Origin of the sequence: Paraburkholderia sp. EG304 (genome assembly GCF_046543485.1) — a bacterium.
Taxonomy (GTDB): Bacteria; Pseudomonadota; Gammaproteobacteria; order Burkholderiales; family Burkholderiaceae; genus Paraburkholderia; species Paraburkholderia youngii.
In genome coordinates, this window is sequence record NZ_JBKGUA010000043.1 from 1 (window position 1) to 56,211 (window position 56,211).

The 56,211-nt window shown below is 65.2% G+C and carries 50 protein-coding genes, 4 tRNA genes and 1 riboswitch; of the genes, 29 read left to right on the plus strand and 25 right to left on the minus strand.

The genetic code is table 11. The features are described 5' to 3' along the window. Window positions 1–215 precede the first annotated feature (215 nt). The 5 genes from ACLFKU_RS32940 to rph form a co-directional block, all read right to left on the minus strand. The gene (locus tag ACLFKU_RS32940) at window positions 216–596 is read right to left on the minus strand and encodes a hypothetical protein (RefSeq protein WP_410851934.1); all 381 of its coding nucleotides are present in this window, start codon (window positions 594–596) and stop codon (window positions 216–218) included. 1,125 nt (window positions 597–1,721) lie between these two features. Then, window positions 1,722–1,811, minus strand: a tRNA-Ser gene (locus ACLFKU_RS32945). A gap of 55 nt (window positions 1,812–1,866) precedes the next feature. After that, on the minus strand, window positions 1,867–3,096 hold the full coding sequence (hemW, locus tag ACLFKU_RS32950) for a radical SAM family heme chaperone HemW (RefSeq protein ID WP_410851904.1): 1,230 nt from the start codon (window positions 3,094–3,096) through the stop codon (window positions 1,867–1,869). Continuing rightward, entirely contained in the window at window positions 3,093–3,755 is a 663-nt protein-coding gene (rdgB, locus tag ACLFKU_RS32955) for an RdgB/HAM1 family non-canonical purine NTP pyrophosphatase (protein WP_410851905.1), read from the minus strand. Before rdgB ends, hemW begins: the two co-directional genes overlap by 4 nt. Next, window positions 3,752–4,489 carry a ribonuclease PH gene (rph, locus tag ACLFKU_RS32960; RefSeq protein ID WP_410851906.1) on the minus strand — a complete coding sequence of 246 codons (738 nt, stop codon included), beginning with the start codon at window positions 4,487–4,489 and terminating at the stop codon, window positions 3,752–3,754. The genes rdgB and rph overlap by 4 nt, the downstream gene beginning before the upstream one ends. A 337-nt stretch (window positions 4,490–4,826) precedes the next feature. On the opposite strand from rph, the gene ACLFKU_RS32965 reads away from it, so the two are divergent. The 5 genes from ACLFKU_RS32965 (at window position 4,827) to ACLFKU_RS32985 (ending at window position 9,787) form a co-directional block, all read left to right on the plus strand. Continuing rightward, complete coding sequence (locus ACLFKU_RS32965) at window positions 4,827–5,750, plus strand: YicC/YloC family endoribonuclease (RefSeq protein ID WP_368584936.1); 924 nt, start codon at window positions 4,827–4,829, stop codon at window positions 5,748–5,750. A 19-nt stretch (window positions 5,751–5,769) separates the two neighbouring features. Continuing rightward, window positions 5,770–6,453 carry a guanylate kinase gene (gmk, locus tag ACLFKU_RS32970; RefSeq protein ID WP_410851907.1) on the plus strand — a complete coding sequence of 228 codons (684 nt, stop codon included), beginning with the start codon at window positions 5,770–5,772 and terminating at the stop codon, window positions 6,451–6,453. Window positions 6,454–6,513: 60 nt separating this feature from the next. Then, complete coding sequence (gene rpoZ / locus ACLFKU_RS32975) at window positions 6,514–6,717, plus strand: DNA-directed RNA polymerase subunit omega (RefSeq protein ID WP_008921215.1); 204 nt, start codon at window positions 6,514–6,516, stop codon at window positions 6,715–6,717. Window positions 6,718–6,816: 99 nt separating this feature from the next. Continuing rightward, window positions 6,817–9,177: a RelA/SpoT family protein gene (locus ACLFKU_RS32980; protein WP_368584933.1), complete on the plus strand. Its 2,361-nt coding sequence runs from the start codon at window positions 6,817–6,819 to the stop codon at window positions 9,175–9,177. Between the two features lie 148 nt (window positions 9,178–9,325). Continuing rightward, window positions 9,326–9,787 (plus strand): phage protein NinX family protein, encoded by a 462-nt coding sequence (locus ACLFKU_RS32985; protein WP_410851908.1) that lies wholly within the window; start codon window positions 9,326–9,328, stop codon window positions 9,785–9,787. A 59-nt stretch (window positions 9,788–9,846) separates the two neighbouring features. On the opposite strand, the gene ACLFKU_RS32990 is transcribed toward ACLFKU_RS32985, so the two are convergent. After that, window positions 9,847–9,923 (minus strand) — tRNA-Arg (locus ACLFKU_RS32990). Window positions 9,924–9,996: 73 nt separating this feature from the next. Continuing rightward, window positions 9,997–10,073, minus strand: a tRNA-Arg gene (locus ACLFKU_RS32995). Window positions 10,074–10,196: 123 nt separating this feature from the next. On the opposite strand from ACLFKU_RS32995, the gene greB reads away from it, so the two are divergent. Further along, the gene (greB, locus tag ACLFKU_RS33000) at window positions 10,197–10,766 is read left to right on the plus strand and encodes a transcription elongation factor GreB (RefSeq protein ID WP_410851909.1); all 570 of its coding nucleotides are present in this window, start codon (window positions 10,197–10,199) and stop codon (window positions 10,764–10,766) included. Between the two features lie 107 nt (window positions 10,767–10,873). Here the strand turns inward: greB and ACLFKU_RS33005 are convergent, their stop codons facing one another. Together ACLFKU_RS33005 and ACLFKU_RS33010 are read right to left on the minus strand one after the other, a co-directional pair. Next, the gene (locus tag ACLFKU_RS33005) at window positions 10,874–12,037 is read right to left on the minus strand and encodes a porin (RefSeq protein ID WP_368584930.1); all 1,164 of its coding nucleotides are present in this window, start codon (window positions 12,035–12,037) and stop codon (window positions 10,874–10,876) included. A 524-nt stretch (window positions 12,038–12,561) separates the two neighbouring features. Further along, entirely contained in the window at window positions 12,562–12,804 is a 243-nt protein-coding gene (locus ACLFKU_RS33010) for a hypothetical protein (protein ID WP_368584929.1), read from the minus strand. A 395-nt stretch (window positions 12,805–13,199) separates the two neighbouring features. Here ACLFKU_RS33010 and ACLFKU_RS33015 point away from each other — a divergent pair, with 395 nt between their 5' ends. Both ACLFKU_RS33015 and ACLFKU_RS33020 read left to right on the plus strand, forming a co-directional pair. After that, the gene (locus ACLFKU_RS33015) at window positions 13,200–13,403 is read left to right on the plus strand and encodes a cold-shock protein (protein ID WP_013090197.1); all 204 of its coding nucleotides are present in this window, start codon (window positions 13,200–13,202) and stop codon (window positions 13,401–13,403) included. Between the two features lie 313 nt (window positions 13,404–13,716). Beyond that, window positions 13,717–14,865 carry an exonuclease domain-containing protein gene (locus ACLFKU_RS33020; RefSeq protein WP_368584928.1) on the plus strand — a complete coding sequence of 383 codons (1,149 nt, stop codon included), beginning with the start codon at window positions 13,717–13,719 and terminating at the stop codon, window positions 14,863–14,865. A 38-nt stretch (window positions 14,866–14,903) separates the two neighbouring features. Here the strand turns inward: ACLFKU_RS33020 and ACLFKU_RS33025 are convergent, their stop codons facing one another. After that, a complete protein-coding gene (locus ACLFKU_RS33025) occupies window positions 14,904–15,500 on the minus strand; it encodes a chorismate mutase (protein ID WP_368584927.1) in 597 nt (198 codons plus the stop codon). Window positions 15,501–15,784: 284 nt separating this feature from the next. Continuing rightward, entirely contained in the window at window positions 15,785–15,934 is a 150-nt protein-coding gene (locus ACLFKU_RS33030; RefSeq protein ID WP_410851910.1) for a hypothetical protein, read from the minus strand. A gap of 664 nt (window positions 15,935–16,598) precedes the next feature. Between ACLFKU_RS33030 and ACLFKU_RS33035 the strand changes: the two genes are divergently transcribed. Next, window positions 16,599–16,796, plus strand: a complete 198-nt coding sequence (locus ACLFKU_RS33035; RefSeq protein ID WP_368584926.1) for a hypothetical protein — start codon at window positions 16,599–16,601, stop codon at window positions 16,794–16,796. A gap of 220 nt (window positions 16,797–17,016) precedes the next feature. On the opposite strand, the gene ACLFKU_RS33040 is transcribed toward ACLFKU_RS33035, so the two are convergent. The 5 genes from ACLFKU_RS33040 to pepN all read right to left on the minus strand — a co-directional run bounded on the left by ACLFKU_RS33040 (window position 17,017) and on the right by pepN (window position 21,920). After that, window positions 17,017–17,092 (minus strand) — tRNA-Thr (locus tag ACLFKU_RS33040). Between the two features lie 73 nt (window positions 17,093–17,165). Next, entirely contained in the window at window positions 17,166–18,182 is a 1,017-nt protein-coding gene (locus tag ACLFKU_RS33045; protein ID WP_176381236.1) for a class 1 fructose-bisphosphatase, read from the minus strand. A gap of 86 nt (window positions 18,183–18,268) precedes the next feature. Continuing rightward, window positions 18,269–18,721, minus strand: a complete 453-nt coding sequence (locus ACLFKU_RS33050; RefSeq protein ID WP_368584909.1) for a HigA family addiction module antitoxin — start codon at window positions 18,719–18,721, stop codon at window positions 18,269–18,271. Between the two features lie 15 nt (window positions 18,722–18,736). Further along, window positions 18,737–19,018 carry a type II toxin-antitoxin system RelE/ParE family toxin gene (locus tag ACLFKU_RS33055; RefSeq protein WP_410851911.1) on the minus strand — a complete coding sequence of 94 codons (282 nt, stop codon included), beginning with the start codon at window positions 19,016–19,018 and terminating at the stop codon, window positions 18,737–18,739. 205 nt (window positions 19,019–19,223) lie between these two features. Beyond that, entirely contained in the window at window positions 19,224–21,920 is a 2,697-nt protein-coding gene (gene pepN, locus ACLFKU_RS33060) for an aminopeptidase N (protein ID WP_410851912.1), read from the minus strand. A gap of 323 nt (window positions 21,921–22,243) precedes the next feature. Between pepN and ACLFKU_RS33065 the strand changes: the two genes are divergently transcribed. Next, window positions 22,244–22,933, plus strand: a complete 690-nt coding sequence (locus ACLFKU_RS33065) for a DUF4136 domain-containing protein (protein ID WP_410851913.1) — start codon at window positions 22,244–22,246, stop codon at window positions 22,931–22,933. Between the two features lies 1 nt (window position 22,934). On the opposite strand, the gene ACLFKU_RS33070 is transcribed toward ACLFKU_RS33065, so the two are convergent. After that, on the minus strand, window positions 22,935–23,507 hold the full coding sequence (locus tag ACLFKU_RS33070; RefSeq protein WP_368584905.1) for a TMEM165/GDT1 family protein: 573 nt from the start codon (window positions 23,505–23,507) through the stop codon (window positions 22,935–22,937). Between the two features lie 11 nt (window positions 23,508–23,518). Then, window positions 23,519–23,731, minus strand: a riboswitch (yybP-ykoY riboswitch). 496 nt (window positions 23,732–24,227) lie between these two features. Between ACLFKU_RS33070 and ACLFKU_RS33075 the strand changes: the two genes are divergently transcribed. The 17 genes from ACLFKU_RS33075 to ACLFKU_RS33155 are packed head-to-tail and all read left to right on the plus strand — an operon-like array spanning window position 24,228 to window position 41,698. Further along, a complete protein-coding gene (locus tag ACLFKU_RS33075; protein WP_410851914.1) occupies window positions 24,228–24,953 on the plus strand; it encodes a beta-ketoacyl synthase chain length factor in 726 nt (241 codons plus the stop codon). Continuing rightward, entirely contained in the window at window positions 24,937–25,731 is a 795-nt protein-coding gene (locus tag ACLFKU_RS33080; protein ID WP_410851915.1) for a 1-acyl-sn-glycerol-3-phosphate acyltransferase, read from the plus strand. The genes ACLFKU_RS33075 and ACLFKU_RS33080 overlap by 17 nt, the downstream gene beginning before the upstream one ends. After that, window positions 25,706–26,011, plus strand: coding sequence for a phosphopantetheine-binding protein (locus ACLFKU_RS33085; RefSeq protein WP_176105339.1), 306 nt, complete (start codon window positions 25,706–25,708; stop codon window positions 26,009–26,011). The genes ACLFKU_RS33080 and ACLFKU_RS33085 overlap by 26 nt, the downstream gene beginning before the upstream one ends. Further along, a complete protein-coding gene (locus ACLFKU_RS33090; protein ID WP_013090186.1) occupies window positions 26,008–26,259 on the plus strand; it encodes an acyl carrier protein in 252 nt (83 codons plus the stop codon). The genes ACLFKU_RS33085 and ACLFKU_RS33090 overlap by 4 nt, the downstream gene beginning before the upstream one ends. Further along, window positions 26,259–26,927 carry a hypothetical protein gene (locus ACLFKU_RS33095; protein ID WP_410851916.1) on the plus strand — a complete coding sequence of 223 codons (669 nt, stop codon included), beginning with the start codon at window positions 26,259–26,261 and terminating at the stop codon, window positions 26,925–26,927. The genes ACLFKU_RS33090 and ACLFKU_RS33095 overlap by 1 nt, the downstream gene beginning before the upstream one ends. Next, window positions 26,927–28,624: an AMP-binding protein gene (locus ACLFKU_RS33100; RefSeq protein ID WP_410851917.1), complete on the plus strand. Its 1,698-nt coding sequence runs from the start codon at window positions 26,927–26,929 to the stop codon at window positions 28,622–28,624. Before ACLFKU_RS33095 ends, ACLFKU_RS33100 begins: the two co-directional genes overlap by 1 nt. Beyond that, window positions 28,624–30,360, plus strand: coding sequence for a glycosyltransferase family 2 protein (locus tag ACLFKU_RS33105; RefSeq protein ID WP_410851918.1), 1,737 nt, complete (start codon window positions 28,624–28,626; stop codon window positions 30,358–30,360). The genes ACLFKU_RS33100 and ACLFKU_RS33105 overlap by 1 nt, the downstream gene beginning before the upstream one ends. Continuing rightward, on the plus strand, window positions 30,347–31,966 hold the full coding sequence (gene hutH / locus ACLFKU_RS33110) for an HAL/PAL/TAL family ammonia-lyase (protein WP_410851919.1): 1,620 nt from the start codon (window positions 30,347–30,349) through the stop codon (window positions 31,964–31,966). The genes ACLFKU_RS33105 and hutH overlap by 14 nt, the downstream gene beginning before the upstream one ends. After that, on the plus strand, window positions 31,963–32,403 hold the full coding sequence (locus tag ACLFKU_RS33115) for an acyl-CoA thioesterase (protein WP_368584899.1): 441 nt from the start codon (window positions 31,963–31,965) through the stop codon (window positions 32,401–32,403). The genes hutH and ACLFKU_RS33115 overlap by 4 nt, the downstream gene beginning before the upstream one ends. Next, a complete protein-coding gene (locus ACLFKU_RS33120) occupies window positions 32,391–33,074 on the plus strand; it encodes an outer membrane lipoprotein carrier protein LolA (RefSeq protein WP_410851920.1) in 684 nt (227 codons plus the stop codon). The genes ACLFKU_RS33115 and ACLFKU_RS33120 overlap by 13 nt, the downstream gene beginning before the upstream one ends. Continuing rightward, the gene (locus ACLFKU_RS33125; RefSeq protein ID WP_410851921.1) at window positions 33,074–35,557 is read left to right on the plus strand and encodes an MMPL family transporter; all 2,484 of its coding nucleotides are present in this window, start codon (window positions 33,074–33,076) and stop codon (window positions 35,555–35,557) included. Before ACLFKU_RS33120 ends, ACLFKU_RS33125 begins: the two co-directional genes overlap by 1 nt. Further along, entirely contained in the window at window positions 35,554–36,738 is a 1,185-nt protein-coding gene (locus tag ACLFKU_RS33130) for a beta-ketoacyl-[acyl-carrier-protein] synthase family protein (protein WP_410851922.1), read from the plus strand. Before ACLFKU_RS33125 ends, ACLFKU_RS33130 begins: the two co-directional genes overlap by 4 nt. Before the next feature lie 5 nt (window positions 36,739–36,743). Further along, on the plus strand, window positions 36,744–37,232 hold the full coding sequence (locus tag ACLFKU_RS33135) for a hotdog family protein (RefSeq protein WP_410851923.1): 489 nt from the start codon (window positions 36,744–36,746) through the stop codon (window positions 37,230–37,232). Next, window positions 37,229–37,954 (plus strand): 3-ketoacyl-ACP reductase FabG2, encoded by a 726-nt coding sequence (locus ACLFKU_RS33140; RefSeq protein WP_410851924.1) that lies wholly within the window; start codon window positions 37,229–37,231, stop codon window positions 37,952–37,954. Before ACLFKU_RS33135 ends, ACLFKU_RS33140 begins: the two co-directional genes overlap by 4 nt. Further along, window positions 37,954–39,180 carry a beta-ketoacyl-ACP synthase gene (locus tag ACLFKU_RS33145; RefSeq protein ID WP_410851925.1) on the plus strand — a complete coding sequence of 409 codons (1,227 nt, stop codon included), beginning with the start codon at window positions 37,954–37,956 and terminating at the stop codon, window positions 39,178–39,180. Before ACLFKU_RS33140 ends, ACLFKU_RS33145 begins: the two co-directional genes overlap by 1 nt. Then, window positions 39,177–40,457: a beta-ketoacyl-[acyl-carrier-protein] synthase family protein gene (locus ACLFKU_RS33150; RefSeq protein WP_410851926.1), complete on the plus strand. Its 1,281-nt coding sequence runs from the start codon at window positions 39,177–39,179 to the stop codon at window positions 40,455–40,457. The genes ACLFKU_RS33145 and ACLFKU_RS33150 overlap by 4 nt, the downstream gene beginning before the upstream one ends. Next, on the plus strand, window positions 40,454–41,698 hold the full coding sequence (locus tag ACLFKU_RS33155; RefSeq protein WP_410851927.1) for an NAD(P)/FAD-dependent oxidoreductase: 1,245 nt from the start codon (window positions 40,454–40,456) through the stop codon (window positions 41,696–41,698). Before ACLFKU_RS33150 ends, ACLFKU_RS33155 begins: the two co-directional genes overlap by 4 nt. 35 nt (window positions 41,699–41,733) lie before the next feature. Here the strand turns inward: ACLFKU_RS33155 and guaD are convergent, their stop codons facing one another. The 7 genes from guaD to ACLFKU_RS33190 all read right to left on the minus strand — a co-directional run bounded on the left by guaD (window position 41,734) and on the right by ACLFKU_RS33190 (window position 51,670). Then, window positions 41,734–43,098: a guanine deaminase gene (guaD, locus tag ACLFKU_RS33160; protein WP_410851928.1), complete on the minus strand. Its 1,365-nt coding sequence runs from the start codon at window positions 43,096–43,098 to the stop codon at window positions 41,734–41,736. Between the two features lie 145 nt (window positions 43,099–43,243). Beyond that, window positions 43,244–44,293 (minus strand): adenosine deaminase, encoded by a 1,050-nt coding sequence (locus tag ACLFKU_RS33165; RefSeq protein ID WP_410851929.1) that lies wholly within the window; start codon window positions 44,291–44,293, stop codon window positions 43,244–43,246. 47 nt (window positions 44,294–44,340) lie between these two features. Next, window positions 44,341–45,357: a xanthine dehydrogenase accessory protein XdhC gene (xdhC, locus tag ACLFKU_RS33170; RefSeq protein ID WP_368584888.1), complete on the minus strand. Its 1,017-nt coding sequence runs from the start codon at window positions 45,355–45,357 to the stop codon at window positions 44,341–44,343. Continuing rightward, the gene (gene xdhB, locus ACLFKU_RS33175; protein ID WP_410851930.1) at window positions 45,338–47,827 is read right to left on the minus strand and encodes a xanthine dehydrogenase molybdopterin binding subunit; all 2,490 of its coding nucleotides are present in this window, start codon (window positions 47,825–47,827) and stop codon (window positions 45,338–45,340) included. The genes xdhC and xdhB overlap by 20 nt, the downstream gene beginning before the upstream one ends. Next, a complete protein-coding gene (gene xdhA / locus ACLFKU_RS33180; RefSeq protein WP_410851931.1) occupies window positions 47,827–49,365 on the minus strand; it encodes a xanthine dehydrogenase small subunit in 1,539 nt (512 codons plus the stop codon). The genes xdhB and xdhA overlap by 1 nt, the downstream gene beginning before the upstream one ends. A gap of 321 nt (window positions 49,366–49,686) precedes the next feature. Continuing rightward, window positions 49,687–50,196 (minus strand): disulfide bond formation protein B, encoded by a 510-nt coding sequence (locus ACLFKU_RS33185; RefSeq protein ID WP_368586800.1) that lies wholly within the window; start codon window positions 50,194–50,196, stop codon window positions 49,687–49,689. A gap of 94 nt (window positions 50,197–50,290) precedes the next feature. Then, window positions 50,291–51,670, minus strand: a complete 1,380-nt coding sequence (locus tag ACLFKU_RS33190) for an amidase (protein WP_410851932.1) — start codon at window positions 51,668–51,670, stop codon at window positions 50,291–50,293. A 213-nt stretch (window positions 51,671–51,883) separates the two neighbouring features. On the opposite strand from ACLFKU_RS33190, the gene ACLFKU_RS33195 reads away from it, so the two are divergent. Then, window positions 51,884–53,641 (plus strand): cation:proton antiporter, encoded by a 1,758-nt coding sequence (locus ACLFKU_RS33195; protein ID WP_368586798.1) that lies wholly within the window; start codon window positions 51,884–51,886, stop codon window positions 53,639–53,641. 127 nt (window positions 53,642–53,768) lie between these two features. Then, window positions 53,769–55,220 (plus strand): gamma-glutamyl-gamma-aminobutyrate hydrolase family protein, encoded by a 1,452-nt coding sequence (locus tag ACLFKU_RS33200; protein WP_368586797.1) that lies wholly within the window; start codon window positions 53,769–53,771, stop codon window positions 55,218–55,220. 77 nt (window positions 55,221–55,297) lie between these two features. Here the strand turns inward: ACLFKU_RS33200 and ACLFKU_RS33205 are convergent, their stop codons facing one another. Then, window positions 55,298–55,765 (minus strand): hypothetical protein, encoded by a 468-nt coding sequence (locus tag ACLFKU_RS33205; RefSeq protein WP_410851933.1) that lies wholly within the window; start codon window positions 55,763–55,765, stop codon window positions 55,298–55,300. Window positions 55,766–56,211 lie beyond the last annotated feature (446 nt).

The following is a 56,211-nucleotide window of genomic DNA, read 5'->3' on the forward strand; positions in this document are numbered from 1 at the left end:
GGTAACCAACCCGCGGATATCAGTGTGACCCACCGTCGAGACGTACTGCTACGTCGCCCTCAGGAAATTCAGATGTACCCAGACCGAGAACCGATCGCGATTGACACGGAAAGTCATATCAGTTCACAAGTGCTACCCACAACACTTGCACTGCCGTACAAGCTCGCACAAAAAATCCGACTCGCGAGGATCGGCTTGTGCATTCGAGCGAGGCTTTATCGATATTCATCAATCTCGACCGTGCCGCCCATGGCTTCCATCATGGTGCGAATATCGTCGGGCACATCAGGCACGCGGTCGCCGCTCTCGTTGTCCCAATAACAGAAGAAACGCATCTGTGCGCCAGTGCGCACTAGCAATTCGGGCAGGTCTGATCGGGGCAATGCCAAGCGTTCGACAAGATAGCGAAGGTGAGGCGCAAGAAGATTACTCTGAACATGCCCCTTGCTATCCACACTCCATACACCAATTCGAGCCGGGTACTTGCTAGTGCGCCCAGATGGTGTAGTGCGGAATTGCCCCCGAACGCTCTGCATGTCCGGTTCAACGCGAAAGTAGTTTGTCCAGAATTCGGGCCGCTCCACGTCCTGATAGATAGTGAAAGAAGCATGTGCAAGTTGATGGGTCGTTGCCGTAACATTCCTTTAGGGTGCCCAACTGTGCATGTTGTCGATAATCACGCCGTTAAATTCCACGTCTCCATCGTCATGCCAGATTACGTTGTTGTCGCCGCGCAATTTGTTGTACTGCTTCATAGCGTGAAGCATGTCGCTGAACGTGTTTTGCTTGTAAGCATCTTGGCGACATAGCGTGGGTTATTGGTGCTCGCGGCGAGTTCAACGACATCGTCGCTCAACGCATCCGGCACATACTCAAACGGCTGCACGTCGCCGAGCGGCGTGGATGCGCCTCTATTGGCAGCTCGGGCTGCGCGCGCAGCGTTCAGCTGGTTTTGCCAGGTGGCCGGATCATACTCGACGGACCGAATGGGTTCGCCGTCCGGATGACTGCCGGTCCTCGCAACGGGATTCCTTAGCGGCGCGCTGCGGTAAGGTGACGGAAACAGGCCATTACGCGGACCTCTAATGGCAAGCAGTTTGCCCCGGCGAACCTCTTCGAGAAGAGCAACGATGACCCACCAGCCATCGGTGTCAGGGTTACGGTCCCGCACCGTATGAAAAACAGCCAGTTGCGACCAAGGAGACTCCGGACAAGCTTCCGGTCCTCCTCCCACTCCCTGTGATTCAGTTCGGCAATCTCGAGAAATTCCCGGGTCTCCGCTCTGGCCTTGTGACTGTCTGCTGCCTTGCCAAGGCACGCCTTATAGTGCCGTTCGTCACAGATGACATAACAGGCACCCGGTGGCCGCTGGCAGAACAGCTCCACGGAGTGCATCTCAAATACGGACAGGGACATAGGTGTGTCGTTGGTCTATCTGAACTCGCTGCCGGGGTTGACAGCATTCAGATAATTACCGTGCGACAGGCAGTCCGTACATGGGCGACCGCCCAAAATCTCCACGGGTTTCGACGAGACAGAACAAAGCGCCCGCAAGAACATTGCGATTTTTCGCGCCCGTCGCGCGACTGCTCGCGGGCAGCGACCGTACCTTTCGTCTATGATCTTTCCGGTCGCTGACGGCACTGGCGCAGCGGATCATCGGGATAAGAAAAACAAAAACCCCGTAAGTCGCTGAACTTACGGGGTTTTGCTTGAAAGACTGGCGGAGGCGGTGAGATTCGAACTCACGGAAGGATTGCTCCTTCGCCGGTTTTCAAGACCGGTGCCTTAAACCACTCGGCCACACCTCCAAACCGCGAATTGTAACCTGGAAAGACTTCGCTGCCGAGTCCAAGCGACCCGGCATCACTGCGGGTCTTTCAGGAATAGCGCTTGCAGATCGTTCAGGAACGCCTGCCCAAGCGGCGTCGGCGCGATCCGTTCGTGGTCGCGCGTAATCAGCTTGCGCCGTTCCGCTTCCTGCAACGCGGGTTCGATCGTCGTAATCGACAGACCCGTGCGTTCGATGAACCGATGCACCGGAAACCCTTCCACCAGGCGCAGCGCGTTCAGCATGAACTCGAACGGCAGATCGCGCGGCCCGACCTCGTGCTCTTCCTGCACGCTTGCCCCGGCCTTGGCCTGCTCGATGAACGTGGTCGGATGTTTATAGCGCGCCTGACGCACGATCCGATTCGGAAACGACAGCTTCGTATGCGCGCCCGCGCCGATGCCGAGATAGTCGCCGAAACGCCAGTAGTTCAGATTGTGTTTGCTCTGCCGATGCGGCCGCGCATACGCGGACACCTCGTAGCGCTCATAGCCGGCCGCGGCGGTGCGTTGATGAATCCAGTCCTGCATGTCTGCGGACGCGTCGTCGTCGGGCAGCGCGGGCGGGAATTTGGCGAACAGCGTGTTCGGTTCGAGCGTCAGGTGATACAGCGACAGATGCGGCGGTGCAAACGACAGCGCCGTTTCCACATCGGCCTGGCATTCAGCGAGCGTTTGCTTGGGCAGCGCGAACATCAGGTCGAGGTTGAAGTTGTCGAACGTGGTCGCGGCGACCTCGACCGCGTGGCGCGCCTGCGCCGCGTCATGAATGCGGCCGAGCGCCTTCAGATGCGTTTCGTTGAAACTCTGGATGCCCACCGACAGCCGGTTCACGCCGCTCGCGCGAAACTGCGCGAACTTGTCGGCTTCGAACGTGCCGGGGTTCGCTTCGAGCGTAATCTCCGCGTCGGCGTCGAGCGGCAGCAGCGCGCGGATATCCGACAGCATTCGATCGAGCCCCGCCGCCGACAGCAAACTAGGCGTGCCCCCGCCGATGAACACCGTATGCACCTGGCGGCCCCAGATCAGTGGCAACGCCATTTCCAGATCGGCGCGCAGCGCGTCGAGGTAGTCGTTCTCCGGGAACGTCTCTCCCTTCCACTCATGCGAATTGAAATCGCAATATGGGCACTTGCGCACGCACCACGGAAAATGCACGTAGAGCGCAAGCGGCGGCAGCGACGTCAAACGGATGCCGCCCGGCGATGTGAATGCCTTGACGACACCGTTGCCGATGTCCGCCGGCGTCGATCGGATCGGAATCACGCTTCCTCCGACAAACGTGCGAGCAGTTGCCGCAGCGCGATCGCGCGATGACTGCTGGCGTTCTTGACCGCCGGCTCGAGCTCAGCGGCGCTCGCGTTAAGCGACGGCAGATAGAAGTACGGGTCGTAACCGAAGCCGTGCTCGCCGCGCGGCGCGTCGAGGATTTCGCCGTGCCAGCGGCCGTCGGCGATCAGCGGTTCGGGATCGTCCGCGTGACGCACGAGGGCGAGCACGCAGTAGTAATAGCCGCGCCGGTCGCTCGCGCTCCGCAGTTCTTCGACGAGCCGCGCGTTGTTCGCCGCGTCGCTTTTCTCGCCGCCGGCGAGTTGCGCGAAGCGGGCCGAGTAGACGCCCGGCGCGCCGCGCAAAGCGCGCACGCACAGGCCCGAGTCGTCGGCGAGTGCAGGCAGGCCGGTCAGCTTCGCCGCGTGACGCGCCTTGGCCAGCGCGTTTTCGACGAAGGTAGGGTGCGGCTCTTCGGCTTCCGGCACATTGAGCGCGCCTTGCGGGATCAACTCGATGCCGGCCGCGCTGAGCAGCGCCGCGAATTCGCGCAGCTTGCCCGCGTTGTTCGACGCGAGCACCACTTTCTTCAACGGCATGCCCGACGTTATGCCGTGAGCATCGTTCCCGCCGCTGTCCTGACGAACCTCATTCACTGCTGCACTCCCAGCGCTTCTTTCTGCTTCGCGATCAGCGTGCTGATGCCGTCGCTCGCGAGATCGAGCAGCGCATTCATTTCTTCGCGCGAGAACGGCACGCCTTCCGCGGTGCCCTGAATTTCGACGAAACCGCCCGCGCCCGTCATCACGACGTTCATGTCGGTGTCGCACTGCGAGTCTTCGTCGTAGTCGAGATCGAGCACCGGCACGCCGTCGTAGACGCCAACTGAAATCGCCGCGACGTAATCCGTGATCGGCGAGCTTTCGATGCGGCCCGTGGCGAGCAATCTGGCGACCGCATCATGCGCGGCGACGAACGCGCCGGTAATGCTTGCGGTGCGCGTGCCGCCGTCGGCCTGGATCACGTCGCAATCGAGATTGATCGTGCGCGCGCCGAGCTTTTCAAGATCGAACACCGAGCGCAGCGCGCGGCCGATCAGCCGCTGAATTTCCTGGGTGCGGCCGGTCTGTTTGCCGCGCGCGGCTTCGCGGTCGCTGCGCGTATGCGTGGCGCGCGGCAGCATGCCGTATTCGGCGGTGAGCCAGCCCTGGCCGCGATCGCGCAGGAACGGCGGCACGCTCTCGCTCACGCTCGCGGTGCAGATCACCTTGGTGTCGCCGAACTCGACCAGCACCGAGCCCTCCGCGTGCTTCGTGTAGTGACGCGTGATGCGCACGTCGCGCAACTGGTTGGGCTGGCGGCCGCTGGGGCGTTGGGTGTCGTTGCTCATGTCGGAATGGGTCGCGTTGTGTGCCGAAAGGCCGGAAGAGGGGCGGAGGAAAAACCCTAATTTTACCGCCGATCGAATAGGGCGGTTGCCCATACGCATGGAACACAAGGTTGCGGATGATGAGTGCCGCCCGAGCACGCGAGGGTCATCGTTACGACGAGCGGCAATCCATACAGTGAAAGCTGCCACGTGCCAGGCCGCATCCGTGCCCGCTCGCGAGCGGATCGCGCGGCCAAAAATGGGATAATGCCGATTCCCCGCCCCGCGTCTCGTACACGCCGGGCGATCCGCTTCTCAGGCCATCGTCGAACGCATGGCCGCAATCGCGAGAAATACGATGATCTACAGCATGACTGGCTATGCGAGCGCTACGCGCGAACTCGTGGCGGCATCGGGCACTGGTGGCGTCAGCGTGTCGGTCGAATTGCGCACGGTGAACTCGCGCTTTCTCGATTTGAACTTCCGCATGCCGGAAGACGTGCGCGTCGTCGAACCGACGCTGCGCGAAATGCTGATGAACAAGCTGTCGCGCGGCAAGGTCGACATTCGCGTGAATCTGCAGCGCAGCGAGCAGTCGGCGAACGCGGGTGCGATCAACCGCGACGCGCTCGCGCAGCTCGCGCAGCTGGAACGCACGGTGCTGGACACGTTTCCGGAAGCCGGCCGTCTGCGGACTGGCGAAATTCTGCGCTGGCCGGGCGTGCTCGCCGAAAGCGGTATCGCGCCCGAGACGTTGCGCGACACGGTGCTCGCGTGCGGCAAGCAGGCAATCGCGGACCTGATCGACGTGCGTGCACGCGAAGGCGCGCAACTCGCGACGATGCTGCTCGGCAACGTCACCGAAATGGAAACGATCGTCACGAAGATCACGCCGCTCGTGCCCGAGCTGATTGCGCGGCATCAGCAGAAGATCGTCGAACGTCTGCAGGAAGCGCTCGGCATCGCGGCGCCGGATGGGGCCGCGACGATCGTGTCGCGCGAAGAGATCAACGAGCGGATTCGCCAGGAAGTGACGATGTACGGCATTCGCATCGACATCGCCGAAGAGCTGTCGCGCCTCACCGCGCACCTGAACGAAACGCGTCACGTGATCGAGAAGGGCGGCAAGGTCGGCAAGCGGCTCGACTTCATGATGCAGGAACTGAACCGCGAAGCGAACACGCTCGGTTCGAAGGCGGCGGCGAAGGAACTCGCGGATTCGTCGATGACGCTGAAACTACTGATCGAACAGATGCGCGAGCAGGTACAGAATCTCGAATAAGGCTGGAGCACTACACATCATGACCGACCACCATTCTCGCGAAGCCGGCGCGCCGCGCCATCCGTACGCCGGCGCCTATCCCGGCAATCTGTTCATGGTCGTCGCGCCGTCGGGCGCGGGCAAGTCGACGCTCGTCAACGCGCTGCTCGCGGGCGACGACGCGATCCGTCTGTCGATCTCGTACACGACGCGCCCGCCGCGTCCGAAGGAGCAGGACGGCGAGCATTATCACTTCACGACCGTCGAAGACTTTATGCGGCGTCACGACGCGGGCGAGTTTCTCGAAAGCGCGGAAGTGCACGGCAACTACTACGGCACGTCGCGCGTGTGGATCGAAGAGCAGATGAAAAACGGCCATGACGTGCTGCTCGAAATCGACTGGCAGGGCGCGCAGCAGGTGAAGAAGCAGTTCCACAACGCGGTGGAAATTTTCATTCTGCCGCCGTCGCTCGAAGCGCTCGAAGAGCGTCTGAAAAAGCGCGGCCAGGACGAGCCGAACGTGATCACGCGACGCCTGCTCGCGGCGGGCGGCGAGATCGCGCACGCGGCCGAAGCGGAGTACGTCGTGATCAACGAAAACTTCGATCGTGCGCTGGCTGAGTTGCAGTGCCTCGTCGGCGCGACGCGCTCGCGCTTCGCGTCGCAGTACGCGCGTCACACGCAGCTTTTCATGCAGCTCGGCATCCACCTGCCGCACGCGTGAGCGCGGCGTGCCGTCAGGCACATAAGGTAGAATAAGCAACATACTGAGAAGGAACCCAACATGGCCCGCATTACCGTCGAAGACTGCCTCAAACAGATCCCGAACCGTTTCGAACTCGCGCTTGCCGCAACCTATCGCGCGCGTCAGCTCGCTCAAGGCCACACGCCGAAGATCGAAAGCCGCGACAAGCCCACCGTCCTCGCGCTGCGTGAAATCGCATCGGGTCAGGTCGGCGTCGAAATGCTGAAGAAGGTGCCGGTCTAAGGCGCACGGATTTTCGTTTTCGACTCGTCCGGTATTCGCCACACCGGATTGCTCAACGTGCAGAACTGTGTCCAACCCTGACCGCTACCGGAGGCGACCATGAGTGCTACCCCGCCCACCGCCACGGAAGCGGAACACGACACCGACGCGCCGTCGTCTGCACGCAAGTACATCGACGCGGTCCTCGAGCAATCGTTTCGTCATCTGTTCGGGCCGACCGCCACGCCGGAGCAGCCGCGCCGGCACGACGTCGTCTCCATCGCCAATCTGACGTCCGCGCTGTCCGGCTATCTGCCGCCGGAAGAAATCAAGGACGTCAAGGCGGCGTTCCACTTCAGCGACGAAGCCCACCTCGGCCAGTATCGCCAGAGCGGCGAACCCTACATCACGCATCCGGTCGCAGTCGCGGAAATCTGCGCGGGCTGGAATCTCGACGCCCAGTCGATCATGGCGGCGCTCTTGCACGACGTGATGGAAGACCAGGGCGTAACCAAGGCGGAGCTCGCCGAGCGCTTCGGCGCGAAGGTTGCGGAACTGGTCGACGGGTTGTCCAAGCTGGACAAGATGGAGTTTCGCAATCGCGAGGAAGCGCAGGCGGAGAACTTCCGCAAGATGCTGCTCGCGATGGCGCGCGACGTGCGCGTGATCCTCGTGAAGCTCGCCGACCGGCTGCACAATATGCGCACGCTCGGCGCGGTGCCGCCGGAGAAACGTCGCCGCGTGGCACGCGAAACGCTCGACATTTACGCGCCGATCGCTCACCGGCTCGGTCTGAACAATACCTATCGCGAGCTGCAGGACCTGAGCTTCGCGAATTTCAACCCGCACCGTTACGCGACGCTCGAAAAAGCCGTGAAGGCGGCGCGCGGAAATCGTCGCGAGGTGGTCGGCAAGATTCTCGAATCGGTGCAGCGCGCGATTGCCGACGCAAAGATCGACGCCGAAGTCACCGGTCGCGAGAAAACCATCTTCAGCATCTACAAGAAGATGCGCGACAAGCAGCTGTCGTTCTCGCAGGTGCTCGACGTGTATGGTTTTCGCGTGGTCGTCGACAGCGCGCTCGAGTGCTATACCTGCATCGGTGCGCTGCATGCGCTGTTCAAGCCCGTTCCGGGCAAGTTCAAGGATTACATCGCGATCCCGAAGGTGAACGGCTATCAGTCGCTGCATACCACGCTCGTCGGCCCGTTCGGCGCGCCGATCGAGTTTCAGGTGCGCACGCGCAAGATGCACGAGATCGCCGAAGCGGGCGTTGCCGCGCATTGGCTGTACAAGAACGGCAGCGCGGACCTGAACGACGTGCAAAAGCGCGCGCACCAGTGGCTGAAGTCGCTGCTCGATATTCAGAGCGAAGCGGGCGATTCGAGCGAATTCCTCGAGCACGTAAAGATCGACCTGTTCCCGGACGCGGTCTACGTGTTCACGCCGAAGTCGAAGATCATGGCGCTGCCGCGCGGCGCCACCGCGCTCGACTTCGCGTATTCGATCCACAGCGACCTCGGCAACCAATGCGTCGCGGTGAAGATCAACAATGAGCTGTTGCCGTTGCGTACCGAGCTGAAGAGCGGCGACATCGTCGAAGTCATCACGGCGCCGTATTCGAAGCCGAACCCCGCATGGCTAGGCTTCGTGCGCAGCGGCAAGGCGCGCTCGGCGATCCGTCATTATCTGAAGACGATGCGCCTGAACGAGTCGGTGCAACTCGGCGAGCGTCTCGTCGATCAGGCGTTGAAGGGCTACGGCCTCGCGCTGTCGGACGTGACGCCGGAAGCGTGGGAAAAGCTCGTGCAGTGGACGGGCAACAAGAACCGTCAGGAAATTTTCGCGGACATCGGTCTCGGCCGGCGCGTCGCGGCGGTGATGGCCAAGCGCATCGAAGTGCTGATGAGCGGGCGCGACGCCGACGACGACGGCTCGCGCTCCGAGTCCGGTTCGACGCCGCATGCGCCCCCGGTCGTCATCACCGGTACGGAGGGCATGTCGGTGCAACTGTCCGCGTGTTGCCGTCCGATTCCGGGTGATGACATCATGGGCTATATCGGCATCGGCCTTGGCATGGCGATCCATACCACCGACTGCCGCGTCGCGCAGCGTATCCACCGCCGCGATCCGGGGCGCTGGATCGACGTTGCGTGGGCGCCGCAGCCGGGGCGTCTGTTCGATGTCGCGGTCAAGGTGCTGGTTAAGAATACCAAGGGCGTGTTCGCCCGCGTAGCGGCCGACATCACGTCGGCGGACGCGAACATCGTCCATATCGCGATGGACGAAGATCTGTCGCAGGAATCCACGATTCTGCGCTTCGTGATTCAGGTCAGCGACCGTGTGCACCTGGCCAATGTGATGCGGCGCGTGCGCACCAATCCTGACGTGATGCGCATCACGCGTGAGCGGCCGAGCGAAGAAGGGCATCACCGCCACGACGGCGGCATGCGTATCGACCGCGAGCGCGCGGATTACTGAGCGGCTTCGGACTGGGCGTCGGCGCGGCCCGGACTGGCGCGTCACGCAAGTCAGGCATCTTTCGTGCGGCTCAGGATACAACTGAAGGCAGGTCTCACCTGAACCCCGGGGAGAACGCAGATGAACGTACGTATCCGACCTCGCTGGCGTGGCGCTCGATTACTGGGTGGCGCGCAGCCTGCACGACTTCGTGCGTGAAATCTACTTTACCGATAGTGGCGAGACTGTTGCGATCCGCGGCAACGATCGAGGTCGTCCGTGGGATGGGCGTTTCACGCCTTGCGCGTCATGGGAGACGGCTGCCGTTGTGCTCGAGCGCGCGATGCGGCTCGATGTGCGCGAGCAGAACGAAAAAGGTGCGTTGTGCGTCGCGGAGTTCAAGGGCGGACAGCGGGCCTCGGAGGGGAGCGGCGAGTCGCTGCGCATTGCTTTGCTGCGGGCGTTCGTCGCGAGCCATTTCGGCGATACCGTCGACGACGTGCTGCGCGAGCGCCAGGCACTGACCGGCATGCGGGCCGAGACGATCAGCGAGCAGACGGTAGGCGGGGTCGTCGAGGACTTGCCGCACCCGGACGGGCAGATTGGGGATATCCAGTCGCCGCCGCGTTGAGCTGGCGCACGGTGCGCCAGAAAAACAAAGGGCCTTCCGATTGGAAGGCCCTTCATAGGTGGCGCGGCTGGCAGGATTCGAACCCACGACCCCTTGGTTCGTAGCCAAGTACTCTATCCAACTGAGCTACAGCCGCACGCAAACGGTGATGCTTACTGCAAAAACCGGTGAAACCTGAGAACTCTCAGCAAGGCAGTTCTCGAATAAGGTGGCGCGGCTGGCAGGATTCGAACCCACGACCCCTTGGTTCGTAGCCAAGTACTCTATCCAACTGAGCTACAGCCGCACACAGAAACGAGATTATAGCCAACAGATTTGAAAAATGGAAGCCCATCACGGCGATTTGTGTCGCGGGCCCGATCGTGTAACCTTTTATCAGGTTGATGCTAGCTGCTGTTAACGGATGATTATGAACAAGGCCTTTGTCAAAGAGTCGAGCGAGGACAACGACGACGATCTCGACGTCACCCAGCCCGACGTGCCCGCAGGCACCAAAAACTACATGACTCCCGCCGGTCATCGGCGTATGCGCGATGAATTGCTGCACCTGATCGATGTCGAGCGGCCCGAGGTCGTCAAGCTGGTGTCGTGGGCGGCGTCGAACGGCGACCGCTCGGAGAACGGCGACTACATCTACGGCAAACGACGTTTGCGCGAAATTGACCGTCGCATCCGTTTCCTGACCAAGCGGCTCGATCTGGCCGAGGTCGTCGATAGCGGCCGGCAGGAAAACGTCGATCAGGTGTTCTTCGGCGCGACGGTCGATTACGCGACCGAGGACGGCGAAGAGCATAAGGTGACGATCGTCGGTGTCGACGAGGTCGACCTGGACATTGGGCACGTAAGCTGGATTTCGCCCATTGCGCGTGCGTTGCTGAAGGCCAAAATCGGCGATACGGTCACGCTGTTCACGCCGGCCGGGCCGCAACCGATCGACATTCTCGACGTCAAGTACCCGCCACCCGATGCCGGCCGCTAGGGCGCTGGCGGAGGCGCAGGCAAAGTCTGGCGAAAGACCACTTCGGCGCGAACATAAAAAAGGCGCCGCGAACGGCGCCTTCTCTACTGCCAGTCCTTGCGCGGTGCTTAGAAGCGGTGACGCAGACCAGCCGTCACAGCGACTTGCTTGTTGTTGCCCGAAGCGTTACCCACGCCATTGATGAAGGCGGGGACGATCGAGCCTTCGTTTGCTGCCTGATACACGCCTTGCAGGTACACGTCGGTACGCTTGGACAACGCGTATGCGGTTTGCAGATCGACCTGGTTCCAGTGCACGTGCGTGCTGGACAGGTTAGCGCGGGTGTACGTGTACGCGGCGGCAATGCTGATCGCAGGTGTCAGAGCGTAACGAGCGTTGCCCTCGAAATTCTGGAACTGGGCGCTGTTGGACGGGAAGCCGATACCGCCCGAGACACCCGATGAACCCTGGCTGATGCCGACGAGGCCATGCAGGTTCGTCTGCGAGTACACGATGCCAACGGTTGCCGGGCCGAACGCATAGTTGGCGCCTGCGCCCCATGTTTGCTGACGTTGCGCGAAGAACGTGTTGTCGCCCGACACTGCGCCACCCGAATTGAACGCTGCGGCTGCGCTGGTTGCGCCGTTGGCGTTCAGTTGCAAGTAAGCGGCTGCGACGTTCAGGCCGCCCCAGTTGTACGATGCGCCCGCGCTGTATGCGCGGTTGTTCGCGAAGCCGCTAGCCTGGTTCGAAAAGCCGTACAACGCGCCGAACTTGAAGCCGCCGTAGTTCGCGCTCGTGTACTTGGCCGAGTTGTTGATACGGAACGAGTTGTTCAGGTTGTCGTTGTCGAACGGGTGGGCGAACTGGGTGCCGCCGTATTGCGTGCCGGTGAGCGCCAGCGGGCCGACGAAGTCGACCATGCTGTCATATTGACGGCCGAGCGTGACAGCGCCGAACTGGTCGCTCGACAGACCAACGAACGCCTGCCGGCCGAACATACGGCTTTGCTGCTTGAGCGTGCCGTCGTTGATGCCAAAGCCGTTTTCCAACGTGAAGATGGCCTTCAGACCACCGCCAAGATCTTCAGCGCCACGCAGGCCCCACCGGCTACCGTTCACCGAACCGCTCGTCATCGCAACGTTGGCGCCGTGCTGAGTAGCACTGACGCGCTGGTTGTTCGTATAAGTAATCCCGGCGTCGATCAGGCCATACAGGGTGACGCTACTTTGCGCGTGCGCTGCCGTGACGAAAACGCCCGACAGGGCAGCGACCATGAGTGTCTTCTTCATTGATATAACTCCAAGAGCGAGAGAGGTATAAAACCCTGGCTTAGGAGACCTTCACGCGAGCGCTGCGAGAAGCGGAATCCGCGTGAGAAGCGCGTTGACCAGATCCGCGCCGGTTTCCGATTACGCAGAGTGTAGAGAGACACTTCCGGGAGTTGATGTTCCGATTCGCGCAATAAAGTATTACGCAACGAGAAACGATCATGGTTCGCCATTTGAGCCTTATGGATAAAGGCTTTGCGCCGACTCGGCGGCATTCGGCGTCTGTTCTTTCCTAAAGCGCGTTGCTGATTCGCGACACCGAACGATGCGGAAAAACAACGGCAAGAAATACGGAAGAACGATTGTTGTTACTCCGGCAATAGACGATTGTTAATTGTGTGAATAATCGAAATCGAATACGACCGCTATACTTTAATTTCTGCTTTTCGAAGCAGACTTTTTCGTTGACGAAAAAGATCTCCAACCTTTGTCAGCGCGACCTTCCAGTCGCGCTTTTTTTTGGCGAACGATCTTCGCGAGCTGCTCTAGTGAGCGGGTGCGGTGCCTTCCGCGTCGCCCCAATCATCCTGCGCGGACACGCTCCAGTCTTCGATCACATAACGGCGCGCATCCATCGGCGAGGAGAGCAAATTCTGCCAATGGTCCCCGTGCCACATTGGATCGAAGTCGAAAACCGTGGATGAGTCCGTGGTTGCAGGTTGGTCTGGTATGGCCTTTGCAGGCGAATGAGTGAGCCAGGCGAAGAGACGGCGAATTTCCTGGAACATGACAACCTCCTGAAGCACATCGCTACCACTGATATGCATCATGCGAGTCGGACTGCGCAGCAACAAGTCGGACAAACACTTACGCAAACTTGGATTTTGTTACATTCCCATTGCATATTTTTGCAAGTTTTTCCGTTTCCTGGCTGGTTAAATCATTCCAGGTAACTTTGACAGTGTGCGTATATCCATGCGATTTGAAGTGATATCTCTTTATACGCTAAACGCATATGAAAAGTTTACTTGACGGCGATTCTCTGTTCCCCGTATAACGGCAAAGCCGAATTTGATTGCTGTTTCTGGTTTTTTGTCTTGATCAGATATGGGCAACTGAATCGGGGTGGGATCGATTCAAGGGCAATGCCCGCTTTGCATAAATCACCGAGGGAAAACAGGAAATGGAAACTGGTGTCGTCAAATGGTTCAACGATGCTAAGGGTTTTGGCTTTATCACGTCGGACGCGGGTGGCGAGGATCTTTTTGCGCACTTTTCGGAGATCCGCAGCGAGGGCTTCAAGTCGTTGAAGGAAAACCAGCGGGTGTCTTTTGAAGTCAAGACCAGCCCGAAGGGCAAGCAGGCGGCCAACATCCAGCCGCTGTGAATGCGCTGCGCCGGGCGCGCCGCCCGCGCAGTCGGGAGCCAAAAACCCTCGCCGTCGCGCGAGGGTTTTTATTTTATCCAGCCAGGATCTTCGGTAACTGCGTGGTTCAACGATACGTATTATTGTCGGAAGATAATTCATTGAAACGGATTGGCTACTCCGGATTATTGGTTTTAAGCGTCCGCGGGATATCTGCGCAAATTGAGGGTCCCTGTCGACGCAGTTTCTGCCTGCGGACGGCGCACAGTGTGGATGCGCACCGTCCAGCTGGTGCATACTTGCCGCAAATTCACGCATCCGAATCTCTTGCCCCATGTCTGAACTGCTTTCGCCGGAACCGGCACTCGATGCACCCATCGTTTTCGTCGACCTCGAGACGACCGGCGGCTCGACGAGCGAGCACCGCATTACCGAGGTTGGCGTCGTCGAAGTCGGGCCGGCCGGCGTATCGCGGTGGAGCAGCCTGATCGACCCGCAGCAGCCCATTCCGTCGTTCATCCAGCAACTGACCGGCATCACGAACGATATGGTGCGCGGCGCACCGACGTTCGAGTCGATCGCGCCTGCGCTGTTCGAGCGCCTGAACGGCAAGCTGTTCGTCGCGCACAACGCGAGTTTCGATCGCGGATTTTTACGCGGCGAATTTCGTCGCGCCGGAATTGCGTTCGATCCGGACGTGCTTTGCACGGTACGGCTGTCGCGCGCGCTGTTTCCCGGCGAAAAGCGCCATGGTCTCGACGCGCTCGTCGAACGTCATGCGCTGGTGCCGTCCGACCGTCACCGCGCGCTCGCCGACGCCGATCTGATCTGGCAGTTCTGGCAGCGTCTACCGACGCTCGTACCGCTCGACGCGCTGCGTGCGCAGATCGAGCGCACCACGCGTCGCTACCGGCTCGCCGGCGACATCACCGAAGACCTGCTCGACACCGCGCCGGCAGGGTGTGGCGTGTATGCGTTCTATGGCGAAGGCGATGCGCCGCTGTATGTCGGCCGCAGCGTGCGCGTGCGTCAGCGGCTGCGCTCGCATCTCACCGGCGAGCGGCGTTCGTCGAAGGATATGCGGCTTGCGCAGCTGGTGCGGCGCGTCGAATGGCGCGCGACGGGCGGCGAACTCGGCGCGATGCTCGCGGAGGCGCAGTGGATCGCGACGCTGCGGCCGGGCCACAACCGTTTGCCGCGCGTGACGAAGAGCGATCCCGCGAGCGCGCCCTGGCCGTTCGACGGGCCGATCGTGTTCGAGGAGCGTGAGGACGCACAGCGCGTCTTTCACGTGGTCGATCGCTGGCGTTACCTCGGGCACGCGCCGTCGCTCGTGCAGGCGGGGCAACTGCATGCGTCGACGCTGGCGGGGGCGTTCGAATTGTCGACGTACCGTATCCTGCAAAGCCACCTGGCGCGTGGTCTGCGCGTGATGCCGTTGAGTGTGCCGCGTGACGCGCCCGAGTCGAGCATCGTCCTATGACGCCTATGCAGTGTGCGCTCGCCGCAGCGTTGCCGGAATCAGCCGGTCGCGCCGACTCCACCGGTCTCGCACACGTGACCTAGCGCGCGCGTCATCGCGCTGGAATGCGCGGAGTCATAGCGTGTCAGCGTTTTCCAGTTAGCCAGCGATTGCGCGACGCGCGACGGACAATCGTCCGCGGCGCGCAGCGGCTGCACGCGCGCCAGGCTCGCCATCAACGATTGCGTCAGCTTGTCGAGTTGCGGTCGCGTGCTGGTTGCGAGATCGGGCGCGGGACCTTGCGGCGGCTGGGTGCTGCGCCATTTCGCGAAGAGCGCGTTCTGCACGTCTTTGCTCGCATCGATCTGATCCCGGAAGAACGCGCGAGCGAACGCCGGATCGACGTTTGCCGCCGCGGCGCGCTTTTCGACTTCGGCGAGCAGCGCGTTTTCGCGCGGCGTATCGGTGATCGGCTGATGGTTCGCCCACTTCCAGCGCGCGACCGGCTCCGCGAGCGCGAGACGCTGCGAAACCAGTGCGATCAGGTTCGTGAGCGCGGTGTCGTCACCATCGGCGAGGGCAGGGGCGGGCGAGAAAGCCACGGTGGCGGCGATGGCGAGCGCGCATGACGCGCCGAAGCGATGCAAACGATTCATGAGGTGGACGTGGCCGGGCGGCCGTTGACGGAAAAACCAAAAGAATAAATGATGCCCGGCAAACGGCGCACGTCGGGCCGCTTTACACAAGTTGTCGGAGAGGTAATTGGGCGCGGGAAGGGCGCGCGTATTCGTACGCTCGAGCCGTGCGGCCCAGCGTAGCTGCTCTGATCAGGCGAGCAAACCCAGCGTCCTGACGGAGGCGTCGGACGCGTAATGACGGCGCGAAAATTCGCCGCGCATGAAATCAACGGGCGCGAATGCTGCGCCGCGCCAGTGGTCCGTTACTTCGGATCGAACGACTTGCGTTGTTCGTCGAAGAAAGCGCGAACATGCTCGGGAAGTTCGGCTCCCAAAAACTCGACGGCCACAGGTTCCGGATCCGGGTAAAAAACTTTGTCCGGGGTCGGAATCTTCGGTGGTTTGGCATCCATGATCTTTCTCCTTTGCGAACCGATTATCGGCCTCGTTCCCCGCATCGCACCAGTGTCCGATGCGCGTCATACATACTCTGTTGCTTTAACGGCACAAGCCGACACATCAGCAGAGGGATTGAATAAAATTTATCGTCTAACTATCGGTTGGGTTTCGCGATCTGCTTGATCCGCTTAATTGCCAGCGCCAAATCGTCCCAATCCCGACTCCCTCCGCCATTCCCTTTCGCGCCTTGCCCCACCTGCGTTTGAGCACGACCGATCGATATTTCCGTGCACTGGATTTGACGTTCTTTGTGAATAACACGTGACAAATTTGTGCGTTGCCGCATTGGCAGGATTTTCGCGTTTGTGAACTGAACGTTCGTAATTTGCGGATTGCGTAACTGTCTGCCTAATACCTAGTAAACGGCACATTCCGCGCCGCGTTGACCGGACAAAACACTGTTTAAGGAATTTGTCGTTAATTAAATGCTGACAGTGGGTTGGCAAACCCATTCCCGGATTGCTGTGACAAAAGGACTGCATTTGGCGACAAGTCGAACGGAGCCCGTGCGCCTCCTATGATGGAAGCGACTACCGATGAATCGACGTGCGTTGGCAGACGGACGCGCGACGCGCCGAGCGGATCATGACGTTCTGCATGTTTGGGAGAGAGGTCGCAATGGAAAACGCTGTGTACTGGGACGGACGTCAGGTTGGCATCGAGTGCGCCGGCAGGATCTTGTGGTTTGCGTCGGCACCCGCGCAAGCGATAGCCGCATACGGCGCGTCCGAGCAGCCGACCCCACGGGCCGATGCCGTCGTTGCGCGCAACCTTGCGATGCAACGGTCGTACGACCCGCTCCGCGTTCCAGACTAGGCTGGAACGCGCGCACCGCACGCGAGAACGTGCTGCTCGTCCACACATGGGTCTCGAGAACAAGCTGAACTGGCACTTCGTGTCGTAGTCGATCAGTGCCGAACGGCATTGCTTGCTACAGGCTGTTTCGGCTCGTCAAGGCGGCAGACCGGCAATGTTTCGCGCGACGGCAAAACAAAAAGCCCAGTCATGAGGACTGGGCTTTTTGCTTGAAACTTGATGGTGCCGGAAAGAGGAATCGAACCCCCGACCTTCGCATTACGAATGCGCTGCTCTACCGTCTGAGCTATTCCGGCATCAGGAGAAACGAGATTATAGGGACTACTTCAGTGACTTGGCAAGCCCCTTGATGCATTTTTTCTTTCGAGATCACTTCTTCGCTTCGAGGTGATAGCGAGTCACGCGATCGACCTCATTCTTCGAGCCGAGGAACACCGCGACGCGCTCGTGCAGGCTCTTTGGCTGGACGTCGAGAATACGCTTCTCGCCGTTGGTTGCGGCGCCGCCCGCCTGCTCGACGATGAACGCCATCGGATTGGCTTCGTACATCAGACGCAGCTTGCCCGGCTTGTCCGGCGTGCGCTTGTCGGCCGGGTACATGAAGATGCCGCCGCGATTCAGGATGCGATGCACGTCGGCGACCATCGATGCGATCCAGCGCATGTTGAAGTCAGCCTGCCGCGAACCTTCCTTGCCCGCTTTCAGTTCGCCGATGTATTGCTGAACCGGCGGATACCAGTGGCGTTCGTTCGAGGCGTTGATCGCGTACTCGCGGGTTTCGACGGGAATACGCATGTCGCTTTGCGTGAGCACCCACGAGCCGAGCTCGCGATCGAGCGTAAAGCAGTTCACACCGTTACCGGTGGTCAGCACGAGCACCGTTTGCGGGCCGTACACCGCATAGCCCGCGGCGACCTGCTCCGTGCCCGGCTGCAGAAACGATTGCTCGGTGGCCTGGTGGCCGTCCGGGCAGCGTAGCACCGAGAAGATCGTGCCGATCGACACGTTGACGTCGATGTTCGACGAGCCGTCGAGCGGATCGAACACGAGCAGATATTCGCCCTTCGGATAGTTGGCCGGAATCGGGAAGAACTGTTCCATTTCCTCGGAGGCCATGCCCGCGAGGTTGCCGCCCCATTCGTTCGCCTCGAGCAGAATTTCGTTCGACAGGATGTCGAGCTTCTTCTGCACTTCGCCCTGAACATTTTCGCTGCCCGCGGAGCCGAGGGCATCGCCGAGCGCGCCTTTGCTGACGTGGTAGCTGATCGCCTTGCACGCGCGCGCGACGACTTCGATCAACAGGCGCAGATCGGCGGGCAGGTTGTTGGTTTCACGCTGCTGCTCGATCAGGTACTTCGTGAGAGTGGTACGACGTTGCAAAGACATTGCTGTACTCCGGGAAGGCTAGAAGAATGATGGGATTTTAACCGCTCGTGTGTGTCGGCTCCGTGCTTTTGGCCGCACGGCCGCCTTCAGGTCTTGCGGCGCGTCCTGGCCGAGATGTTGCCGCTGACGCTGGCCGCGAGCGCCGCGGCCCGCGCGTGCCCGGCGGGCACGCTGGGCAGCTTCGGGCGCTCGGCGCGCGGCATCGGTTCGATTTCCCGTTCGATCTGCTCGCCGGCGGCGGCGGTGGCGACGCGCAGATCGTAGGCGATTTGCAGATTGAGCCAGAACTGCGCGCTCGCGCCGAAGTAGCGCTCGAGCCGCAGCGCGGTATCGGCGGAAATGGCGCGGCGGCCGCGCACGACGTCGTTGATGCGTGGCGCCGGCACCCGCAATGCAAGCGCGAGCGCATTGACGGACATGCCGAGCGGCTCGAGGAACTCGCTGCGCAGAATTTCGCCAGGATGGATCTCGTCAATGGCCGCGCCCATATCGATGTCGGAGAAATCGATGTTCTTCAGCGCGGAGCGTTTGATGACCATGTCGGTCTCCAGTAGTCAGTGATAGTCGACGATCTCGACATTCAGCGCGTCCTCGCCGACGAAATGAAAACAGATGCGCCACTGCGCATTGATGCGGATGCTCCATTGCCCGCTGCGCTCGCCTTGCAAGGCTTCGAGCCGGTTTCCGGGCGGCGCGTGCAAATTCGCGATGGAGCTCGCGGCGTCGATCATCAGCAGCTTGCGATGCGCTAGCGCCTGGATCGATTGCGGCAACGTATGCACGAACCTGCCCTGGAAAATTCTTGCGGTGGCCTTGTCTGCGAATGTCGTGATCATCGAATCGTATAACGCATTGCGTTAAATGTAAACCATTAAACGTGTGCGTATACTTTCTCCCCGCCGAGGTCCGATGAACAGTCGGCCAAATGGCTAACGGCGTGCCACGACCGGGGGAGCGCAGCCCATCAACGAAAAAGCTGCGCGAAAAAAAGCCGGCAACGCGTGCCGGCCTTCCGATGCGACTCGAGAACTCAGCGAGGCATCACGCCAACGCCTTCTCGACGATTTCGCGCACGTCGCGCGACTTGACCTGCGCGGCCACTTTCTCGAGCGCCGCACGCATGCTGTCGCGCAGCGCTGGCGTGAAGCGTCGCCACAGCTCGAGCGAACGCGCGAGGCGCGCGGCCACCTGCGGATTGAGCGCGTCGAGCGCGATCACCTGCTCGGCCCAGAATGCGTAGCCGGAGCCATCTGCCGCGTGGAACTGCGCGGGGTTCGCCGCGCAGAAGCTGAAAATCAGCGAACGTGCCCGGTTCGGGTTCTTCAGGTTGAAGGCCGGATGCGTCATCAGCTTGCGCACCGTATCGATCACCGGATGCTGTGCGCCGCCGCGCTGCGTGGCCTGCAAAGCGAACCATTTGTCGATGACGAGCGGCTCTTTCTCGAAGCGTCGATAGAAGTCGTCGAGCGCGTGCTGCGCCTCGGGGCTGCCGCCCTGCGGCGCGGCCGCGTTGAGCAGCGCCGACAGCGCGGCCGCGCGGTCGGTCATGTTGTTCGCGGCTTCATATTGCGCGGAGGCAAGGCGTACGGCGTCCGCGGAATCGTCGAGTTCGGTCAGATACGACAGCGCGAGATTCTTCAGCGCGCGATGACCGGCGGCCTCCGGCGTCGCCTCATAGACGCCCGGCGTGCGATGCTGCTCGTAGACCTTGAGCCAGTCGTCACGCAGCGCATTGGCGAGGCGCTTGCGCACGAACTGCCGTGCCGCGTGCACCGCGGCCGGGTTCGACTCGGCCATCTGCTCGGCCAGATACGCTTCGGACGGCAGCATCAACGCGAGTTCACGGAATGCCGGCGAGAGCGTCTCGTCGGTCAGAACGCGCGCGAACGCGGCGACCACCGAGTCGTCGAGCTGCAGCGCCGCGCCCGTGGCCGCGCGCGTGGCCAGCGCGAGCAGCTCGCGGGTGGCGAGCCGCTGGCCGGCCTCCCAGCGGTTGAACGGATCGCTGTCGTGCGCGAGCAGGAACGCGAGCTGTTCGGCCGTGTAGTCGTATTCGACGATCACAGGTGCCGAGAAATTGCGCAGCAGCGACGGCAGCGGTTCCTGCCCGACGTTGACGAACGTGAAGGTCTGCTCGGTCTGCGCGAATTCCAGCACGCGCGTGGTCGAATCCGACGCCTTTGCCTCGCCGTCGAGCTGCAGCGGCAGATCGCGGCCGTCGTTGCCGATCAGACCGATCGCGAACGGAATCAGCAGCGGACCCTTTTGCGTTTCGCGCGCGGCGGGCACCGCGTCGCCGTAGCCCTGGTGCAGCGTCACGCTGTAGCGCTGCTGCGCGGCGTCGTAGCGCGTGCGCACCGACACGCGCGGCGTGCCGGCCTGGCTATACCAGCGCTCGAATTGCGCGAGGTCGCGGCCGTTCGCGTCGGCGAGCGCGTGACGGAAGTCGTCGCAGGTCACGGCCTGGCCGTCGTGACGCTTGAAGTACAGGTCCATGCCCTTGCGAAAGCCGTCGCGGCCGAACAGCGTCTGATACATCCGCACGACTTCCGAGCCTTTCTCGTATACGGTCATCGTGTAGAAGTTGTTGATCTCGACGTAGCTCTCCGGGCGCACCGGATGCGCCATCGGACCCGCGTCCTCGGCGAACTGCATCTGGCGCAGCACCCGCACGTCCTCGATGCGCTTGGTCGCGCGCGCGGCTTCGTCGCTGGCGCCGCCTGCCATGTCGGCCGAAAACTCCTGGTCGCGGAACACGGTCAGGCCTTCCTTCAGGCTCAGCTGGAACCAGTCGCGGCAGGTCACGCGGTTGCCGGTCCAGTTGTGGAAGTACTCGTGGCCGACCACCGCCTCGATGTTCGCGAAGTCGGTATCGGTGGCCGTTTCGGGATTCGCGAGCACGTACTTCGTGTTGAAGATGTTGAGCCCCTTGTTCTCCATCGCGCCCATGTTGAAGTCGCTGACCGCGACGATCATGAAGCGGTCCAGATCGAGTTCGAGCCCGAAGCGCTCTTCGTCCCAGCGGATCGAGTGGATCAGCGAATCCATCGCGTGACGGGTCTTGTCGAGATCATGCGGCTCGACCCACACTTGCAGCAGCTTTTCCTTGCCCGAGCCGGTCTTCACGCGTTCTTCGAGCGCGACGAGCTTGCCCGCGACGAGCGCGAACAGATAGCTCGGCTTCTTGAACGGATCTTCCCAGCGCGCGAAATGACGGCCGTCGGGCAGCTCGCCTTCTTCGAGCAGATTGCCGTTCGACAGCAGCACCGGATAGTCCGCCTTGCTCGCGCGCAGCGTGACCGTGAAGCTCGCCATTACGTCAGGGCGGTCGAGGAAGTAGGTGATGCGGCGAAAGCCTTCGGCTTCGCACTGCGTGAAGAAGTTGCCGCTCGACACGTACAGCCCCGACAGCGTGGTGTTTTCCGCGGGATTGCAGATGCTCGTGAGAGTCAGCTCGAAGCTGTCCGGCACGTTGTCGAGCAGCAGGCCGTGCTCGTGCGGATGCGCGTTCGCAAACGGCTTGCCGTCGATTTCGGCGCTGACGAACTCCAGCTGCTCGCCCATCAGTTCGAGATGCGCGGCACGCGACGCATCCGGGTTGCGGCGCACGCGCATCGTGTTCCTGACGACCGTGCGTTCGGGGACCAGATCGAACTCGAGCGCGACGGTGTCGATCAGGAAGGCGGGCGGCGCGTAATCGGCGCGGCGGATCACATTGGGCGTTGCGGTATCGGCCATGGCGTTCTTTGGTGGTGTACTCGAGCGGTCGAGCGCGCAAACGGCGCGCGAGCCGGGCTTGGTCGACTCATTGTACAAAGCCTCGGGCAATCGTGCGGAGGGGAAGGGAGCCCAGTTTCGGCGCCGGGCAGCGCGTCCGGTTTCGACGGGCAGGGCAAGAACCTTTTGCTGGCTGCCGAGGTCAGCGTATTATCGGGCGCCGCGCGTGGCGGAGACCCGGCAGCGTCAGCCGGCGAGCGCTTCGCGCGACGGAATAATCGCGGCTGAAGCAGAGTTTTAACCGAAGCAGAATAGATGCAATCAGAGGCATCACGAGGCAGACCATGAATTTCGATCGATGGACCCGCCGCGTCGCGTTGCTGTTCGTCGCGCTGAGCGTGCTGCTGTCCGGCTGCACGACCTACGTGACGACACAGGTCACGGCGTTCTCCGACTGGACCGGCAGCGACTCAACCCGCACCTATGCGTTCACGCGCCACGAGGATCAGAAGAACAATCTCGAACTGAGCGCCTACGAGCGGATCGTCGCAAACGAGCTCGCCGTGCACGCGTTCCGCGAAGTCCCTCACGACGACGCGCGTTATCTCGTGGAGCTCGCCTATGGCATTCGCTCGGATGTCGTGACCGTCGCGCAGCCGGTCTACTATAACCCGTGGCCCGGCCCTTACTGGGGCCGGCCGTTCGATCCGTGGGGTCCGTGGGGGCCGTTCCCGGCGACATACGTGAACCAGAGCTACCCGGTGTACACGCATCTGCTCGGCATCCGGATCACCGAGCGTGCGAGCGGCCGGGAGGTCTACAACGTGACGGCGCGCAATTTCGGCGAGGAGTCGTCGCTGGTGCGGGCGATGCCTTATCTGGCACGTAGCGCGCTGGCGGACTTCCCGCTGGCCAACGGCGCCGTGCATACCGTGAAGATCCCGCTCGGCGGCGGCGCGGCTGCGAACGAAGTGTCTCTGCCAGCGGCGCCGCCGCCCGCAGGTCCGGCGCCGGCGCCGAAGCCGGCGCAGTAGCTTAGACTCCGACCCCGAACAAGGCCATCGCGCCCAGCACGACGAACATCACTGCGGCGATGCCGTGCACGAGTTTCGTCGGCAGACGATGCGCGAAGCGGTCGCCGAGCAGGATCGCCGGCACGTTCGCGATCATCATGCCGAGCGTCGTGCCGGCCACCACGCCGAAGAAATCGTGAAAGCGCGCGGCGAGGGCGACCGTCGCGATCTGCGTCTTGTCGCCCATCTCGGCAAGGAAGAACGTGACGACCGTGGCGCCGAACACGCCGAAGTGCGTGCGGTTCGTGTTGGCTTCCTCATCTTCGAGCTTGTCTGGCACCAGAATCCACAGCCCCATGCCGATGAACGACGCCGCCAGCGCCCAGCGCATGACGGTCGGCGTCAGCATCGAGCCGAGCCACGCGCCGAGCGCGCCGGCGCCTGCGTGATTGATCAGCGTCGCCGCGAGCACGCCGAGAATAATCGGCATCGGCTTGCGATAGCGCGCGGCGAGCACGAGCGACAGCAGTTGAGTCTTGTCGCCGATTTCGGCGAGCGCGACCGCGCCGGTCGAAATGAGAAAAGCTTGATTCACGTTGAATGGATTCCTCGGGCCGAAGATGAGCGAGCGACGACCCACGACACGCCGGGCCCTGTTGCGGCGCGTGTGGATCATCGGTCTCGCCAGGCCAGAGGCTGCGACTGCCATGGCCGTGCTGGCCAAGTGTGTTGACAGGCGCCCCCGCGAGCCACACGTGCGACGCACCGGCGAAGCGGTGCGGACGTGCCGCGGGGCGGCTACTCCCCAATGAGGGGCGGAGTATAGCAGGCGCCGCAGCATCGTTGTGACGAATGTTATTCGGGCGCCGACGACGCGGCGGGGGTGTTTTCGCTCTACGACGTATTGCGCGAAAGACCAATGAAAGGTTTTTTGCTCGATTCTGTCGGCGTTGGCACGCCAGCGCCGACGCGCGAAAACGGCCTTCCGGTGCGTCGCCGCGCCCGCCTGCGTCAAATCGTCTAACAATGTGTTGCGCGGCAGGCGCGGATACAGATGGATACGTCTTTCCTCGACGATTTGCTTCAAAATACCCGGCACTATTCGGCCACAAAAGGAGCCCGATCCGCCATCCACCGCACCGATTGTCAGGGGCGCCTGACAAATCAGGCCCGATCGCCGGTGCTGCATTCCCATGCCAGCAGACCGGTCGATCCCGGCTGGAACCTCCCGATCCGCGCGGCGCCGCTCGCTGTGACGGCTCTGTATTCCGTCAGGCGCTCGAGCCCCTTTCCCGTTTCTACGCGCGAACACCATATGCCCGATCTGCACTGGACCATTCCGGTCGGTCGCTGGTCTAGCTGGCCGGCTACCTCGCCTGCCGCACCCGATGTCGGCTTTATCGAGCCGATCGTGCGGCGGCGTCTCAGCACGCTGTCCAAGGTCGCGCTCAAGGTCGCGCACGACTGCGTCGCGCAGGAACCCGCGCGCGTGGTTTTCGCGTCGCGGCACGGGGAATTGCGGCGCACCACCGACATCCTGCGCAGCATCAGCGCGGGCGAACCGGTGTCGCCGACCGCTTTCAGCCTGTCGGTGCTGAACGCGATGACCGGCGTGTTCGGGATCGCGCGCGGCGACCGTTCGGCCGCGAGCGCGGTATCGGCTGGTGCGCAAACGCTCGGCTATGCGCTGCTCGAAGCGTACGCACAATTCGCGGCACAACCGGACGTGCCGGTGCTGCTCGTCTATGCCGACGAACCGGCCGATCTCGCGTACGGCACGATCGAAGACGAAGTGCACGGCGGCGCGATCGCGGTGTTGCTCGACAAGGATGCGGCTGCAGGGCACGTTGTTTGCTCCCTGACCCGCGCCGACGAAGAGGCGACCGGGCAACCCGCCGAGCCGCGAACCGCACCGAGCGGCGCCACTAGCTTTCCGACCCAGAGCCAGGCGCTGCTGCACTGCCTCGAAACCGGCCAGCCCGCACGCTGGCAGCGCGCCGGCGCGCTGTGGCACTGGAGGTGGGATGAGCGCGCGGCTTGATTACGCGTGGCGTTTTTGCGCGACCGGCCTCGCCTTCGTCGCGTTCGGCGTGTGCGGCGTGCTGTTTTCGGTGCTCGTGTTTCCGCTCGCGTGGTTGTGGCCGCATCGCGCGTCCCGGCAGCGTGTCGTGACCGTCGTGATTCACAGGTTTTTCCGCGCGCTCGTCGCGGTGCTGCGGGGCCTCGGCGTGATGGAACTCGAAGTATCCGGGGCCGAGGCGTTGCGCGCGGGCGGACCGGCGATCGTCGTCGCGAATCACCCGACTTACCTCGACGTGATGGTCCTGCTGTCGCTGACGCCGCGCGCATGCTGTGTCGTCAAGCACGCGCATTGGCAAAACCCGTGTTTCTGGGGCATCGTGCGCGCGGCCGAATACGTGAGCAACGCGGACGCGATTGCGCTCGTCGAGGCGGGAGCCAGGCAGCTCGCGGCCGGTTACACGATGATCATTTTTCCCGAGGGCACGCGCAGCCCCGCTCCGAACCGGCTGCACGCGTTTTCGCGCGGTTTCGCGCACATGGCGCTGAAGGCCGGTGCGCCGATCGTGCCGGTGTTGATGGATTGCGATCCGCCCGCGTTCACGCGGCAGATGCGCTGGTACCACGTGCCGGCGCGCGCTTTCCGGATGCGCGTGAACGTGCTCGCGCCGCTTGGCGTCGCCGAGCTGGCCGCGCACGACACCACCGCGGCCATCGCAGCGCGCAGCGTGACGAATGCCGTAGAAGCCCACATTACCCAGCACCTGTTCGATTATGGATTCTTTAAAACTGGAAATTAAAAAGCTTTTGATCGAAGCCCTCGATCTCGAAGACCTGAGCCCCGCCGATATCGACGACGATGCCCCGTTGTTCGGTTCCGACGGCATCGGTCTCGATTCGATCGACGCGCTCGAAATCGGCATCGTGCTGCGCAAACAATACCAACTGACCATCGCGGCGAACGACGAACGTACCCGCGAGCACTTTCGCTCGATCAATACGCTCGCCGCGCTGGTCGCGAGCCAGCGCGAAGCGGCGCACGCTGCGAACGAAACCGCAAGGAAGGGGATTGAATCGTGACCGAGACTGAGATTCTCGAGCGCATCCGCGCGATCTTTCAGGAAAACTTCGCGATCGAGCCGCAGCGCGTGACGCCCGACGCTCATCTGTTCGAAGACCTCGATCTCGACAGCATCGACGCGGTCGATCTCGCGATCAAGCTGCAGGAGATGACCGGCCGCCGCATCAAGCCGGAGAACTTCAAATCCGTGCGCACGGTCGGCGACGTGATCGGCGCGGTCGAATCGCTGCTCGCGGCGCAAGGCTGATGCGGGCCGCGCACCCGCGCATGCAGATGCCGGAGCCACCTCACGCCGCAAGCGGGTCCGGCGCGCGGCCTCGCTGGAGCAGGACCGTCGTGCTGGTGCTGCTGAAACTCGCTTACCCCGTGCTGATCCTGTGTGCCTGGCGCTGGGATGCGCCGCGTCTGGTCGGCGGCATGCTGCTCGTGACCTTGTGGCTGCAGCGCTGGGCCGGCGGCGGTCCGGTCGCGATACCGCTGCGGCAGCTTTCCAGACTCGACTGGAGCGTGGTGGCGATGCTGAGTTGCGCGTCGGCGACGATCGTCGTCACCGATAGCGAACTGCTGCTGCGCTTCTATCCGTTGCTCGTCAATCTCGGTTTGCTGATCGCGTTCGGCGCGACGCTCGTGCGCGGGCCGTCGATGATCGAAAAATTCGCGCGCCTCGGCAGTCCCGATCTGCCGCCCGGTGCGGTGCGCTATACGCGGCGCGTGACCCAGGTGTGGTGCGCGTTCTTCGTGCTGAACGGCGCGTTCTCCGCCTATACCGCGCTCTATTGGAGCCGCGCGGCCTGGTCGCTGTACAACGGCGCGATCGCCTATGTACTGATCGGCGTGCTGCTGGCGGGCGAATACGTGTGGCGACGCCTGTTCGTGCTGCCGCGCGCCGCGCGCGCGGATTCGGAGTCGGCCTGATGATCGCGTTGCATGATCTGTTGTCGGCCGATGCCGCGCTCGCAACGCCCGCCGCACCGGTGTGCCGCGACGGCGCCGTGCTGCTCGATCGCGCGGCGTTTCGCGCGCGCGTCGCTGGCTTGATCGAACTCGTGCAAACGCACGACTCGCGGCGCTGTGCGCTTTGTATCGACGATCCGTTCGAGTTCGCGTGCGCGTTGTTCGCGCTGTTCGCGTGCGGCAAGGAGCCGGTGATTCCTGCCAATGCAACGCCAGGCTATCTCGCCGATCTCGCTGACGCATACGACTTTCTGCTGACGGATGCGGATCTGCCGCCGTTCGTCGCAGAGACGCAAGTCGTCACGGCCAACACCGCGCTGCCGATCGACCCCCGCGCGCCGCTGACGCTCTACACATCCGGCAGCAGCGGCGCGCCGAAGCCGATCCGCAAGGCGCTCGCGCAATTCAACGCCGAAGTCCACACGCTCGAACAGCAGTGGGGCGCATTGCTCGGCGACGCGACGATGCTCGCGAGCGTGCCGCATCACCACATCTACGGTCTGCTGTTTCGCGTGTTGTGGCCGCTCGCGGCGGGCCGCGCGTTCGATCGCGCAATCGGCACGGAGCCGCTGCAGCTGCAGGCGCGCATCGCGCAATGCGGCGCGACGGCGGTCGTGTCGACGCCCGCGCAACTGTCGCGCTGGCCCGCGTTGCCGGGCTTCGCCGCGCTCGCGCCCGCGCCGCGCGCGTTCTTTTCGTCGGGCGGCCCGCTCGCGGCCGAAGCCGCGCAGGCGTATGCGGCGAGCTACGGCGCGGCGCCGCTCGAAATCTACGGCAGCACGGAAACCGGCGGAATCGCGTGGCGGCGTCAGGATCAGGGCGACGCGTGGCAGCCGGTCGCCGGCGCCGAGGTGCGCCGCGACGACGACGGCGCGCTGTGCGTGCGCTCTCCGCATCTCGATCACGACGGCTGGCATCGTACGGGCGATCGCATCGCGTTCGACGCCGATGGGCGCTTCCGCTTGCAAGGGCGCCTCGACCGCGTGCTGAAGCTCGGCGGCAAGCGCGTGTCGCTGCCGGAGCTGGAGGCGCGTCTCGCGTTGCATCCGTATGTCGCGCAGGCGGCGCTGGTGCCGCTCCAAGGCGCGACGCGCGAACGGGTCGGCGCAGTGGTCGCGCTGACCGAAGCGGGCGGCGCGACATTGCGTGATGAAGGCCGCGTCGCGCTCGCGAAAACACTGCGCCGGCATCTGGCCGATTACTTCGATGCGGTCGTGCTGCCGCGTCACTGGCGTTTTCGAGTGAGCCTGCCATTCGACGCGCGCGGCAAGCTGCCTGGGAGCGCGGTCGCGGCCGCGTTCGCCCCGCTCGCCGAGGGTATGGAAGTGCTGGCCGAAACGCGCGTCGGCAACACGCTGCACTTTGTGCTGCGAGTGCCGCCGTCGCTCCAGCATCTCAGCGGCCACTTCCCGGGCCTGCCGATTCTGCCGGGCGTCGTGCAGGTGGACTGGGCGGCGCGGCTCGCGGCCGGGCATTGGCCGCGGGTGCGCGCGGTGGCGTCGGTCGATCGGCTGAAGTTCATGGCGCCGGTGTTGCCCGGTGCGGTGCTCGAGCTCACGCTCGCCTACGATGCCGCGCACCGGCGCGTGCAGTTCGCGTACCGGCTCGACGGTCGCGAATGCGCGTCGGGCGTGCTCGTGCATCGGGAGGACGCGTGATGAAGTTCGCGCCCTGCATCGTCATTCCGATCTACAACCACAAGGACGCGATCGGCGCGACCGTCGCCAATCTCGCGGTGCACGGCTTGCCGATCTTCGTCGTCGATGACGGCAGCGACGAGCCGACCCAGCAGGTACTCGCCGCGCTCGCGCTGCGATACGCGCAGCAGATGACGCTGCTGCGTCTGCCCGAAAACGGCGGCAAGGGCGCGGCGGTGATGGCGGGTCTGCGCGCGGCGCGCGCCGCGGGCTACACGCACGCGCTGCAGATCGACGCCGACGGCCAGCACGACGCGACCGACGTGCCGCGCTTTCTCGATGCCGCGCGCGCCGAACCCGACGCGGTGATTCTCGGCCGTCCCGTGTACGACGACAGCGTGCCGAAGGCACGTCTGTACGGCCGCTATCTGACCCACGTATGGGTGTGGATCGAGACGCTGTCGCTGACGATCCGCGATTCGATGTGCGGCTTTCGTCTGTATCCGCTCGCGCTCGCATGCGAGCTGATCGACAGCGTCCGGCTGCCGACACGCATGGACTTCGACATCGAGATCCTCGTGCGACTGCACTGGCGGCGCGCCGCGTTCCGCTCGATCCCGACGCGCGTGACCTACGCGGCCGACGGCGTGTCGCATTTCGACGTGCTGTGGGACAACGTGCGCATCAGCCGCAGCCATACGCGGCTCGTGTTCGGCATGCTGTGTCGTCTGCCGCTGCTGCTCGCGCACAAGCTGATGCCGCGCCGCGGCGCGCTCGCCGACACAGCGGACGAGCCCGCCGGCGATCCCCGGCCCGAAGCGTGGTGGCGCATCGCCGAACGCGGCAGCCGCCTTGGCATGAGCCTGCTCGCGCTGAGCTGCAAGCTGTTCGGCCGCCGCTTCACCGCACTGTGGCTGCATCCGGTCGTCGCGTATTTCCTGCTGACCGGCCGCGCCGCGCGCGCCGCATCGGCCAACTACTTCGCGCATCTGAACGCGGTCGCGCCGTCGGCGAATACGCCGCGCCCGGGGTGGCTCTCCGCGTATCGCCATATGCTCGCGTTCGCGCAATCGGGCTTCGACAAGCTCGCCGCATGGACCGGCCGCATCGACGACACCGACGTCACGTTCGACGATGCCGCGGCATTCGAAGCCTTGATCGCGAGCGGCAAGGGCGCGCTCGTAATCGGCGCACACCTCGGCAATCTGGAGATGATGCGTGCGCTCGCAATCCGCGGCGATCACGCGAAGGTCACGGCGGTCGTCTACACCGAACATGCGCGCCGCTTCAACGAGGTGCTGGCGGCGTCGAATCGCGAGTTCGCGCGGCATCTGCTCGAAGTCGGCGACTTCGGTCCCGAGACCGCGGTGCTGATGCAGCAGCGCATCGATGCGGGCGAGCTGCTGGTGATCGTCGGCGACCGGGTGCCGGCGCGCGAGGCGGGGCGCACCACCGACGCGCAATTTCTCGGCGCGAGCGCGCCGTTCGCGCAAGGGCCCTACGTGCTCGCGCATGCGCTCGGCTGTCCGGTCTACCTGTTCTTCTGCCTGAAGGAACGCGACGGCTATCGCATGTACTTCGAACCGTTCGCCGAGCGCATCGAGCTGCCGCGCCGCGAACGCGCGCAGCATCTGGCCGCGTGGGCGCAATGCTACGCGCTGCGCCTCGAACACTATTGCCGCAAGGCCCCATATCAATGGTTCAACTTCTTCGATTTCTGGGCCGGCTCCGAGCGAGGCGCGAATGGCCGATCATGATCTGAACGATGTGCGATCCGCACCCGTTGTAGCGAATGCCGCTTGCGCCGCCGACTGCGCGCCGGTGGTCGTCGGTGCGCGCCGACTGACGATCGAAGAGGTCGTCGCGATTGCGCGGCAGCGCGCGTGCGTCGCGCTGAGCGACGACGCCGCATGGCGTGCGCGCATCGAGCGCGGCGCGGCGTTCCTGCGTCGCCAGTTGGCCGCCGGCGCGACCGTGTACGGCGTCAACACCGGTTATGGCGACGCCTGCGTGGTCGACGTGCCGATGGCGCTCGTCGAGGCATTGCCGCTGCAACTGACGCGTTATCACGGCTGCGGCATGGGCGCGTATCTCGACGATGCGCAAACCCTCGCCGTGATCGCCGCACGTCTGAATTCGCTCGCGTATGGCTTTTCGGGCGTGCGCACGGTGCTGCTCGAACGCCTTGCGGCGTTGATCAATCATCGCGTGTTGCCGCGCATTCCGTCCGAGGGCTCGGTCGGCGCGAGCGGCGATCTGACGCCGCTGTCGTACGTGGCGGCGGCGCTCGCGGGCGAGCGCGACGTGCAGTACGCCGGCGCGTTGCGCGCGGCGCGCGACGTGTGGGCCGAGCTGGGTGTCGAGCCGCTGACGCTCGCGCCGAAGGAAGGCCTCGCGCTGATGAACGGCACCGCCGTGATGACGGGTCTCGCGTGTCTCGCGGTAGCGCGCGCGGAGCACCTGACGCGGCTGGTCGCCCGTCTAACCGCGCTGGCGACCGTCGCGCTCGACGGCCGCGCAGCGCACTTCGACGCGACGCTATTCGATGTGAAGCCGCACGCGGGCCAGGCCGAAGCGGCCGCGTGGATCCGCGCCGATCTGGCCGGCCGCGCCGACACGCCCGGGCATCGTCTGCAGGACCGCTATTCGATTCGCTGCGCGCCGCATGTGATCGGCGTCGCGCGCGATGCGCTCGGCTGGGTGCGCCGCGACGTCGAAAACGAGCTGAACAGCGCGAACGACAATCCGCTCATCGATCCCGACAACGAACGCATCTTGCACGGCGGCAACTTCTACGGCGGCCATATCGCGTTCGCGATGGATGCGCTGAAGGTCGCCGTCGCCAATCTGGCGGATCTGATGGACCGGCAGCTCGCGCTGCTGGTCGATGTCAACTTCAACAATGGCTTGCCGCGCAATCTGTCGGGCGCGGCGCCCGAACGCGCGGCGATTAATCACGGTTTCAAGGCCGTGCAGATTTCATCGTCCGCCTGGAGCGCCGAGGCGCTGAAGAACACGATGCCCGCGAGCGTGTTTTCGCGCTCGACCGAAGCGCACAATCAGGACAAGGTCAGCATGGGCACGATCGCCGCGCGCGACTGCCTGCGAGTGCTCGAATTGAGCGAGCAGGTCGCCGCCGCGCACACGCTCGCGACGGTGCAGGCCGTGCGTTTGCGCTTGCGCATCGATAGCGCGACGCCGGTGCCCGCGCCGCTGCGCGCATTCATCGACGAGATGGGCGCGCATTCGCCCTTCGTCGACGAGGACCGCGCGCTCGAAGGCGAGCTGCGCGCGCTGACCGCGCGCATTGCCGCGTGCGAACTGCTGGACATGATCGACGATCAGGAAGGAGTCAAGCTATGAGCGAGCCCGCGAAAACGCAGCACGTGCTCGCCGCGAGCGCGACCGTCGAAGTGCCGTTTCACGACGTCGACGCGATGAACGTGTGCTGGCACGGCAATTATCTGAAGTACTTCGAGTTGGGGCGCGCGGCGCTGTTGCGCGCGTTCGACTACGACTATCGCCAGATGCGGGCGTCCGGCTATCTGTGGCCGATCGTCGAGGCGCATCTGAAGTACGTGCGGGCCGCCGTGTACGGACAGAAGCTCGAAGTGCGCGCGCAACTGCTCGAATACGAAAACCGCCTGAAAATAGGCTATGAAATCGTCGATTGCGAATCGGGTGCGCGGCTCACGAAGGGCTATACGATCCAGGTCGCCGTCGATGCCGCCACCGAGGAATTGCAGTTCGTGTCGCCGCAGGTCGTATTCGACAAGCTGGAGCGCGTATGGGGACGATGAACCGACGTGCGTCCGTGTCGCGAATCGCTGGCGTGATCGGCATGATCGGCGCGCTGTGCGTGCCCGGATGGGCAGCACCGGCGCATGCGGCAACGGCTAACACTGCGCCCGCCAACGCCGCGCTCGTCTCGCAGATTGCCGCGCATCTCGCGCAGCCCAAGGGTGTGCGCTCGCAATTCACGCAGACGCAGACGCTCGCCGCGATGAAGCAGCCGCTCGTCAGCAACGGCACGTTGCTGTTCTTCCGCGATCACGGCGTGATCTGGCAAATCGACACGCCGTACAAGGCCACCTACGTGATCACCGACGCCGGTGTCGCGCAGGTCGACGCCAGCGGCCGACGTGTGAGCACACATGGCGCACAGGGCACGCGCGGCGTCGCGCAGGTGTCGAAGATGATGCGTGCGATGCTCGGCGGCGATCTGTCGGCGCTGTACTCGCAGTTCGACGTCAGCGCCGAAGGCAGCGCCGCGCAATGGCGCATGCGCCTCACGCCGAATCAACCGCAGCTCGCGCAATCGATCAAAGGCCTCGACATGAGCGGCGGCGATTATCTGCAAAGCCTGCGCATCACGCTCGCGAACGGCGACGTGACGAAGCTCGAGTTCGCGAACAGCGCGGCCGTCGCGGAGCCGACGCCGGACGAGCGCAGCCTGTTCAGAGCGCCGTGATGGAGATGCCGCAGCAGCGAGCCGCGAAACGCGCATGGGGCGTGCGCACCGCTTGGCTCGTGCTCGCGCTGCTGGCGGCGCTGTATTGCGGCTGGCGCTTCGCCGGACCGTCACCGCTCGAAACCAATCTGCTCGCGCTGCTGCCCGCGACCGAAGCGGACCCGGTCGCCGAAAAAGCGGTCGACACGCTCGCGAGCGCGCTCGGCGATCGCACCGTGCTGCTCGTCACGAGCCGCGACGATGCGCACGCGAAAGCGGCCGCGAAGCAACTGGGTGCGTCGTTGCGAAAGAGCGGCGCATTCGCGTCGGTGACGGCCGAACTGCCGCCGTTCGACCTGTCGCAGATCGCGGCGCTGTATCTGCCGTACCGCTTCGGCCTGCTCGCGCCGGCCGATCGCACCGCACTCGCGAGCGCCAGCGCGACGACGCTGCACGACATGCTCGCGCAGCGCATCTACAGCCCATTGCAAGGCGGCCTCAGCACGCAACTCGCCGACGATCCGTTCGGCTGGCTCGAACGCTGGCTCGGCGATTTACCGCTCGCGACCACGAATCTCGAAGTCGAGGACAACCTGCTGGTGTCGCATCGTCACGACGCGCAAGGCGATACCACCGGCGTGCTGATCATCGCGACGCTGCCGGGCTCCGCTTATGAAACGAAGACGCAGCGCGCGGTGCACGCGGCGCTCGCCGACGCGGAAAATACGTTGCGCCGGGCGTTCCCCGATGTATCGGTCGCGCGCACCGGCGCCGTGTTCTACGCCGAGGCCGCGCGCAGCGCTGCCGAACGCGAGGTGCACGTGATCGGCATCGCGTCGCTATGCGGCATCGCGCTGCTGATGATGTGGGTGTTTCGCTCGCCGCGTCTGTTGCTGCTCGGCTTCGTCTCGACTGCGCTCGGCATCGTCTGCGCGCTCGCGGCGACGCTGCTGATCTTCGGCAAGCTGCATCTGTTGACGCTCGTGTTCGGCGCGAGCCTGATCGGCGAGGCCGTCGACTATTCGATCCAGTATTTCGTCGTTTATCTCGGCGCGGGCCGCGACTGGGATGCGCGGCGCGGCGCGCGCAGCGTGCGGCCCGCGCTGAGCGTGGCGCTGGCGACGAGCCTGCTTGGCTACGCGATCCTGATGTGGGTGCCGTTCCCCGCGTTGAAGCAGATCGCGTGCTTCGCGATGGTGGGCATCACGACCGCGTTCGCGTCGGTGCTGTGGCTGCTGCCCGCGCTGCTCGCGCGCGCGCCGAAGCGCAGCCCGCGACGCGTGTTCGCGGGCGCGGCGCGGCTGCTTGCGCGCTGGCAGCATGCGCTCGGCGGCAAGCGTGCGTGGCTGGTCGCCGCGCTGCTGCTGATCGCGTCGGCGCCCGGCTGGCTGCGTCTGACCAGCGACGACGACATCCATCTGCTGATCCAGCGCGATGCGTCGCTGGCCGCGCAGGAAGATACGGTGCGCGCAGCGGTCGGCGTCGATAACAGCGCGCAGTTTTTCGTCGTACGCGGCGCGACCCAGGAAGCGGTGCTGCAACGCGCCGAAGCGCTCGGCGCGAAGCTCGATGCGCTGAACGGCACCGCGGATAGCGTCGGCGGCTATCAGTCGATCGCGCAGTTCGTGCCGTCCGCGCAACGTCAGAACGAAGATCGCGCGCTGCTTGCAAAGCATGTGTTCGACGACACGGCCGCGTTGCGCGCGACGCTGCTGCAAGCGGGCTTCAAGGACGAAGTCGCCGAGGCGTGGCTCGCCGGCTTCGCTCAGCCGCCCGCGCCGCTGACCGTCGAGCGCTGGCTCGCGGCGCCTTGGTCGCAGCCGTATCGGCATTTGTGGCTCGGCGCGGTGGGATCGAACGACGCGAACCAGGCGCATGAAACAAGCTATGCGGCCGTCGTGATCCCGCAAGGCGTGACGCCGCGCAACGAGCCCGCGCTGATCGCGCTCGCTCAAGGCCTGCCCGGCGTCGTGTTCGTCGACAAGGCCGCGAGCGTATCGAAGCTGTTCGGCGCGTATCGCGTGGATAGCGGCTGGTGGCTCGGCGGCGCGCTCGTGCTCGTGTGCGCGCTGCTGATGCTGCGCTACGGGGCGCGCGGCGGTATCGCCACGACCTTGCCCGTGTTGTTCGCGGTCGGAGTCGCACTGGCGGTGTTCGGCTACGCGGGCGTGCCGCTCAATCTGTTCAACTGGCTCGCGCTGATGCTGGTGCTCGGCGTCGGCGCAAACTATGCGGTGTTCCTGCGCGAAGGCTGCGCGCGCGCGGACGCCGATCTCGGCGCGGTGTGGACCGGCGTGCTGCTGTCGGCGGCGACCACGTTGTTGTCGTTCGGCATGCTCGGCGTCAGTGCGATGCCCGCGCTCCGGAGTTTCGGCACCACGCTCGCGCTCGGCATCGCGGTTGCCGTGTTGCTCGCGCCTATCGGCATGCCATCGGCGCAGTCATCGGCGCAGTCATCGAATAAGTCATCGGGCAAGTCATCGGAATCACGGAGGGCGGGATGAAAGCGCCAACAGTCTATTTGCACGCGCTCGGCATGATCAACGCGCTCGGTGGCGACGTCGACCAGATCGTGCCGGCGCTCGCTGCCGCGAATTCGCCCGGCATGGGCAACGTGCATACCGGCATTGGCGACGCGTTCGTCGGCAGTGTGCTCGCGCCGCTCGAACTCGCGCCGCGGGCCGATCTCGCGCGCTACGACTGCCGCAACAACCGGCTGCTGCTCACGGCGCTCGCGCAGATCGCGCCCGCGATCGAAGCCGCGCGCGAGCGCTACGGCCCGGAGCGCATCGGCGTCGTGCTCGGCACCAGCACGTCGGGCATCGAAGCGGCCGAAACCGCGTTCGTCTATCACGCCCGGGCCGGCGAGCTGCCAGAGAGCTTCAACTACCGGCAGATGGAAATCGGCACGGCCGCGCCATTCGCGGCCGCCGCGCTCGGCGTGCAGGGACCGGCGTTTACGATTTCGACCGCGTGCACGTCGAGCGCGAAGGCGTTCGCGTCGGCGCGTCGGCTGCTGCAATTGCGGCTGTGCGATGCGGTCGTCGTCGGTGGTGTCGATTCGCTATGCGAATTGACGGTGCAGGGCTTTGCGTCGCTCGAATCGACCAGCAGCGCGCGCACCAATCCGATGAGTCGTAATCGCCGCGGCATCAACGTCGGCGAGGGCGCGGCCGTGTTCCTGATGAGCCGCGACGAAGCGGCGGTGCGGCTCGCGGGCGTCGGCGAGTCGAGCGACGCGCATCATATTTCGGCGCCGGACCCGCAGGGCGTCGGCGGCGAACTCGCGCTTCGCGACGCGCTCGGGGACGCGGGCGTCGCGCCGTCGGCGGTCGGCTATGTGAATCTGCACGCGACCGCCACGCAGAAGAACGATGAAATGGAAGCGCATCTGATGGCGCGGGTGTTTCCGGACGGGGTCGCCGCGAGCGGCACCAAGCCGCTGACCGGCCATCAGCTCGGCGCGGCCGGCGCGACCGAACTCGGCTTCGCGTGGCTCACGCTCGCGCATGAGAACGCGACGCTGCCGCCGCATCTGTGGGACGGCGAAGCCGATCCCGCGCTGCCCACGCTCGATCTCGTCGCCGGCGCGCGCCATCTGCCGCGCGGCACGGGCACGCAGTACGCGATGAGCAATTCGTTCGCGTTCGGCGGCAGCAATGTCAGCCTGATCCTCGCCCGGTAAAGCGCATGACCACTCCGCCACTCACCGTCGAGCAACTCGTGCGTCAGCCGATCGAAGCGATCATCCCGCATCGCGGCAGCATGCTGCTGCTCGATGCGATCGACACGTTCGCCGACACCACGTTGAGCGCGTTCGCCCGCGTCGATCCGCACGCATGGTATGCCGACGCCGCCGGCGGGATGCCCGCGTGGATCGGCATCGAGCTGATGGCGCAGGCGATCGCCGCGCACATCGCGCTCGTCGCGATGCGCGGCGGCGGCCATGCGCGTCACGGTGTGCTGCTCGGTTCGCGCAGCTATCAGGCGTTGCAGCCGGCGTTCCGAAGCGGCGCGCGCTTGCACGTTCACGTGAGCGAACTGCTGCGCAGCGACGCAGGTCACAGCGCCTACGAATGCACGATCGACGACGGCGACGCGCGCTGCGCCGAAGCCGCGATCAAGGTGTATCAACCGCCCGATTTCCAGTCATTCATCGAAGGGAGTATCAGTACATGAGCCGGCGAGTTCTCATTACCGGCGCAAGCCGCGGCATCGGCCGGGCGATTGCGTACAAGTTGGCCGCCGACGGTTTCGCCGTGACCGTGCATTGCCGCACCGGACGCAGCGAAGCCGACGCGGTCGCGACGGGCATCGCCGCGCAGGGCGGCGCGGCGCGCGTGCTGCAATTCGACGTGCGCGAGCGCGCCGCGTGCCGCGAGGCGCTCGAAGCCGACGTCGCCGCTCACGGTCCGTACTACGGCATCGTGTGCAGCGCGGGGGTCACGCGCGACGCGGCGTTTCCGGCGCTCACCGAGGAAGACTGGGACGTCGTGATCGAAACCGGCCTCGATGCGTTCTACAACGTCGTGCATCCGCTGACGATGCCGATGGTGCGCGCGCGCCAAGGCGGCCGCATCGTCACGATCGCGTCGGTGTCGGGCGTGATGGGCAATCGCGGCCAGGTCAACTACAGCGCGGCGAAGGCGGGGCTGATCGGCGCGACCAAGGCGCTCGCGGTCGAACTCGCGTCGCGCAATATCACCGTCAATTGCGTCGCGCCGGGGCTGATCGAAACCGGCATGCTCGAACAGGGCACGGTCGACCACGCGCTGAAGACCGTGCCAATGAACCGCGTCGGCCAGCCGGCGGAGGTCGCGTCGGTGGTGAGCTTTCTGATGTCGGATGGCGCGTCGTACGTGACGCGCCAGGTGATCGGCGTGAACGGCGGGATGGTCTGATGAAGCGCGTCGTCGTCACCGGCATGGGTGGCGTGACCGCGTTCGGCGATAACTGGGACGCGGTCGAAGCGCGCCTGAAGCGCGGCGAGAACGCGGTGCGCCGCATGCCCGAGTGGGACTACTTCGAGTCGCTGCATACGCGCCTCGCGTGTCCGCTGCCCGGGTTCACGACCCCCGCGCATTACCCGCGCAAGAAGGTGCGCTCGATGGGCCCGGTGTCGCTGTACTCGGTGCGCGCGAGCGAACTCGCGCTCGCCGATGCAGGCCTCGCCGATGACACGACTATCGCCGACGGCCGCATGGGCGTCGCGTACGGTTCGTCGTCGGGCTCGGTGCAGCCGATCCGCGCGTTCGGCACGATGCTCGAAACCGGCTCGATGAACAACGTCACGTCGAACAGCTACGTGCAGATGATGCCGCACACGACGGCCGTCAACGTGAGCCTGTTCTGGGACCTCAAAGGCCGCATCATCCCGACTTCGTGCGCGTGCGCGTCGGGCAGCCAGGCGATCGGCTATGCGTACGAGGCGATCCAGTCCGGCAAGCAGACGCTGATGCTCGCGGGCGGCGCGGAAGAGTTGTCAGGTCCGGCAGTCGCCGTGTTCGACACGCTGTACGCGACCAGCACGCGCAACGACGAGCCGCATCTGACGCCGCGTCCGTTCGATGCCGCGCGCGATGGTCTCGTCGTCGGCGAGGGCGCGGCGACGCTGGTGCTGGAAGAGTACGAGCACGCAGTGGCGCGCGGCGCGCGGATTCATGCCGAGGTTGTCGGCTTCGGCTGCAACTCGGACGGCGCGCACATGACGCAACCGACCGCCGACACGATGGCGCTCGCGATGCGGCTCGCGCTGCGCGACGCGCAATTGCCGCCCGAAGCGATTGCCTATGTGAACGCGCACGGTACGTCGACCGATCGCGGCGACATCGCCGAAAGCCACGCGACCGCGCAGACCTTCGGCGCGCGCATGCCGATTAGCTCGCTGAAAAGCTATGTGGGCCATACGCTCGGCGCGTGCGGCGCGATCGAGGCGTGGTGGACGATCGAGATGATGAAGCGCAACTGGTACGTGCCGACGCTAAATCTCGACCACGTCGATCCGGCTTGCGTGCCGCTCGATTACATCGTCGGCGGCGCGCGCGAGATCGACGCCGAGTATGTGATGAGCAACAACTTCGCGTTCGGCGGCATCAACACGTCGCTGATTTTCCGGCGCGCTCGATGAGCGGCGGCTTGCAACGCGTGGTCGTGACCGGCATGGGCATCGTGTCGTGTCTCGGCAATACGCTCGACGAGGTCTGCGCGGCGTTGCGCGCGGGTCGCTCGCGCATCGAGCGTATCGACGCGTGGCGCGAGCGCGGATTTGCATCGCAGGTTGCCGGCGTCGCGTCGGTCGCGCAGGAGACGCCGTTCGAGCGCAAGCTCGATCGCTTCATGGGCGACACCGCGCGTTTCGCGTGCCACGCGGCGCGGCGCGCGATCGACGATGCGGGGCTCGACCTCGCTTCGTTGCAGTCGCCGCGTGCTGGCGTCGTGATCGGCTCGGGCGTCGGCACGCTCGCGAGCTACGACGCGGCACTCGCGATCGCGCAAACGCGCGGCGTCGACAAGGTGCCGCCGTACACGGTGCCGCACGCAATGAGCAGCACCGCGTCGGCGAACGTCGCGCAGATGTTCGGGCTCGAAGGCGTCAGCTATTCGCCGTCGTCGGCCTGCACGACGTCGGCGCTCGCGATCGGTCAGGCGATGCAACTGATCCAGACCGGCCGCCAGCAGATCGTGCTCGCAGGCGGCAGCGAAGCGCTGCACGACAACACGACGCTGATGTTCGACGCGATGGGCGCGTTGTCGCGCCGCTTCAACGACACGCCGCTGAGCGCATCGCGTCCGTACGACACGCAGCGCGACGGCTTCGTGATCGCATCGGGCGGCGGCGTGCTGGTGCTCGAAGCGCTCGATCATGCGCTCGCACGCGGCGCGCGTATCTACGCGGAGCTGACGGGCTTCGGCGATTGCACCGATCGCGCGGGCATGGTCGCGCCGCGTGCGGCCGGCATCGCGCGTGCGATGCGCGGCGCGCTCGCGCAGGCGGGGCGGCGTCCCGACTACGTGAACACGCATGCGCCGTCGACGCCGCTTGGCGATCTCGAAGAACTGCATGCGTTGCGCGACGTGTTCGATGCATCGGCGCAAGGGGTGCCCGCGTTTTCGTCGACCAAGGGCATGACAGGACATTCGATCGGCGCGTGCGGCGCGCACGAAGCGATCTATACGCTGCTGATGATGCGCGACGGCTTTATCACCGGCACCGCGCTGGTCGATACGCCCGAGCCGCAAGTGCGCGACATGCCGCTCGTGCGCGTCACGCGCGACGCGCGCATCGACACGGCGATGTCGGTTTCATTCGGGTTCGGCGGCAGTTGCGCGAGCCTGATGTTCGAAGCATGGCGCGGCGCGCATACGGCGCGGCCGCCCATGCAAACCGTTGGAGGAGTGATTTGAACAGCGATTCTTCAAAGCCGACCGTGGTCGACGTTGCGATCATCGGCGCGGGTCCGGCCGGCGCGGTAGCTGCGGCGCTATTGCGCAAGACGGGCCGCTCGGTGCTGGTACTGGAGCGGCAGCATTTTCCGCGCTTCTCGATCGGCGAGAGCCTGTTGCCGCAAAGCATGGCGTACCTCGAAGAGGCCGGCATGCTGCAGGCCGTCGTCGAGGCGGGTTTCCAGTACAAGAACGGCGCGCACTTTGTATATCGCGATCAGACCTCGTCGTTCGACTTCCGCGACAAGCATTCGCCTGGCTGGGGCACCACGTACCAGGTCGAACGCGCGCTGTTCGACGACGTGCTGATTCGCTGCGCGGCCGCGCAGGGCGCCGACGTGCGCTTCGGCCACACGGTGAGCGCAGTGCAGACTGGCGCGGCGCCTCTGCTCGACGTCGTCGATGAAGCGGGGCACACGTATCAGATCGAAGCGCGTTTCGTGCTCGATGCGAGCGGCTTCGGGCGCGTGCTGCCGCGCCTGCTGAACCTGGAGACCCCGACGCGCATGCCGACGCGCGCGGCATTGTTCACACACGTGCGCGACGGCCTCGCGCTCGACGACATCGATCGCAACAAGATCTGCATCGCGACGCATCCCGAGCGTCGCGACGTGTGGTTCTGGATGATTCCGCTCGCGGGCGGCCGTTCGTCGGTGGGGTGTGTGGCCGAGGCGAGTTTTCTCGACGTGCCGGAAGGAGAGCGCGAGGTGGCGCTGCGCGCGCTGATCCAGCAGGAGCCGACGCTGAACCGGCTGATCGGGCAGGCGCCGTTCCTGATGCCGGTGCGGAGAATCGGCGGCTACGCGGCGAACGTCGCGAGTCTGCACGGGCCGGGCTATGCGCTGCTCGGCAATGCGGGCGAGTTTCTCGATCCAGTGTTTTCGTCGGGGGTGACGATCGCGCTGCGCTCCGCGCATCTGGCGGCGCGCGCGCTGAACCGGCAGCTCGACGGCGAGACGGTGGACTGGTCAGCCGCTTACGACGTGCCGTTGCGCAAGGGCATCGACACCTTCCGCGCATTCGTCGAGCGCTGGTACACGGCCGAGCTGCAGGACATCATCTACTACCCGGAGCAGGTGACGCCGATCCGTCGGATGATCTGCGCGGTGCTCGCCGGTTATGCGTGGGACGAGTCGAATCCGTATGTCGCCGACCCGGTGCGGCGGCTCAACGCGTTGCACGAGGTGTGCAAGGCGGGCTGAGGCGCGCAGCGATCCGAGCCGCCTACGTCAAATGCTCAAGCCGCGATCTTCGCGCGCCCCGGTACGTGCTGGCGCGCGTCGTCGCGGCGATGCACGCGCTTGCCGGCCGCATACGTTTCGTACACCGCGCGATCGTCGCCGAGCAGCGCGAACGCGAACAACAACTCATCGAGCGATTCGCGCCGCGCGGTGCGGCGCGCGAGCAGCGGCGTCGCTTGCGGGTCGAGCACGACGAAGTCCGCTTCTGAGCCGTCCCGCAGCGTGCCAACCTTGTCGCCGAGATCGAGCGCATCTGCCGCGCCGGCGGTCGCCAGATAGAACATCCGCGTCGCGGTCAGATGATGGCCGCCGAGGCGCGCAACCTTATGCGCTTCGTTCATCGTCTGCAGCATCGAGAACGACGTACCGCCGCCGACGTCGGTCGCGAGCGCGATCGGCATGCCGGCCGAGTCGGCCTTCTCGAAGTCGAACAGCCCGCTGCCGAGGAACAGGTTCGACGTCGGGCAGTGCGACGCGAGCGCGCCAGTTTGCGCCATGCGTTTGCGGTCTTCGTCGTCGAGGTAGATGCAATGGCCGTACACCGCGCGACGGCGCAACAGCCCGTAGTGATCGTAAATGTCGAGATAGCTGCGGTGGCCGGGGAACAGCTCGGCGACCCATTTCACTTCGTCGGTGTTTTCCGCGACGTGGCTCTGGATGAATACGTCCGGATGCAGTCGCGCGAGCGCGCCGCAGGCTTCGAGCTGCGCTTCGGTCGAGGTCGGCGCGAAGCGCGGCGTCAGCGCGTACATCTGACGGCCGCGGTTGTGCCAGCGGCCGATCAGCTCGGCGCTGTCGTCGTAGCCCGATTGCGCGGTGTCGCGCAGGAACTCCGGGCAGTGGCGGTCCATCAGCACCTTGCCCGCGACCATGCGCAGATTGCGCGCTTCGCTCTCGGCGAACAGGGCATCGGCGGATTCCTTGTGCACCGTGCAGTACACGAGCGCGGTCGTCGTGCCGCAGGCGAGCAGTTCGTCGACGAAAAAGCTCGCGGTGTCGCGCGCGTGGTCGATGTCGGCGAAGCGGCGCTCGGTCGGGAACGTGTACGTATCGAGCCACGGCAGCAGACCCGGCGCCGGCGACGCGATCATGTCGGTCTGCGGATAGTGGATGTGCGTATCGATGAAGCCCGGCACGATCAGCTTGTCGCGCCGCTCAACGATCTGCGTGCCGGGCGCGAGCCGCGACGCGAGCGCCGCGTACGCGTCCGCTGCGACGACGCGGCCGTCTTCGACGATCAACAGACCGTCCTCGTGAAAGACAGCGGCGTTCGGCGCGTGCGCCGGATCGCCGTTGAAGGTCAACAGCGGCGCACGGAATGCAGTTTGTGCCGCTTGCGTGGTATGAGCCGATTCAGTCATGGAAAAGCTGTCTCCGAATGTTGAAAGCTGGGCGGCGCAGGCAGCGGTTGCCCCGTTCGGGGTCTTACCGATCCCCGAACGAAGCGAATCCGCTGGCCGCCGACGTCAGTCGAGGCCGGTCAGTTGAAATCCATTGACGCGCGGCTTACTGCCGCCAGTGCGCGTCTAGCTTAGCGATCAGCATCGCGCGTTCCTCGGGCGTCACGAACGACGCCTCGAAGCCGTTGCGGATGATCGTGTAGACCTCGGCGTCGTCGAGCTTCAACGCGTCGATCGTCGCCAGATAGTTCGCGTTCACGTAGCCGCCGAAATAGGCCGGATCGTCGGAATTGACGGTCACCGCGACGCCGCGATCGAGCAGATCCTTCAGCGTGTGTTTGGTCAGGTCGTCGAACACGCACAGCTTCAGGTTCGACAGCGGGCAAACGGTGAGCGCGACGCGCGTATCGGCGAGGCGCGTGACGAGCGCCGGGTCCTCGATGCTGCGCACGCCGTGATCGACGCGATCGACCTTCAGCACGTCGAGCGCTTCGTAGATGTAGGACGGCGGGCCTTCCTCGCCCGCATGCGCGACGAGCTTCAGACCGAGCGCGCGCGCCTTCGCGAACACGCGCTCGAACTTCGACGGCGGATGACCGCGCTCCGACGAATCGAGGCCCACGCCGATCAGCCGATGCTTGTACTGTTCGAAGAGGGGCAGCGCTTCGTCGAAGGTGGCGAGCGCATCGTCCTCGGACAGATGGCGCAGGAAACACAGGATCAGCTTGCTCGTGATGCCGCGCTTCTCCGCGTCGGCGAGCGCGCGTTCGATGCCGGCCACCACCGTTGCGATCCGCACGCCGCGCTCGGTGTGCGTCTGCGGGTCGAAGAAGATTTCGCTATGCACGACGTTGTCGGCGACGCAGCGCTCGACGTAGGCCATCGTCATGTCGTAGAAGTCCTGCTCGTGCAGCAGCACGCTCGCGCCCGCGTAGTAGATGTCGAGGAACGATTGCAGATCGGTGAACGCATAGGCGGCGCGCAAGGCTTCCACCGAGTCGTACGCGAGCTTCACGCCGTTGCGCTGCGCGAGCGCGAAAATCAGCTCGGGTTCGAGCGAGCCTTCGATGTGGATATGCAGCTCGGCCTTCGGTGCGCGCGCGGCTTTGTCGGCGAGCGTAACGACGGAAGCGGGGGTAGCGGTTGTCGTATTCATGGTGATTTGGAATTGTGTATGGGGAAGTGAGCGGCGCGGCTCGCGGATCAGACCGCCTGCGTCGCATGGCGCGCGCCCGCGTTCGCCTCGACCGCCTGCAGCACCTGCGCGGCCGCCGAGATCGCGATGACCTCGGGCGACTTGTCGACGATGCCGTCGACGCCGAGCGGACACTTCATCCGCGCGATCCGCGCCGGATCGATGCCGTGCGCCGCTAGCCGGTGCTCGAACTGCTTGCGCTTGGTGTGTGAGCCGATCATGCCGAAGAACGCGAAGTCGCCGCGCCGCAGGATGCGCTGGGCGAGGTCGAGATCGCGCGCGTGGTTGTGCGTCATCACGATGAAGTACGTGTTCGGCGCGGCCTGATCGATCGCTTCGTCGGGGGCGTCGTTCGCGTCGATCGTCACGTTCGGCGCGTGCAGCGTATCGAGCGGCGGAAACTGCGCGTCGCGCTCGTCGACCCAGCGCACCGTGCAGGGCAGCGTCGCGAGCACGCGCACGAGCGCCGCGCCGACGTGGCCGGCGCCGAACAGCACGACGGCGAATTCGCCCGGCGCGATGGTTTCGGTCAAGAGCGCGCTGCTGTCGTCGAAACCGGCGCCGTCCCACAGCAGGCAGTCGGCGGAGTCGATGCCGGGCTCGGGCTCGGACAGCATCACCGCATCCGGCGCGGGGCCGAATGATACGCTACGCACCGTCGATTGCCCCGCCGCGAGCCGCTTGGCGAGCGACGCGAGCCAGCCGAGATCGCCGACGTCGAGCCGCTCGAATGCGAGGATCACCGCGCCGCCGCAGCACTGCCCGAGGCTCGGCCCCAGCGCGAAGCGTTCGAGCCGCCGCATGTGCGGTGCGCGCATGCCGTCGCGCAGCACCTGGCGCGCGGTCTCGATCGCCTTCCATTCGAGGTGGCCGCCGCCGATCGTATGCTTGGCCGCGTCGCGCGTGACGATCATCTTCGTGCCGGCTTCGCGCGGCGCCGAACCTTCGACGCGCGCGACCGTCACCAGCACGGCGGCGTCGCCATGTGCGAGCAGATGTTGCAGGTCAGTGAGCCAGGCTTGCATCCGGCGATTCTCCTTGCGGGGCCGCGTCGGGTGTCGGCGCGGCGGGTGGCGTGGGGGTGTCGGCGCCGTCGGGATGCGCGGCGGCTGCGGTCGGATCTGCGTGCTGCGAAGCGTTCGACGCACTCAACGCATCCAGCGCGTCGAGTATCGCCTCGGGCGTCGCCGGCGCACGCAATGGCGGAGCATGTCGTGCGCCCGGCACCGCGGCTGCGATCGCGTCGCGAATCGCAAGAAACACCGAGAACGGCAGCAGCAACGGCGGCTCGCCGACGGCCTTCGAGCGGAATACGGTCGGCTCGGCATTGCTGTTGTCGTAGAGCCGCACGTGGAATGCGGCGGGCGTATCGCTGACCGCGGGAATCTTGTACGTCGACGGCGCGTGCGTCATCAGGCGGCCGTCGCGGTTCCACCACAGCTCTTCGGTGGTGAGCCAGCCCATGCCCTGAATGAAGCCGCCTTCGATCTGGCCGAGATCGATCGCCGGATTGATCGATTGGCCCGCGTCGTGCAACACGTCGGCGCGCACGAGCTTCCATTCGCCGGTCAGCGTATCGACGACGACCTCCGATACCGCCGCGCCATACGCAAAGTAATAGAACGGATGACCGGTCAGCGTCTTCGCATCCCAATGCACTTTCGGGGTCGCATAGAAGCCGTCCGACCACAACTGCACGCGCGCGAGATACGCGGCGTTGACGAGCTGTTCGAACGGCAGTGCACCGCCGTTCACCGATACGCTGCCGCGCGCGAACTGCACGTCGTTTGCGTCGCCGCCGAGCTGGCGCGCCGCGACTTCGGCGAGGCGGGCGCGGATCGTCTGCGCCGCCGCTTCGGCGGCCATGCCGTTCAGATCGCTGCCGGTGGAAGCCGCGGTCGCGGAGGTGTTGGCGATTTTCGACGTATCGGTCGCGGTCACCCGCACGCGCGATAGCGGCAAGCCGAACTGATTCGCGACCACTTGCGCGACTTTCGTGTTGAGCCCCTGACCCATCTCAGTGCCGCCGTGATTGACGAGCACGGAGCCGTCCTTGTACACGTGCACGAGCGCGCCGGCCTGATTCAGGAACGGCACGTTGAACGAGATGCCGAACTTGACCGGCGAAAACGCGAGACCGCGTTTGAGCACGGGACTCTTCGCATTGAATTCGGCGAGCGCCGCGCGGCGCGCGCGGTAGTCGCTCGAATCGAGCAGCGCGTCGGTCAGCGGCGCGATGATGTTGTCTTCGACGCGCTGTCCGTATGGCGTCGTATCGCGTTCGCCGACGCCGTAGTAATTCGCGAGCCGCACGTCGAGCGGATCTAGCCGCAACTCGCGCGCGATGCCGTCGAGTAGCACCTCCATCACGAGCGCGCCCTGTGGTCCGCCGAAGCCGCGAAACGCGGTGTTCGACTGCGTATTGGTCTTGCAGCACAGTGCGACGATATCGACGTCGGACAGGTAGTACGCGTTGTCGAAGTGGCATACCGCGCGCGTCGCGACCGCGCCGGACAGATCCGCCGAATAGCCGGCGCGCAGCGCGATTTCGACGCGTACGCCAAGCAGGCGGCCTTGATCGTCGAAACCCGCGTCGTATTCGTAGACCGCGTCGTGGCGCTTGCCGGTGATCAGGAAGTCGTCGTCGCGATCGGCGCGCAGCTTGACCGGCCGACGCAAGCGTTGCGCCGCGAGCGCGGCCACGCACGCGAATAGCGCCGATTGCGATTCCTTGCCGCCGAAACCGCCGCCCATGCGCCGGCATTCGCACACGACGTTATGCGCGGGCCAGTCGAGCATATGCGCGACCACTTGCTGCATTTCGCTCGGATGCTGCGTCGAACTGTAGACGAGCAAGCCGTCCATCTCCTTGGGCACCGCATAGGCGATCTGGCCTTCGAGATAGAACTGCTCCTGGCCGCCGACCTCGAACGTGCCGGCGAGCCGATGCGGCGCGGCGGCGATCTTCGCGTCCGGATCGCCGCGCCGCAGATGCAGCGGCGGCAGCACGAACTGCTTCGCGGCTTTGGCATCGGCGGCGGTGAGGATCGCGTCGAGCGGCTCGTAGCGGATCACGTCGTCGCTTTTCGCGAGCGCGGCCGCGCGGCGGGCGAGTTCGTGAGTTTCGGCGATCACCGCGAAGACGGGCTGGCCGAGGTACAGCACTTCGCCGTCGGCGAGGATCGGGTCGTCGTGCAGCACCGGGCCGCAATTATTTTCGCCGGGGATGTCGTCGGCGCTCAGCACCGCGATCACGCCGGGCGCGTTTCTGACCGCGTCGAGATCTATCGACACGATCCGCGCATGCGCATGGCGCGACAGGCCGAGCGCCGCGTGCAGCGTGCCGTGCAGCTCGGCGATATCGTCGGTGTAAGTCGCTTCGCCGCTCACGTGCAGCGCGGCGGATTCGTGCGGCAGCGGCACGCCGATCGACGCGTCGTCGCGATGCTCGGCACGCTCACCCGCGCGTTCGATAAAGGCATCGGTGCGGTTCATCACGGCGACTCCTTCGCGACGGTTGCGTCGGGCTCGAACGCGAACGCGTTGACGTCGCACAGCGCGAGCGGCGCGTCGTCGCGCGTTTCGAGGTAGAAGCGCCACAGCAGATTGCGCGCGACCTTCAGCCGATACGCGCTGGACGCGCGCATGTCGGTGAGCGGCTGGTAATCGGCGGCGAGCGCGTCCATCGCGCGGCGGGCCGTCTCATCGTTCCACGCCGCGCCGTCGAGCACGGCTTCGGCATGCGCGGCGCGCTTCGGTGTCGCCGCCATGCCGCCGAACGCGACGCGGGCCGCGCGGATCGTGCCGTCTTGCGCGACGTGCAACGCAAACGCCGCGCACACCGCCGAGATGTCCTGGTCGTAACGCTTCGCCACCTTATAGGTGCGAAACCGCAGTGCGCCGGCCGGACGCGGCACGCGCAGCGCGCTGACGAATTCACCGGCCGCGAGCGCGGTCTTCTGATAGCCGAGGTAGAACGCATCGAGCGGCAGCGTGCGGGTCGTGCGATCGCGGCGCAACTCGACCTCGGCGCCGAGCGCGAGCAGTGCCGGCATCGAATCGCCGATCGGCGAGCCGTTCGCGACGTTGCCACCGAGCGTGCCCGCATTGCGGATCGGCAGCGATGCGAAGCGGGTCCATAGTTCGGCGAGCTCGGGATAGTCGGCGGTGAGCGCCGCGTACGCGTCTTCGAGCGAGACCGCCGCGCCGATGGTCAGCGTTTGCGCGTCGCGCGCGATCGTTTTCAACTCGGCGACGTTGCCGATGTACAGCAGGTCGCCGAGATCGCGAAACTGCTTGGTGACCCACAAGCCGACGTCGGTGCTGCCCGCGACGATGCGCGCGTCCGGATGCTGCGCGCGCAGCGTCGCGAACGCGTCGAGCGTGAGCGGGGCGTGGAAGGCGGGTGAGCCGAATGTGGCGCCACGGCTGTCGGGCGCGCTGTATTCGAACGTGTCTTTGCGTTGCAGCGTGCGCAGCGTGGCGGCGATCGCATCGCGATCGAGCGAGACGCGCGGATGCTGCGCGTAGTCGAACATCTTCTGCGCGGCATCGATGATCGGCCGGTAGCCGGTGCAGCGGCACAGATTGCCGGACAGCGCGGCGTCGATTTCGTCGCGGGTCGGCAGGCCGGCGCTGGCGGGCTGGTTTTCGTAGAGCGCCCACATCGACATCACGAAGCCGGGCGTGCAGAAGCCGCATTGCGAACCGTGACAGTCGACTAGCGCCTGCTGCACCGGATGCAGCGCGCCGTTCGCGGCGCGCAGGTCTTCGACGGTGAAGAGGGCGCGGCCGTCGAGCGTCGGCAGGAACTGGATGCAGGCGTTGATCGCCTTCAGCGCGAGTTCGCCGCGCGCGTCGAGTTCGCCGATCACGACCGTGCACGCGCCGCAGTCGCCTTCCGCGCAGCCTTCCTTGGTGCCGGTGCAGCGTAAGTCCTCGCGCAGGTGCTGCAGCACGGTGCGCGTCGCCGGAACGCCCGCGACCTCGCGGACGGACCCCTGGTGATATAAGCGGATGGTTTGCGTTGTCATGGCGAATCGGAAGACAGTGCGGACCGGGCGCGCGTTACGCATGGGGTCGCAAAAGCCGGCCTCGCGCACGTAGATCGCCATCCATACCCGAAGATAGCACTACGCCGGCCCGAAAATATTTCCCGCGTCGCATGAAGCTCATGCGGCGGCGATCATGATCCTGGTACGATTCGCGCGGCAGCGAGAAGTTGCGCGCGCGGGGCGGCGGGCGACCACAATGGTGCGCGATCGGTGAACATCACGCAGAAAAAAACGCCGGACTTCGGTGGCCCGAGCATCGGCGACACGAAGTCCGGCGTCATTGGCAATGCGGATCGGTCGTCAGGACACCCGATGGCGATTGCGCACCAGGCTCAGCATCAGCGCGGCGAACGCGACGATAAACGCGACCCCCGACCACATCGGCAGCGTGAGCCCGAGAATCGGCGGATACGCGGTTTCGCACAGGCCCGCCACCTTGAACACGCTCGGCAGCCAGTGGGCGGGCGGCAGGCTGTCGACGATCGGCTGCAGCGCGTCGAAGCCGCAGCTGAAGCCAGGATTCGCCTGGATATACACATGGCGCGCGGCGGTGGCGATGCCGGCGAGCGCCGACAGCGCAGCCATCACTTCGAGCAGGCGCACGCCGCGCCAGTTCTTGAAGCGCGCGCCGAGGAACGCGAAGATCGCGATCAGCAGAAAGAAATAGCGCTGGATGATGCACAGCGGGCACGGGTCTTCGCGCAGGCCGAACTGCAGGTACAGCGCACCGCCTACGAGGGCGAGACAGATCAGGCCGAGCAGATTCAGCAGGGTGCGCTCGCGGCGCAGCATCGCGGAGTCGTTAGTCATGGATCTTCGATTGGTCTGGAGACGATAGAGCGGGTGCCGGCGATTCTAGCGCGAACGCCTTTCGCGCCGCTTATCGCCTGACGATTGCCGCGCTTTAACGGATCGCGTTCAACACCGCCTCGGCCGCGCGGCCGATTGCTAGCAGCGCGTCGTCGGCGTGCGGCGCGCCCGCCAGCATCAGGCCGACCGGCGCGTCGCCGCGCAGATGGCACGGCAGCGACAGCGCGCAGCTATCGAGGAAGTTGAATGCGCTCGGGTTGCGCAGGATCAGCGCGTTAGTGTGGCCGAACGTGTCGTCGTCGTGCAGCAGGTCGGCGAGGCGCGGCGGCACGACCGGCACCGTGGGCGCGACGACCGCATCGAAACGCTGCCACAGCGTGCGCGCGGCTTCGTCGAGCATCGCGGCGCGCTCGGCGAGCAGGTCCAGATAGTCGACCGCGGTGGCCGGCTGTCCTTTCATGATGCGCACGAGCACGCGCGGGTCGTACTGCTCGCGATGCTTGTCGAGCAGCGGGCGATGCCACGCATATGCCTCGATCGGCGAAAAGCCGAAGCGGTTGATTTCCGGCAGGCGGTCGAGCGGGGCGAAGCGTACCTCGCTGACGATCGCGCCGGCAGCCTCCAAATGCTTGAGCGCGGTGTCGATCGCGCGCGCGACTTCGGGCTCGACGCCGTCGGTCACGAAGTTGGTCAGCACGCCGAGGCGCACGCCTTCGAGCGGCCGCGCGGCCGGGATGCGTGGCTCGAGCCCGGCGAGCATCCGGTCGACCAGCGCGCAGCAGGCGACCGATACGCCGATCGGCCCGAACGAATCGAGCGTCGACGACAGCGGCACGCCGCCTTGCTTCGGGATGCGCGCGGCGGTCGGCTTGAAGCCGGTCAGCCCGCACAGCGCGGCCGGAATGCGGATCGAGCCGCCGGTGTCGGTGCCGAGCGCGACCGCAGCCATGCCATCGGCGACCGACGCCGCCGCGCCCGACGACGAGCCGCCCGAAACCCGCTCGTCGCCCTTCACGCCGCGCCGGTACGGCGACAACGGATGGCCGTAGTGCGGATTCAGTCCGAGCCCGGAAAACGCGAACTCGCTCATGTTGGTGCGCCCGACGATCACCGCGCCGGCCCGCTTCAGCCGCGCGACCGCGACCGCGTCGGCTTTCGCGGGTGGCGCATCGGCGAGCACGACCGAACCCGCGCGGGTCCGCTGGCCTTCGATGTCGAACAGGTCCTTGACCGATACCGGAATCCCGGCAAGCGGCGACAGCACGGTGCCGGCCGCGCGCAGGCGGTCGTGCGCGTCGGCGGCGGCGCGCGCGGCATCGGCGTCGACGTGCATGAAGACGGCGGCGCCCTGGCCGGCAGGATCGGCGATTCGCTCGAGCGCGGTTTCGACGAGCGCACGGCTGGTGGTGCGGCCGGCGGCGAGATCGGCGGCGAGCTGGGCAAGCGGCGGGAACGGGGCGAAGTCAGTGGCCATGATGTCGGTAGAGATCCGGTTGAGCGCGGCTCGGGCGCGTGAGCGGGGCGGTGTCGAGCCAACGGAAAGGTCCGTCCGCATTGTAGAGCAAGGTTTTGCGGCCGAGCGGCCTGCTAGGGCCGGCGCGGCGCGGCGCGCGAATTCGCCAAAAACATCGCCGGGCCGTTTGTTACACTGCGCCTTCCGAGATTACCGTTTGTAAGGAAAGCGCTCATGCACCATGGCATTGGCTTCATCCAGGATCTGGCCGTCGTGATGGCGCTGGCGGGCGTCGTCACCGTGCTGTTCCATCGCCTGAAGCAGCCGGTGGTGCTCGGCTATATCGTGGCCGGCGTGATCATCGGACCGTACACGCCGCCGTTCCAGCTGATCCACGACGAACAGACGATTCAGACGCTCGGCGAGCTGGGCGTCGTGTTCCTGATGTTTTCGCTGGGCCTCGAATTCAGCCTGCGCAAGCTGTTCAAGGTCGGCGCGACCGCGATCGTCGCCGCGCTGTCCGAGATCGTGCTGATGCTGTGGATCGGCTACGCGATCGGCAATGCATTCGGCTGGAGCCCGATGGATTCGCTGTTCCTCGGTGCGATCCTCGCGATTTCGTCGACGACGATCATCGTGAAGGCGCTGTCCGACCTCGGACTCAAACGCGAAAGCTTCGCCCAACTCGTGTTCGGCATTCTGATCGTCGAGGACATTCTCGGCATCGCGATGCTCGTGCTGCTGACCGGCATCGCGCAGACCGGGCAGTTGTCCGCCGGGCTCGCGGCCGTCACGCTCGGCAAGCTGCTGCTGTTCATGACGGTGTCGCTGCTGGTCGGCGTGCTGCTCGTGCCGCGCGCGCTGAACTACGTCGCGCGCACCGGCAGCAGCGAGATGATGCTGGTGTCCGTGCTCGGCTTCTGCTTCGGCTTCTGTCTGCTGGTCGTCAAGCTCGATTACAGCATCGCGCTCGGCGCGTTTCTGATCGGCGCGATCATGGCGGAGTCGCGCCATCTGCATCGGATCGAGCATCTGATCGCGCCGCTGCGCGACGCGTTTTCCGCGATCTTCTTCGTGACGATCGGACTGATGCTGAACCCGGCCGTGATACTCGACTACGGATGGCCGATCGCCGTGATCACGCTCGCGGTGATCGTCGGCAAGATCGTGTCGTGCGGGCTCGGCGCGTTTCTGTCGGGGCAGGACGGGCGCACGTCGATGCGCGTCGGCATGACCGTGTCGCAGATCGGCGAGTTCTCGTTCATCATCGCGACGCTCGGTTTGACGTTGAAGGTGACGAGCGGGTTTCTGTATCCGATCGCGGTCGCCGTGTCGGCGTTGACCACGCTGACGACACCCTATCTGATCCGCGTCGCCGATCCGCTGACGCGTCGCATCGCGAACGCGATGCCCGCCACCTTATCCAACGCGTTCGGCATGTACGGGCAATGGCTGCGCAGTTTGATCGCGGCGCGCGGCGAGCCGACGCTGATCAGCATGACGCGGCGCATCGTATTGCAGATCGCGGTGAATCTCGCGCTCGTCGCGGCGATTTTCCTCGTCGTGTCGTATAGCGCGCCGCATAGCGGCCGGCTGCTCGCGCACTGGCTCGACGAGGAGCCTTTGCAACGCGTCGTGCAGTGGAGTGTCGCGCTGCTGGTGTCGCTGCCGTTCCTCGTGGCCGTGTATCGCAAGACCAAGTCGCTCGCGCTGCTGCTCGCCGAAGTCAGCGTGCAGCAGACTACCGCAGGGCGCTTCACCAGCGCGCTGCGTCACGCGATCGCCGATCTCGTGCCGATCGTGTCGATGATCGGCGTGTTTCTGCTGGTGGCGGCGTTGTCTGGCAGCATCCTGCCGCCGACGGGCCTGCTCGTCGCGGTGCTCGTGTGCGCCGCGCTGCTGCTCACGCTCGTGTGGCGATGGTGCGTGAAGATTCACGCGTCGATGCAGATCGCGTTGCGGGAGACTTTCGATGAGCGGCCAGACCCTTGATTCAGAGGGTTTGTGTAAGGCCTCGCAACAATGTGAGTAATTGTTTGCGGGTTTGCCGGGCCTGCTGCACTGACGGATAATCAGGGCATATTCATTCGTTCGCGCGGAAGGCGCCCGTCCGACAGTCATGAGCGACAAACCCGAAAACGCCGGCACGACCGGCAGTCCACAGCCGAGCTCGCCCGCGCCGAGCGGCACGCCGGCGGCACCGGCCCCCTCGCTTCCTCCGTCGCATGAAGATGCCACCCAGTCGGCCGCCAAAGATACGAGCCCGGCCGCCGAGGAGGCGACCGCGCGGTCGTCGACCGACGATCCGATCAGCGCATCGTCAGTCACTCGCGAAGATCCGCGCACGGCGCGGCTGCGCGACGCGGTGGAGGCACGCAGCGCCGCCGCCGAATCGACCGCGCGCCAGGAAGCCGCGGTGCACGAGCGCGAAGCGCGGCGCGCCGGTAAGCATGCCGGCGGCGCGACCCCGGTGAAACCCGAGCCAGCCGTCAAACCGACGCCAGCCGCCGGCGCGCCCCGAGTGGGTGGCGGCCTCAGCGCCGCGGACGTCGCCACCGACGGCGAAATCGCCACCGAGGAAGCCGCCGCGCCCGCGGCGCGGGCGCCCGGCTCGCCGCCGCCCGGATTCGGCGCGGCACCCGATTTCAGCGCCACCAATCCGCCGCCGCCCAATGCGCTTCCGCCGTCGCCGCCGCGTTATCTGAAGCAGAGCGATTCGGCGTGGAGTGTGTTCGGCCGTATCATCGCGGCGCGCGCGCGGCAGCTGTTCGATCGCGCGGGACAGCGGATCACGCAGCGCACGCTGCGCATCGGCGTGTCGGCGCGCATCTTCCACCCGGAACCGGGCGCGAAGGGCTTGCGCGGCAAGACGCTGCAGTATCTGGAGGAGTCGATCGCGCACTGGGTGATGTCGCGCGACGTGCTGGTGTTCATGATCCCGACCGTCGGTCATCAGGGCATGCTGCACCCGAGCAACATCCGTCTGCGCGACTACGCGAAGCATCTCGACGGCCTGCTGCTGCAAGGCGGCGCCGACGTGTCGCCGCAGACCTATGCGGAAACTGCGACGAGCCACGAATGGCCCGGTGACCGCGTGCGCGACATGTACGAGCTCGAACTGCTGCACGAGTTCGTCGAATCGGGCAAGCCGGTGCTCGGCGTGTGCCGCGGTTGCCAGCTGATCAACGTCGCGTTCGGCGGCACGCTGTATCAGGACATCGCGACCGATGTGCCTACCGCGAACGCCCACGTCAACGAGAACTACGATCAGCACCGGCACGGCGTGCATTTTCCCGATGGCTCGACGCTGCTGAACATGTTCCCCGGCCGCCGCGACGCGATCGTCAACTCGATCCACCATCAGGCGGTGAAGACGCTGGGCCGCGATCTGAATATCGAGGCGGTGTCGGCGTCGGACGGCATCATCGAGGCCGTGCGCTATCGGCGCGCGCCGTTCGTGATGGGCGTGCAGTGGCATCCGGAGTTTCATCGCGCGGGCGGGCCGGAGCTGCTCGATTGCACGCCGCTGCTCGATACGTTCCTGCGGGTCGCGCGGGAGACGCGGTTTTAAGCAGGGCGGGTTCGCGTTGGCCCGACGGGGCCATCCCATCCATCTGACGCACTGCCACGCTATGTGGCAGGCGGCGATCATTGCGCGAATTGTTCCGGGATTTCGGTGACGCGTCTCTGCGATATGTGATTCATCCACTCGGTGCTGTCCGCCAACCGATTGTTCGACACGGTGGAGCGCGGCAGCGTCGCGGCGTCGCGTGAAGACATCATCGCCAAGGTCGTCACATCAGCGTATTCGTCCTCGCCGAACCGGGTTCGAACGCGCGCTTCATGCGATGACTCATTCGCGGCATGGCGATTTACCGAAAGCGGATGCGTTTGTGCGTGAAGCGCACGACGTGCACGATGCGCAGGTGACGAGTGAATCGCATCACGCGGCGTGCGCACATGTCGCGTGGTGGTGCGCTCAGGCAATGCCGCTATGCGCGCGGGGGCGGCGGCCACGTCGACAGGTAATGGTGGAAGCAAAGGCGCCGCTGTGACGGCCTCGGCAATCACCGGCGCATCACGACGCGGTATCAAAGCTTGCGCCGACTTCAGCATGCCAGATGCGATGTGCCGCGGCGGCAGAGGCTGATCGACGATCCACCACACTAGCGCCGCGACACAGCCGATTACCCCGGCACTCGCCGCGACCGTACGTCGATTCCACACTGAGCGCCGCTGCGCGATTCGCGGCGAGCGGGCCTTGAGCGCAATACGCATTGGACCCTGAGGCACCTTCCGTTGCATAGCGGGACGCGTCACCGTCGCGGTATGCGCCGCTTCCGAGGCATGCTGCGTTGCGTCCGCGACAGGCGCCTCGGCCGGACGTTTCACGCCGCTCAGCGCGCCGTCGATCGACACCCTCTGCCCATACGACAGCAACGGCTGATCCCTGATGCAGACGGTGCGCAGCAGCGCGGCATATAGCGAATCGAATCCGGCTCGCCAGCACTGTGTGTCCGGCAGCAATGCCCAATCGCGGCCGAACGGTTCGGACAGTTGAT

Excerpts from the sequence above, each read along its gene's own strand:
- rph (WP_410851906.1), bottom strand. The coding sequence starts at position 4,489 with ATGAGCAACGACACCCAACGCCCCAGCGGCCGCCAGCCCAACCAGTTG.
- ACLFKU_RS32965 (WP_368584936.1), top strand. The coding sequence starts at position 4,827 with ATGATCTACAGCATGACTGGCTATGCGAGCGCTACGCGCGAACTCGTG.
- gmk (WP_410851907.1), top strand. The coding sequence starts at position 5,770 with ATGACCGACCACCATTCTCGCGAAGCCGGCGCGCCGCGCCATCCGTAC.
- rpoZ (WP_008921215.1), top strand. The coding sequence starts at position 6,514 with ATGGCCCGCATTACCGTCGAAGACTGCCTCAAACAGATCCCGAACCGT.
- ACLFKU_RS32980 (WP_368584933.1), top strand. The coding sequence starts at position 6,817 with ATGAGTGCTACCCCGCCCACCGCCACGGAAGCGGAACACGACACCGAC.
- greB (WP_410851909.1), top strand. The coding sequence starts at position 10,197 with ATGAACAAGGCCTTTGTCAAAGAGTCGAGCGAGGACAACGACGACGAT.
- ACLFKU_RS33005 (WP_368584930.1), bottom strand. The coding sequence starts at position 12,037 with ATGAAGAAGACACTCATGGTCGCTGCCCTGTCGGGCGTTTTCGTCACG.
- ACLFKU_RS33010 (WP_368584929.1), bottom strand. The coding sequence starts at position 12,804 with ATGTTCCAGGAAATTCGCCGTCTCTTCGCCTGGCTCACTCATTCGCCT.
- ACLFKU_RS33015 (WP_013090197.1), top strand. The coding sequence starts at position 13,200 with ATGGAAACTGGTGTCGTCAAATGGTTCAACGATGCTAAGGGTTTTGGC.
- ACLFKU_RS33020 (WP_368584928.1), top strand. The coding sequence starts at position 13,717 with ATGTCTGAACTGCTTTCGCCGGAACCGGCACTCGATGCACCCATCGTT.
- ACLFKU_RS33025 (WP_368584927.1), bottom strand. The coding sequence starts at position 15,500 with ATGAATCGTTTGCATCGCTTCGGCGCGTCATGCGCGCTCGCCATCGCC.
- ACLFKU_RS33030 (WP_410851910.1), bottom strand. The coding sequence starts at position 15,934 with ATGGATGCCAAACCACCGAAGATTCCGACCCCGGACAAAGTTTTTTAC.
- ACLFKU_RS33035 (WP_368584926.1), top strand. The coding sequence starts at position 16,599 with ATGGAAAACGCTGTGTACTGGGACGGACGTCAGGTTGGCATCGAGTGC.
- ACLFKU_RS33045 (WP_176381236.1), bottom strand. The coding sequence starts at position 18,182 with ATGTCTTTGCAACGTCGTACCACTCTCACGAAGTACCTGATCGAGCAG.
- ACLFKU_RS33050 (WP_368584909.1), bottom strand. The coding sequence starts at position 18,721 with ATGGTCATCAAACGCTCCGCGCTGAAGAACATCGATTTCTCCGACATC.
- ACLFKU_RS33055 (WP_410851911.1), bottom strand. The coding sequence starts at position 19,018 with ATGATCACGACATTCGCAGACAAGGCCACCGCAAGAATTTTCCAGGGC.
- pepN (WP_410851912.1), bottom strand. The coding sequence starts at position 21,920 with ATGGCCGATACCGCAACGCCCAATGTGATCCGCCGCGCCGATTACGCG.
- ACLFKU_RS33065 (WP_410851913.1), top strand. The coding sequence starts at position 22,244 with ATGAATTTCGATCGATGGACCCGCCGCGTCGCGTTGCTGTTCGTCGCG.
- ACLFKU_RS33075 (WP_410851914.1), top strand. The coding sequence starts at position 24,228 with ATGCCCGATCTGCACTGGACCATTCCGGTCGGTCGCTGGTCTAGCTGG.
- ACLFKU_RS33080 (WP_410851915.1), top strand. The coding sequence starts at position 24,937 with ATGAGCGCGCGGCTTGATTACGCGTGGCGTTTTTGCGCGACCGGCCTC.
- ACLFKU_RS33085 (WP_176105339.1), top strand. The coding sequence starts at position 25,706 with ATGGATTCTTTAAAACTGGAAATTAAAAAGCTTTTGATCGAAGCCCTC.
- ACLFKU_RS33095 (WP_410851916.1), top strand. The coding sequence starts at position 26,259 with ATGCGGGCCGCGCACCCGCGCATGCAGATGCCGGAGCCACCTCACGCC.
- ACLFKU_RS33100 (WP_410851917.1), top strand. The coding sequence starts at position 26,927 with ATGATCGCGTTGCATGATCTGTTGTCGGCCGATGCCGCGCTCGCAACG.
- ACLFKU_RS33105 (WP_410851918.1), top strand. The coding sequence starts at position 28,624 with ATGAAGTTCGCGCCCTGCATCGTCATTCCGATCTACAACCACAAGGAC.
- hutH (WP_410851919.1), top strand. The coding sequence starts at position 30,347 with ATGGCCGATCATGATCTGAACGATGTGCGATCCGCACCCGTTGTAGCG.
- ACLFKU_RS33115 (WP_368584899.1), top strand. The coding sequence starts at position 31,963 with ATGAGCGAGCCCGCGAAAACGCAGCACGTGCTCGCCGCGAGCGCGACC.
- ACLFKU_RS33120 (WP_410851920.1), top strand. The coding sequence starts at position 32,391 with ATGGGGACGATGAACCGACGTGCGTCCGTGTCGCGAATCGCTGGCGTG.
- ACLFKU_RS33125 (WP_410851921.1), top strand. The coding sequence starts at position 33,074 with ATGGAGATGCCGCAGCAGCGAGCCGCGAAACGCGCATGGGGCGTGCGC.
- ACLFKU_RS33130 (WP_410851922.1), top strand. The coding sequence starts at position 35,554 with ATGAAAGCGCCAACAGTCTATTTGCACGCGCTCGGCATGATCAACGCG.
- ACLFKU_RS33135 (WP_410851923.1), top strand. The coding sequence starts at position 36,744 with ATGACCACTCCGCCACTCACCGTCGAGCAACTCGTGCGTCAGCCGATC.
- ACLFKU_RS33140 (WP_410851924.1), top strand. The coding sequence starts at position 37,229 with ATGAGCCGGCGAGTTCTCATTACCGGCGCAAGCCGCGGCATCGGCCGG.
- ACLFKU_RS33145 (WP_410851925.1), top strand. The coding sequence starts at position 37,954 with ATGAAGCGCGTCGTCGTCACCGGCATGGGTGGCGTGACCGCGTTCGGC.
- ACLFKU_RS33150 (WP_410851926.1), top strand. The coding sequence starts at position 39,177 with ATGAGCGGCGGCTTGCAACGCGTGGTCGTGACCGGCATGGGCATCGTG.
- guaD (WP_410851928.1), bottom strand. The coding sequence starts at position 43,098 with ATGACTGAATCGGCTCATACCACGCAAGCGGCACAAACTGCATTCCGT.
- ACLFKU_RS33165 (WP_410851929.1), bottom strand. The coding sequence starts at position 44,293 with ATGAATACGACAACCGCTACCCCCGCTTCCGTCGTTACGCTCGCCGAC.
- xdhC (WP_368584888.1), bottom strand. The coding sequence starts at position 45,357 with ATGCAAGCCTGGCTCACTGACCTGCAACATCTGCTCGCACATGGCGAC.
- xdhB (WP_410851930.1), bottom strand. The coding sequence starts at position 47,827 with ATGAACCGCACCGATGCCTTTATCGAACGCGCGGGTGAGCGTGCCGAG.
- xdhA (WP_410851931.1), bottom strand. The coding sequence starts at position 49,365 with ATGACAACGCAAACCATCCGCTTATATCACCAGGGGTCCGTCCGCGAG.
- ACLFKU_RS33185 (WP_368586800.1), bottom strand. The coding sequence starts at position 50,196 with ATGACTAACGACTCCGCGATGCTGCGCCGCGAGCGCACCCTGCTGAAT.
- ACLFKU_RS33190 (WP_410851932.1), bottom strand. The coding sequence starts at position 51,670 with ATGGCCACTGACTTCGCCCCGTTCCCGCCGCTTGCCCAGCTCGCCGCC.
- ACLFKU_RS33195 (WP_368586798.1), top strand. The coding sequence starts at position 51,884 with ATGCACCATGGCATTGGCTTCATCCAGGATCTGGCCGTCGTGATGGCG.
- ACLFKU_RS33200 (WP_368586797.1), top strand. The coding sequence starts at position 53,769 with ATGAGCGACAAACCCGAAAACGCCGGCACGACCGGCAGTCCACAGCCG.
- ACLFKU_RS33205 (WP_410851933.1), bottom strand. The coding sequence starts at position 55,765 with ATGCTGAAGTCGGCGCAAGCTTTGATACCGCGTCGTGATGCGCCGGTG.